This is a genomic window from Citreimonas salinaria, assembly GCF_900107235.1.
In the GTDB taxonomy this organism is placed as follows: Bacteria; Pseudomonadota; Alphaproteobacteria; order Rhodobacterales; family Rhodobacteraceae; genus Citreimonas; species Citreimonas salinaria.
Genome location: NZ_FNPF01000005.1, coordinates 279,916 through 322,567, shown reverse-complemented (window position 1 = coordinate 322,567; position 42,652 = coordinate 279,916). Strand labels below are relative to the sequence as shown.

Here is a 42,652-nt window from a genome sequence, read left to right as displayed (position 1 = left end):
CGGTTTACCCATCTCTGCCCCCCATATCTGCCATATCGGCAGGGAATCACAGAAAGAACGCCTTGAGAATCCCGAATCCAATCAAGGGCGATACGATCTAGGCCGCGTTGTCCGACTTCGGCCGTGTTTCGAGCGCGGTGAATAGTGCCGTCTCGAGCTCTTTCTCCAATTCATTGGCGCGTTCGATATAGGCGGCGTTCTCGGCCGGCGACACGCTGGGGTCCCAGAGGGACGCCAGTTCGCGCACCGTGCGGCGGTCGTGGCTGTAGAACGTGTCCCGCGCCACCGCAGCTTCGTATTCGCTCAGTCCCATGTTCTCCAAGACATAGCGTCCGGCCCGCAAGGAACTGTCGAACATCTCGCGCACTATGTCGTTCGCACCGGCCTGGTAGAGGCGGTAGACGTGCGTCCGGTCGCGCGCCCGCGCGACGATGTGCAGGTCGGGCCGCAGCCGGCGGGCATAGGCCACCAGCTTGATCACCGCCTTCGGGTCGTCCAAGGCGGCCACCAGCACGCGCGCGTTACGGATTCCTGCGGCGTGCAGCAGTTCGGGACGGGTCGGATCACCGAAGAACCCCTTGAAGCCGAAGCGGCGCATCAGCTGGATCGTCTCGATGTCGTGGTCGAGCACCACCGTCTTGAAGCCCGAGCTTTGCACCATCCGGTTGACCACCTGCCCGAAGCGGCCGATGCCGGCGATGATGACCGGCCCCTGTTCGTCGATCTCGTCGGGGATCATGTCGTCCTTGCGGTCCGGCGTGCGACGCGCCAGCTGATCCTGCAGGATGAACAGCAGCGGCGTGATCAGCATGGTCATCGCGATCACCAGCAGCAGCCGGCCGCCCAGAACCTCGGTCATCACGTTCTGCTGCAGCCCGAAGGAAATCAGGACGAAGCCGAATTCCCCCGCTTGCGCCAGCCCCAGCGTGAACAGCCACTGGTCGCGGTGGCGCAGCCCGAAGGCCCACGACAGCCCGAACAGGATCGCGCCCTTCAGCGCGATCAATCCCAGCGCCAGTTCCAGGATGACGAACGGCTCGGCCAGGAAGGCGCCGGTGTCGATGCCGGCGCCGACGGTGATGAAGAACAGCCCCAGCAGCAGGCCCTTGAATGGCTCGATGTCGGATTCCAGTTCGTGCCGGAATTCCGAGTTCGCCAGAACCACGCCCGCCAGGAAGGTGCCGAGCGCCGGCGACAGGCCGACCAGCATCATCAGGAACCCGATGCCCACCACGATCAGCAGGGCGACGGCCGTGAACATCTCGGGCAGGCGGGCCGCGTGGATGAAGCGGAACAAGGGGCGCGCACCGTAGACGCCGGCCACGATGATCAGCGCGACCACGCCCAGCGTCACGAGGGCGGCGCCCCACCCCGGCAGGCCCTCGACCAGGCTCATCGCGTGTTCGGCTGCTTCGGCGTGCTCGGGCTCGATGCGCTCGATCGAGCCGTCGCCGCGGATCAGGGCCGGCGGTGCAAGCGCCAGAAGCGGCAGCACAACCAGCATCGGGATGACGGCGATGTCCTGCGTCAGCAGCACCGAGAAGGTGGACCGCCCGCCGCGGGTCTGCATGAGGCCCTTCTCGTTCAGGGTCTGCAGTACGATCGCCGTCGAGGACAGCGCCAGCACCATTCCAACCGCCAGCGCCGTCTGCCAGGCCAGCCCCGCCAGCATCGACGCCGCCATCACTGCCGCCGCGGTCAGCACGATCTGCAAACCGCCCAGACCGATCAGCCGGTGGCGCATGTTCCACAGCGCGCTCGGCTCGAGCTCGAGCCCGATGATGAACAGCATCATCACCACGCCGAACTCGGCGAAATGCTGCAGGTCAGACGTGTTGGCGATCAGCCCCAGGCCCGGCCCGATCGCGAGGCCTGCCAGCAGGTAGCCCAGGACCGAGCCAAGCCCCAGCCGTGCGGCGATGGGCACCGCGATAACCGCGGCACCCAGGATGATGGTCGCCTGAAAGAGAAAGCTGTCCATGGGCTGCCCGTGTTCTGCCTGCCCGACTCATGATGAGGCCGGGCCGGGTAGGAAAGCAACAGGCGGTCCGTTCAGATCCGCGCCGAGAACCTCGCCGCCAGAGACAGTGCCCGCACGCCGCGGCGAAGACCTGCCCAGCGCGGCTCGGTCGCCGGCGGCAGCATGCCGCGCAGCCGCGACAGCGTCAGATCCTCGGCCAGCACGGCGCGGTAAAGCGGGAACAGTCCGGCGCGCAGGTAGGGCGACCAGTGGCAGACGCGGCGCCTGCTCGTCTCGATGCGGTAGCCGGCGCGGGCCAGTGCCGAGAGGCTGCGCGGGTCGTCGATCTGCAGATGCGCCAGGTTGGGCAGCCAGAGCGCACCGGCGCCCAGCATCCGCGCGCCGGGCACCGGCAGCGGCAGGATTCGCTCGCTCAAAAAGTCGAAGACGTCGTTCTCGCGGCTGGTGACGTTGAGCACCGAACAGCCTGATCCGCCGGGAGAATTGAGCGCGACCATTGCCGTCGTGTCGAACTCGGCCGCGGCCATCAGCACGGCAGAGCGCACCACGCCCGGCGGCGAAAGGGCAATAGCGCGCAGCGCGACACGCGCGCCCATCGAATGCGCGACGATCCGCACCGGGCGGCCGGGCGCCACAGCCTGCAGGCGGGCCAGTAGCGCCGCCAGCGCGTCGCCGGCCAGCGCGGCGCGGGCATGGGCTGCGCGCAGCGTGCCGCGGGCTTCCCAGCCGAAGGCAAGGCCGAGCCCTTCGCCGTGGCGGCCGCGCAGACCCAGCCGCCGGGGCCAGCTGACCACGCGCGGACCGGGGCGCGCGGGCGCGAGGGACAGGATCTGGTCGAACGGGCAGTGGTCGGGGTGTCCGGGCAGGTACTTGTAGCCGTGGATCATCACGGTGATCGGGCCGGGATCGTGGTCCAGCGCGGCAGCAAGCGCCGTCATTGGGGTTTGGTCGCTGCGGAAAAGCCGCGTCTCGCCGTCCTGCGCAGTGATCCGTAGTATGGGCATGTCGCCCTCCACCAGATGTTGCGTGCTTCCTGCCTCAAGCGTGCGACGCGGACGTGAAGGATCGGTTACTTCCGCGTGACGGTGCGTGCGGGCCCCGCGCAACGGGCTTGATTTCCGCCCGATCCCGGAATAAGGGCCGATTGTGGCGATTTGTAACCGGATTGCGGGCCACCGGGGGGCAAACCTCTAAAAACCGCTAAAGAGGTCGGACGAAGGGCTCCTTTCGCTTGACCGCGATCGGGGCTTTTTGTTTGCGCGCAGGGCGCGCTGGGAGGGATCATGAGCAAGCACGACGCGACCGCGCCGCGACTGGACAAGCGAACCGAGGCTGTGCACGGCGGCACGCGGCGCAGCAAATATGGCGAGGTCAGCGAGGCGCTGTTCCTGACGCAGGGCTTCGTCTACGACACCGCCGAGGCGGCCGAAGCGCGCTTTATCGGCGCCGGTCCAGACGAGTTCATCTACGCCCGCTACGGCAACCCGACAGTGGCCATGTTCGAGGACCGCATCGCGCGGCTCGAAGGGGCCGGGGATGCCTTCGCCACCGCATCCGGCATGGCGGCGGTCAACGGCGCGCTGGTCTCGATGCTGCGGGCGGGCGATCACGTGGTCTCGGCGCGCGCGCTGTTCGGCTCGTGCCTCTACATCCTCGAAGAGGTGCTGACCCGCTACGGGGTCGAGGTCACCTTCGTCGACGGCGCGGACCTAGGCCAGTGGCGCGAGGCGATCCGCCCCGACACGAAGGCGGTTTTCTTCGAGTCCATGTCGAACCCGGTGCTGGAACTGGTCGACATCGAGGCGGTCGCGAGGCTGGCCCACGCGCAGGGCGCGCTGGTGGTGGTGGATAACGTCTTCTCGACCCCGGTCTGGTCCCGCGCGATTGAGCAGGGCGCCGATCTGGTGGTCTACTCTGCCACCAAGCACATCGACGGGCAGGGCCGCTGCCTGGGCGGCGTGATCCTGGGCACGCGAGACCATATCCGCGGCGTGGTCGAGCCTTATATGAAGCATACCGGCGGCTCGATCTCGCCTTTCAACGCGTGGGTGATGCTGAAAGGCCTCGAGACGCTGGACCTGCGCGTGCGCGCACAGACCACGTGCGCCAAGGCGATAGCCGAGGCGCTCGAGGGGCATTCCGCGCTGGCCCGCGTGATCCATCCCGGGCTGCCGTCGCACCCGCAGCACGACCTTGCGATGCGCCAGCTTGGCGCCGGCGGCACGATGCTGGCGCTCGACCTTAAGGGCGGGAAGGAAGCGGCCTTTGCCTTCCTTAACTCTCTGCAAATCGCGGTGATCTCGAACAATTTGGGCGATGCCAAGACCATCGTCACGCATCCCGCCACCACCACCCACCAACGGTTGGAGCCCGAGGTGCGCGCTGCGTTGGGTATCGGCGACGGCGTGGTGCGGATATCGGCCGGGCTGGAGGCGCCCGACGATCTGATCGCGGACTTCCTGCAGGCGCTCGAGCCGCTCTGACATCCGTTGCGCGTGCGGAATGATCCGGTCGCGGCGCTGTTGCGTATCATTTGACGAGTGGAAATGAACGCAGCCGTACCCTACGTTACGCGTGGGGACGCGACAGGAACGGTAGAACGATGAACATCCATACGCCCGAGATCGACCGCAAGCCCAGCCGCGAGGAAGCCGCCGCGGCGCTGGCCGTGCTGCGGCAATGGGCTGGCAAGGCGCATGATGCCGAAATCGCGGAGCTTAATCCGGCGCTGGTCGGGCTGGCTGGTGATGCCGGCGTGGCACCCTATCCCGCGCTGCGCCGAGTCTACCCGGACGACTTCGCCGTCGATACGGTCTACAAGTCCACGCTGCCCGACCTTCAGAACGGCCCGTCCAGCCTGATCAAGGGCGCGAACCGGGCGATCCAGCACGTGGGTATCTCGAACTTCCGCCTGCCGATCCGCTACCGCACGCGCGACAACGGCGACCTTGCGTTGGAAACCAGCGTGACCGGCACGGTCAGCCTGGACGCCGACAAGAAGGGCATCAACATGTCGCGGATCATGCGCAGTTTCTACGCGCATGCCGACAAGACATTCAGCTTCGGCGTGGTCGAGGCCGCGCTGGACGACTACAAGGCCGACCTCGGCAGCTTCGACGCGCGCATCTCGATGGCATTCCGCTTCCCGATGAAGCTGGAAAGCCTGCGCTCGGGGCTGCAGGGCTACCAGTATTACGACATCGCGCTGGAACTGGTCGAAACGGCGGGCCAGCGCCGCAAGATCATGCATCTCGACTATGTCTATTCCTCGACCTGCCCGTGCTCCCTGGAACTGTCCGAGCATGCCCGGCGCGAACGCGGTCAGCTGGCGACGCCGCATTCGCAGCGTTCGGTCGCGCGGATATCGGTCGAGTTGACGGGCAAGACCTGCCTCTGGTTCGAGGACCTGGTCGAGATGTGCCGCAAGGCGGTGCCGACCGAGACGCAGGTCATGGTCAAGCGCGAGGACGAACAGGCTTTCGCCGAGCTCAACGCCGCCAACCCGATCTTCGTAGAGGACGCGGCGCGGCTGTTCGCCGAAGGCTGCCAGCGCGACGGTCGCATCGGCGACTACCGCGTGGTCGCCAGCCATCAGGAAAGCCTGCACAGCCACGACGCCGTGTCGGTCCTGTCCGAGGGTGAGACCTTCGCCGCGCAGAGCCTGGATCCAAAGCTGTTCTCGACGCTGTTCCACGTGGGCTGAGGGAACCCATCAGTCGCTCGATGCAAGAGGGTCGGCGCGTTCATCGCGCGGTCGCGCAGGAGCCATCGCAATCTGCAGATCGATCGCGTGGCCCGGTCTGGCCGGGTTGCGGTCTGGGGAAGCTACCAGTTGCATTGCGCGCTACCCACGCTGCGTACGGCGGTGTCAAGGGGCCTGCCTTTGCCCTTCCGATTACGGGGCGGCGCTGCGCAAGGCGCTTGCTGTCAACCGGTAAATGTTCAACCGAATGACGCCGCCATGCTGAACGCAGGCTGAAACCCGGCTTTCTCTTCGAGAAAGAAGTCTGCCGGATTTCCGAAATGACGACGCAGAACCCCGGCGATCAGAAATTAGCACGCCGGTCTCGAGCGCATGGGGGGAAGCGCCCCCATCCGCTCACGTCCGGCGCGCGTCAGCCGATCTCGTCGAGACGCGCCTTGGCTTGGCGCAGTTTGTCTGCCTCGGCCTCGCGCGCGGCGAGGTTGGCGCGGACTTCCTCGACCACCTCCTCGGGCGCGCTTTCGGCGAATTTCGGGTTCGACAGCCGCCCCGACAGGCCCATGATCTCCTTGTCGAGCTTGGCCAGCGCTTTCTCCAGGCGCTCCCTTTCCGCACCCACGTCGATGATGTCGGCCAGCGGCAGGCCGAAAACCGCGCCGCCCACCGGGATCGTCGCGCAGCCCTTGGGGAAGGTCTGCGCAGTCTCCAGCGACTCGATCCGCGCCAGCCGCTTGATCAGCGTCTCGTTGCGGTCCCAGGCAGCACGTTCGTCATCCGAGATCTCTGATACCAGCATCGGCACGTAGAGCCCCGCTGGTACGCGCATCTGTGCCCGCACCGAGCGCACGCCCTCGATCACGTCGATGACCCAACCCATCTCGCGCGCCGCATCATCGCTGGCCAGATCCGCCGCGCGATATTGCGGCCAGTCGGCGTGGACCAGCATCTTGTCCCGCTTTCCCAGCGTGTCCCACAGTTCTTCGGTGATGAAAGGCATGATAGGGTGCAGCAGGATCAGGCACTGGTCGATCACCCAGGCCATCGTCGCGCGGGTTTCCGGCGCGGCCTCGCTGCCCTTGTCCAGCAGGGGCTTCGAGAATTCGACATACCAGTCGCAGACTGTGCCCCATACGAAGGCATATAGCGCGTTCGCCGCGTCGTTGAAGCGGTACTCGGCCAGCGCGGCATCGACGGTTTCGCGCACACGCGCGGTCTCGCCGATGATCCAGCGGTTGACGGTGGCCTGCGCCGCGGGCGGAGTGCTGCGCGTCGCGTGGCCGTCGAACGCGCCGTTCATCTCGGCGAAGCGGGCCGCGTTCCACAGTTTGGTGCCGAAGTTGCGGTAGCCGGCGATCCGGTCCACCGACAGTTTCAGCACGCCGCCGATCGACGCCATCGAGGCGTTGGTGAAGCGCAGCGCGTCGGCGCCGAACTGGTCCACGATCTCCAGCGGGTCGATCACGTTGCCGGTGGTCTTGGACATCTTCTTGCCCTTCTCGTCGCGGACGAGCTGGTGAAGATAGACCGTGCGGAACGGCACCTCACCGGTCACGGCAAGCTGCATCATGATCATCCGGGCGACCCAGAAGAACAGGATGTCGAAGCCGGTGATCAGGACGCTGGTGGGGAAGAAGCGCTTGAGTTCGTCGGTATCCTCGGGCCAGCCCAGCGTGCCGATCGGCCAGAGGCCCGAACTGAACCATGTGTCCAGCACGTCCGCCTCGCGCCAGACGGGATAGACCAGCTTCATCAGGTCCTGAGTCGCTTCGTATTCCGCCCAGCTTTCGGCAAGCGCGTGGATTGCGTCGGCGCGATTGTCGACCTCGACCACGCGGGCGTGGTTCAGCGGGTTCGGCAGCCCCGAAAGCGCGTCGGCGAACTTCTCGCGCACCGCATCGAAGCCGGTGGCGGCGTGGTGGATCTCGTCGCCGAACGTCAACTCTGACAGCACGCGGCTCATCTCGACCATGTCGAGCGCGCCGTCGCCCTCGTCGTCGCGGAAGCCCGGCGCCGAAAGGTTCAGCCCGTACCAGACCGGGATCTGGTGCCCCCACCACAGTTGGCGCGAGATCGTCCACGGCTCGATGTTCTCCAGCCAGTGATAATAGGTCTTCTCACCGCTTTCGGGCATGATCGTGATGTCGCCGCCCCGCACGACGTCGAGCGCGGGTCCCACGACCTTCTGCGCGTCGACGAACCACTGGTCGGTCAGCATCGGCTCGATCACCACCTTCGAGCGGTCGCCGTAAGGCTGCATGATCGGCTTGGATTCCACCAGCGGGACCAACTGGGAGCCGGGAGCTTCCTCGCCCTCCTCGGGGGTCTCGTGCGGTCGTGCCGCCGCGCCAAGGCGCGGGTCGTCCTGCCGCGTCATCACCGCCAGGCCTTCCTCGGTGATCTCGCGCACGACGATCTCGCGCGCCTCGAAGCGGTCCAGCCCGCGCAGGTGGTCGGGAACCAGGTTGATCGCGTCGACCTCGGTCTCGCTCAGGGTCATGTCGCCACGCGCGACCGACATCGCCATGCCGGAGGCGGTGGCGTAGTCGTCGCCGTCGGCGCGCATCGCGCCCTTCGTGTCCATCAGCCGGTAGCACGGGATGTCGTTGCGCTTGGCGACGCCGTAATCGTTGAAGTCATGCGCGCCGGTGATCTTCACCGCGCCCGAACCGAAGGTCGGATCGGGGTAATGGTCGGCGATGATCGGGATCAGGCGGCGGTGTTCCTTCGGACCGACGGGGATCTCGCACAGCGTGCCGATCAGCGGGGCGTAGCGTTCGTCGGACGGGTTCACCGCCACCGCGCCATCGCCCAGCATCGTTTCGGGGCGGGTGGTGGCGATGGAGATGTAGTCGCGCTCTTCCTGCAGCACGACATTCCCGTCCTCGTCCTTCTCGACGTAGGTGTAGGTCTTGCCGTTCTCGAGCGGGTATTTGAAGTGCCACATGTGGCCTGGCGTCTCGATGTTCTCGACCTCGAGGTCGCTGATCGCGGTCTCGAAATGCGGGTCCCAGTTGACCAGCCGCTTGCCGCGGTAGATCAGGCCCTTGTCGTACATGTCGACGAAGACGCGCATCACCGCGTCGTGGAAATCGGGGCTGTTCTCGTGCCCCGTGCGCGGGTCGCCCGGCGCGCCGGCCATGGTGAAGGCGTTGCGCTCCCAGTCGCAGGAGCATCCCAGCCGCTGCAGCTGGTTGATGATCGTGCCGCCGTACTGGCCCTTCCATTCCCAGACGCGTGCCAGGAACTCCTCGCGCGAAAGATCGGTGCGCTTCTTGCCTTCCTCGGCCATCAGCTTCTTCTCGACCTGAAGCTGGGTGGCGATGCCGGCGTGGTCCTGCCCGGGCTGCCACAGCGTGTCGAAGCCGCGCATCCGGTGCCAGCGCACCAGGATGTCCTGCAGCGTGTTGTTGAAGGCGTGGCCCACGTGCAGCGCGCCGGTAACGTTGGGCGGCGGGATCATCACGCAGAACGACTCGGGGCGCGACCGGTTGGCGCCGGCGCGGAAGGCGCCGCTGTCCAGCCACTTCCGGGTCAGGCGCGGTTCGGCCTCGGCGGCGTCGAAAGTCTTTTCCAGTGGCATCTTGCGTCCCTCGTCACGTGTCGGACGGGGTCTAGCGAAAGCGTGCGCAAAGGGGAAGGCCGGTGCCGCGCCACCGGCGTCCGACCAAGAAAAAACCGCGATGCGGCCAGCGCATCGCGGTTCAGGGAAACGGACCGCAGGGAGGAGGAAAGCGGCCCGGTCGACAGGGTCCGCGGCGGCGCCAGGGAGGAGGAGGGGCACCACCGCGGGAAAGCGAAGACCGCAGGGAGGAGGAGAAGCGGCCTTCACGTCTGGAGGATGCAAGCGCATCCGGGTGTTTCGTGCGGCGACGCCCGGGAGGAGGTGGACGCCGCCGCGTGGTGCGCAAAGACCGCAGGGAGGAGGAGGAGCGGCCTTCACGAAGTCTGGGCAGTGTGGCCCGTATCTTGTGCGGTGACGCCCGGGAGGAGGTGGGCGCCACCGCGGATTGCAAAGACCGCAAGGAGGAGGAGAGCGGCCTTCACAAGCTCGGGACGCCGTGGCGTCCGGTGTTTCTCGGAGCAGCTTCATACCCCTGTCTGCAAGCGCGTATAAGCGCCTGGTGTTCCATCGGTCAGTCCAGCGAAGGTCTTGACCGTGAGGCTCGAGCCTCGAACTCCTGTAAGCGGCGGCCCCGGAGGGAGGAGGAGACCGAAGCCGCCGCTTTTTGTCCGGTGCCGGCACAAGCCGAAACCGTCAGGTGACCGGTCGAGGGAGGACAAGACCGGTCATTGGTCCGCCGGGCAGGGAGGAGGAGAAACCCGTCGGAGAACTCGTCTCAGGCCTCGTCGGCGGCCTGCCATGCGATGCTGCGCACCTGCGAGCGGTGGATGCCCAGGTCGGCCAGATCGCGGTCCGACAGGGCGGACATCTCGTTCAGGGTGCGCCGGTAGATGGCGCGGCGGGCAAGTCGTTCGCCCAGTGCGGTCCGGGCCTCGGCAAGGCGGCCGAGCAGTCCACCCTGTGCGCGCAGTGCGCCTTGTGTCATGTAAGCCATGGTGCGTCTTTCGGTTTCGGGCGGCATCGGGCCGCGTGTCGTCTTCCGACAGCGCCGCCGCATCAGCTCGTTGCGATCGTCGCTGCGTTGGCCTCAAGATGGTTCGAATGCTGCAGGCGCACAATAGACACCCCTTCAATGCTGCCATGCAGAAAACGCATGAGCAGGATGCTTGTTTCTTTGGCATCGCGCCGTAGAAGTCGCGCGTTTGGCCGCACGTCTTGCGGCGCGCGGTTTTCCGCGCCACCTAAGCGGGCAGGATGGTCAGGAGTTGAGCGATGTCTGAACTTGCCGAAGCGGTTCGCGATGCGCTGGGCCGGCTGGCGCTGCCGGATGGCGGCGATCTGGTGTCCCGCGACATGATTCGAGCGCTAAGGGTCGATGACGGCGTCGCCCGCTTCGTCATCGAGGCCCCCAGCGCCGCGATCGCCCGCCAGATGGAGCCGCTGCGCCGCGCCGCCGAAGAGGCCGCGGCCGGTGTGCCCGGCATCGTCGGCGCGAATGCGGCGCTGTCCGCCCCGACCGAAGCGAAGGCCCCGCCGTCGCTGAAGATCGGCGGGCACGCCAAGCCGCAGGACGGGCCGATGAAGCCGCCGGGCGTCAAGACGATCCTGGCCATCGGCTCGGGGAAGGGCGGGGTGGGCAAGTCCACCGTGTCGTCGAACCTGGCGGTCGCCCTGGCGCGCGCGGGCAAGGCGGTGGGCCTGCTGGACGCCGACATCCACGGCCCCAGCCAGCCGCGCATGTTCGGATTGACGAAGCGCCCCGCCAGCCCCGACGGCAAGACCATCATTCCGTTGCGGGCGCATGGGGTGACTCTCATGTCCATCGGTTCGATGCTGGAAGAGGGCAAGGCCGCCATCTGGCGCGGTCCGATGCTGATGGGCGCGCTGCAGCAGATGCTGATGCAGGTGGAATGGGGTGATCTCGACACGCTGATCGTCGACCTGCCGCCCGGGACCGGCGACGTGCAGCTGTCGCTGTGCCAGAAATCGCAGGTCACCGGCGCAATCGTCGTGTCGACCCCGCAGGACGTGGCGTTGCTGGACGCGCGCAAGGCGCTGGACGCCTTCGCGACACTGAAGACACCGGTGCTGGGCCTGATCGAGAACATGGCCGTGTTCGTCTGTCCGGATTGCGGGTCCGAACATCACATCTTCGGGCATGGCGGCGTGACGCGCGAGGCCGAGCGGCTGGGCATCCCGCTGCTCGGCCAGTTGCCGATCGACCTCGAGACCCGGCTGGCAGGCGACGCGGGTACACCCGTTGCGCTGGGCGACGGACCGATGGCGCAGGCTTACGCCGCGCTGGCGCGCCGGCTGATCGACGGCGGCATCGTCTGACGCCCTGTCCCTCTTGGCGGGCAAGCGCCACCCGCGCGGCGCGGGCGCCCCGAAGCGCTTCCCTTGCTGTCGTTAACGCGATATCGTCCGGCCAAAGGATGCCACAGACATCCGTCCGAGGCGACGGCGCGGACGCGCGTCGCGCATGAACGAAGGCAAGGCACGAGGCAGTTCAATGATCCGTTCCACGTCGACCAGGCCCGGCCGTGCCGGCCGCCACGTCCTTCTTGCCGCCGGGCTTCTGGCACTGGCGGCCTGCGCCGATGGGGAAGGCCCCTTCGCGCGCGGCGACGGCGCCACTCGCGCCGCGACCGGGGCGGCGACGCAGACGACCGAGCGCGACATAGAGGCCCCCGAGGTCTTTCAGGCCACCGAGGCGGGGCTTTGGGACGGGCGCCCGTCGCTGGGCGGCGTCTGGGCGGCGCACCCGGACGTGGACGAGCCCGAGCGCGTGATCATCCGAAACCAGCAGAACGGCCAAGTCGTCATCGGCGCATTGTTCCGGCGCGAGCGCGAAACGCCCGGGCCGCGGTTGCAGATCTCGTCGGATGCCGCCGCCGCGCTGGGCATGCTGGCCGGTCAGCCGACCAACCTCGACGTGGTCGCGCTGCGGCGCGAAACGGTGAAGACCGACGCGCTGCCCGCCGCGCCCGCGGTCAGCGAGGCCGGGCTGGACGACACCCTGTCCGAAGCCGAACTCGCGGTCGAGACGAGCTCGCTGGAGCCGGCGCAGCCGGCATCGTCCGCGATGCAAGCGCCGGCCGCGCAGCGACCTGCTGCCGCGGAGGTCGCGCCGACCGTAACGCCTGCACCCGCACCGCGCGCGGCGGCCGCCACCCTCGACCGAGCCTACATCCAGATCGGCATCTTCAGCGTCGAGCAGAACGCCGAGAACACCGCCACGGCCATGCGCCAGGCGGGGATGGTGCCCACGGTCAAGAAGGAAAGCTCGAACGGCAAGACCTTCTGGCGCGTCGTCGTCGGCCCCGCGCGAAACGCCGCCGAGCGCGCGGCGCTTCTGGAAAAGATCAAGGCGTCGGGCTTCACCGACGCCTACGTGGTCAGCGGCTAGCGCCTTGCTCGAAACGATCCGGCGCCGGTGGGACGGGTCTTCGGGATGACAGCGAGCCCTCGATCGTCGATAAAGTGGGCGATGCGACTCGCCCATGACCCGCGAAACAGGACCCACGCCATGATCCGTCTCACCCGCACCCTGGTCGCCGCCGCGGCGCTGTCTCTCGGCCTGGTGCTGCCAGCGCAGGCCTTCGACACCTCGGCCGAAGCCGCCTTCGTCCTCGACCAGACCACCAGCACGGTGCTCCTGTCGAAGAACGCGGACACGCCGTTGCCGCCCGCATCGATGTCCAAGCTGATGACGCTCTACCTCGCCTTCGAGGCGGTGCGCGACGGCCGGCTGGCGCTGGACGAGGAATTGCGGGTGTCTGCCCATGCGGCCGGCTTCGGCGGCTCGACCCTGTTCCTGCAGGAGGACGAGCGCGTCAGCGTCAAGGATCTGTTGCGCGGCGTCGTGGTTCTTTCGGGCAACGACGCCAGTGTCGTTCTGGCCGAGCATCTCAGCCCCACCGGCACCGAGGCGGGTTTCGCCGAGCTGATGACGCAGCGCGCCCAGCAGATGGGCATGACCAATTCGACCTTCGAGAACGCCAGCGGCTGGCCGGCCGAGGGCCACCGGATGTCGATGCGCGACCTCGTGCTGCTGGCCCGGCACCTGATCGAGGACTTCCCCGAATTCTACGAGATGTTCGCCGAAGAGGAGTTCCTGTTCGACGAGAACGAGCGCGCGAACCGCTTCAACCGCAACCCGCTGCTGGGGCTGGGCATCGGTGCCGACGGCCTGAAGACCGGCCATACGCAGGAAGCGGGCTACGGCCTGGTAGGCTCGGCCACGCAGGAGGGGCGGCGCGTGATCTTCGCCATCACGGGGCTCGACAGCGCGCAGGCACGGGCCAACGAATCCGAGGCGATCGTCAATTGGGCGTTTCGACAGTTCGCCGAACGGCGCATCGTGACCGAGGGCACCGCGATCGCGCAGGCCGACCTGTGGCTGGGCGCTCAGGACAGCGTCGGGCTGGTGACCGACCGGGACGTGACGTTGCTGTTGCCTACCAGCCCGGTCGGCGGGCTTGACGCCGAAGTGGTCTATACCGGCCCGATCGACGCGCCGGTGCGCGCGGGCCAGCAACTGGCCGAACTCATCATCCGCCCCGAGGGTCTGCCCGAGACCCGCGTGCCGCTCTACGCCGAGAGCGACGTGGCGGGCGGCGGCTTCGTCGACCGGATGATGACGGTCAGCCGCACGCTGGCGGCACGCGTCGCTGGCGGGCGCGGCGAGGGCGAGCCTGTCTCCGGGGAGGCCATGTGAGCGCGCAAGGCGGGCTTTTCGTCAGTTTCGAGGGCATCGACGGGTCGGGCAAGTCGACGCAGGCGCGTCTGCTGGCCGACGCTTTGCGCGCCGAGGGCCACGACGTCGTGCTGACCCGCGAACCCGGCGGAAGCCCCGGCGCCGAGGAAATTCGCGCGCTGGTCCTGCAGGGCGATCCCGAGCGCTGGTCCGCCGAGACCGAGCTTCTGCTGTTCAACGCCGCGCGCCGCGATCATCTGGAGCGGACGATCCGGCCGGCGCTGGAGGCGGGGCGGGTGGTCATCTGCGATCGCTTCGCCGACAGCACGCGCATGTACCAGGGCCTGTCGCGCGGCGACCTGCGCAGCGCCGCGGACCAGCTTCACGCGTTGATGATCGGGGTCGAACCCGACCTGACGCTGCTGATCGACATGGAGCCCGTCGCCGCCTTGGCGCGCGCCAAGGCCCGCGCCGGCTCCGAGGAGCGCTTCGAGGATTTCGGCGTCGGCCTGCAGGAGCGCATGCGCGCGGGTTTCCTGGCGCTGGCGAAGGAGTTTGCGTCCCGCTTCCGCGTGATTGACGGAAACCGCGACGAGGTCCTCGTCGCCGGCGACGTCATGGCCGCGATCCGCGGTCCGCTGCGCACCGCGTCATGAGCGAGCCCGACGCCCTTCCCGAACCCGACCGGATCCCCGGCGCGCCGCACCCGCGCGAGGCCGAGCACGTCTTCGGCCACGATGCCGAAGCGGCCGAGTTCCTGGCCGGGCACGCGTCGGGGCGTCTGCATCACGGGTGGCTGCTGACCGGCCCGCGCGGTGTCGGCAAGGCGACGCTGGCCTGGGCGATGACGCGGTTCCTTCTGGCCACGCCACCTGCCGACGGCGATGGTCTGTTCGGCGCGCCGCCGGCGCCCGACACGCTGCACATCGACTCCGATCACCCGGTTGCGCGCCGAGTGCGCGCGCTGTCCAATCCCGGCGTCTTCCTGCTGCGCTGCGGCGGCGCGGGATCAACCGAGCGCGATCGCGAGAAGGCGCTGCAGGAGGGTCGGTTCTCCGACATGATCCGCGTTGACGAGGTGCGCAAGCTGCGCGGCTACCTAGCGCTGTCGGCCACCGATGGCGGGCGGCGCGTGGTGATCGTCGACGATGCCGATGCGCTCAACACGCAGGCCGCCAACGCCATCCTGAAGATGCTCGAGGAGCCGCCGGCGCGCACGACCATGCTGCTGATCAGCCACCAGCCGGCGGGGCTGCTTCCGACGATCCGGTCGCGTTGCCGGACGCTGCGGCTTTCGCCGCTGGGGGCAGACGACATGGCGCGCGCGCTGGACCAGGCGGGGGCCGACATCGCGCCGGGCGATGCGCCGGCTTTCGCCGAACTGTCCGCGGGCTCGGTCGGCGCGGCGATGCGACTTGCGGCGCTGGACGGTCTGGCGCTGTACCGGGAACTGGTGGCGGTGCTCGCCGGCGCCCCGGCGCCCGACCGCGCGCGCCTGATGACGCTGGCCGACAGCTGCGCCGGCCGGGGGCGCGAGGAACGGCTGGACCTGGTGCTGACGCTGCTGGACCTGCTGGCGGCGCGGATCGCCCGCACCGGTGTCACCGGCGCCGGCCCAGCGCTGGACCTCGCCCCGGACGAAGGCGCGGTGCTGCGCCGCTTGGCGCCCGATGCGGCCGCGGCGCGCCGCTGGGCGCAGGCGGTGGCCGACACAGGCGCGCGCGCACGCCATGCGCGGGCGGTTAACATCGACGCGGGCGCGCTGGTCACCGACCTGCTGCTGGGCCTGTCGCGCGCCGCCTGATGGTCCCGCGGCGCGCCCTCTGGCTGGTCAACCAGTATCCGAAGGTCAGCCACACCTTCATCGCCCGCGAGATTGCCGCGATGGAGCGGCTCGGCTGGCAGATCGACCGCGTCTCGATCCGCGACACTCCGGCCGGAGAGGACCACGCCGCACTGGCGGACGAGGCGGTGCGCACGCACCGGGTTCTGGCGCAGGGCGCGGGCCGGCTGCTGCGCGATGCGGTGGTCGAGGCGTGGCGCGCCCCCGTCGCCATGTGGTCAGCCGCCCGCGCCGCCTGGCGCATGGGCGGGCGGTCCGAGCGCGGGCGCCTCGTACACCTTGTCTACCTGGCCGAAGCTGCGCATGTCGCGCGACGCTGCCGGGCGACCGGTGCAAGCCACATCCACGCGCATTTCGGCACCAATTCGGCGGCCGTCGCTTTGCTGGCTTCGCGCCTGTCGGGGCTTCCCTACAGCTTCACCACCCACGGCCCCGAGGAATTCGACGCGCCGCGCGCGCTGTCGCTGGGCGACAAGCTGGCCGGCGCCGCCTTCGCCGTAGCGATCAGCCAGTTCGGCGCCAGCCAGCTTCGCCGCTGGGCGCCGGACGCGCGGATCGAGGTGGTGCGCTGCGGCCCCGACTTGTCCGCGTTCGACGGCGCGGATGCGCCGCCCCCCGACGCGCCCGTGCTTGTCTGCGTCGGCCGCCTGTCCGAGCAGAAGGGCCACATCGTGCTGCTGGAAGCCGCGGCGCGTGTCGCGGCCCGCGTGCCGGGCTTTCACATGGTGCTGGTGGGCGACGGCCCGCTGCGCCCGGTGCTCGAGGCGCGCATCGCGCAGTTGGGCCTGCAGAAAACCGTCACCATCACCGGCTGGGCGGACGAATCCGCCGTCCGCGACCACATCCGCGCCGCCCGCGCGATGGTGCTGGCGAGCTTCGCCGAGGGACTGCCGGTGGTCATCATGGAAGCGTTTGCGCTGCGCCGCCCGGTCGTCGCCACCTGGGTCGCCGGCATCCCCGAACTGGTGGACGAGACCTGCGGCTGGCGGGTGGCGGCAGGCGACGTCGATGCGTTGGCGGGCGCGATGGAGACGGCGGTCACCGCGCCGGCAGACCGGCTGGCGTCGATGGGGCAGGCGGGCCGCACGCGGGTGGAATCGCTGCATGACGGCGCGGTCGAGGCGGCGAAGCTGTCGACCCTCATGGACGAGGTCGCGCATACCGGCGGGTCGCGGTAACCGCCGGGTCATGCACGAAAAGGCAGGCTTACGCCCCGATTGCCCCTTTCGTTTGCGCGCGTCCCCGCGCATGGTGAACCCGCCCGCGAGCCGACGGCGCGCTGTCAACGACGCGCCGCGAGACGCCGGCCCGGTCGTCAACAGGGAGGACACCATGACCACTCGCAGAACCATTCTGAAACGCGCCGCAAGCGTCGTCGCCGCGGCGATGATTGCCGGCACCGCCTCGGCGCAGGAGGTGACGCTGAACCTGCACCAGTTCCTGCCCGCGCAGGCCAATGTGCCCACGCATCTGCTGGATGTCTGGATTCAGAACGTCGAGGAGGCCAGCGACGGCCGCATCGAGATCAACCATTTCCCCTCGATGCAGCTGGGTGGCACGCCGCCCGAGCTGATCGACCAGGCCGTCGACGGCGTGGCCGACATCGTCTGGACCGTGGTCGGCTACACGCCCGGCCGCTTCCCCCAGACCGAGGTGTTCGAACTGCCCTTCATGGTCGAGGACGCGCGCGCCGGGTCCTACGCCTACTGGAAGATGTTCGAGGAACACATGAAGGAGACCGACTTCGCCGGCATCAAGATCCTCGGGACCTGGGTGCACGGGCCGGGCGTGTTCCACACGAGCGAGCCGGTCCGCGAGCCTGCGGATCTGCAGGGCATGAAGATCCGCGGCGGCTCGCGGCTGGTCAACGACCTGCTGGCCCGCGTCGGCGCCGAATCGATCGGCCTGCCGGTGCCCGCCATCCCCGAGGCGCTTTCCAAGGGCGTAATCGACGGCACCACCATCCCATGGGAGGTCACGCCGTCCATCAAGGTGCCGGAACTGGTCTCGAACCACACCGAATTCGAGGGGCCCGCGCTCTACACGCTGACCTTCGTGCTGGCGATGAACGAGGACAAGTTCCAGTCGATGCCCGAGGATCTGCAGCAGATCCTGATGGAGCAGTCGGGGCTGGAGTTCTCGGTCTTCGCGGGGGGTGTCATGGCCGATTACGACGAACCGGCCCGCCAGGTCGCGGTGGAATTGGGCAACAACATCGTCACGATCTCGGACACGTCGGAGTGGGAGGCACTTGTGCGGCCGATCTACGACGCGTGGGTCGCCGAGATGGAAGCCCGCGGCATCGACGGCCAGGCGCTGATCGACCAGGCGCGCACGCTGATGGACGAATACCAAGCAGCCAACTAAAATGCCGGCCTGCGGGCGGCGTCCCGCGGTGGGTGCCGCAGGGCGCTGCGCGCAATGAATGAAGGAAGTAGGGCGGACCGGATCACGCGGTCCGCCCTTGGCTTGAGAAAGGGAGGCACATGCTGCGGGTTCATCTGGTCGTGGTGCGGCTGGCGCGGGCATTCGCCGCGATAGGCGGTACGGTGCTGAGCGTGCTGGTGCTGATCACCTGCCTGTCGATCGTCGGGCGCGCGCTGAACGGCGCGCTGGCCTCGGATCTGGCCATGTCCATCGCGCCAGGGCTGGCGCAGGGGCTGATCGACACCGGGATCGGCGCGATCCGTGGCGACTTCGAACTGGTCGAGGCGGGCATGGCGTTCTGCATCTTCGCCTTCCTGCCGTTCTGCCAGGTGACCGCGGGCCATGCCTCGGTCGACGTGTTCACCGATGCGCTGCCGATGCGCGCGAAGCGAGGGCTGATCTTCCTGACCGAAACGCTGTTCGCGGTGGTGCTGGTGGCGATCGCGGTCCAGCTGTCGTCGGCGCTGGAGCGGTCCATGCAGTCGGGGCAGACGACCATGCTGCTGCAATTCCCCGTCTGGTGGTCCTACGCGGCCAGCCTTGTCGGTGCGGTCGCTGCTGCGGCGGCGGGCGTCTACATGGCGCTGCTGCGCCTCTACGAAGCGGTGACCGGCCACGCGGTCGTGAGCGCGGCGGGAGCCCCCGCATGAGCTCGCTCGAGATCGGAATCTGGTCGTTCCCGGCGCTGCTGGCGATGATCTTCCTGCGCGTGCCCATCGGCCTTGCGATGTTCGTTGCGGGCTTCGCGGGGCTCTACATGGTCACCGGCAGCCCGAACATGGCGCTCGCGCGGATGAAGACCGAGGCCTACACCACGTTTTCCAGCTACTCGTTGTCGATCGTGCCGATGTTCCTGCTGATGGGCTACTTCGCCACGCTGGGCGGGATGAGCCAGGCGCTGTTCCGCGCCGCCGAGGGCTTCCTGGGTCACCGCCGCGGCGGCGTGGCGATGGCGGCGATCGGCTCTTGCGCCGGCTTCGGCGCGATCTGCGGATCGAGCCTCGCCACCGCTGCCACGATGAGCCGCGTGGCCCTGCCGGAACTGAAGCGCTACGGCTACGAGGGCGGGTTCTCGACCGCGACGCTGGCGGCGGGCGGCACACTGGGAATTCTGATCCCGCCGTCGGTGGTGCTGGTGATCTACGCCATCCTGACCGAGCAGAACATCGCCAAGCTGTTCCTCGCCGCGTTCATCCCCGGCATCCTCGCGGCGATCGGCTACATGATCGCGGTGCAGGTCTACGTGCGCCGCAACCCCGACGCCGCGGGCGTGCGGGAGCCGGTGCCCGCAGGCGAACGCCTGCGCCGCCTGATCGACGTCTGGCCGGTGCTGCTGGTCTTCATCGCCGTGGTCGGCGGCATCTACGGCGGCATCTTCACCCCCACCGAGGGCGCGGCGGTCGGCGCGTTCGGCACCGGGCTGATCGCGCTGCTCAACGGTGGGCTGACGCGGACGACGCTGCTGGCGAGCTTTGCCGACACCGCGCGCTCGACGGCGATGATCTTCTTCATCGTGCTGGGTGCGGCCTTCTACAACGGGTTCCTCGCGCTGACGCAGGTGCCGCAGGAGCTGGCGTCCTGGGTCGTTGGCCTCGGTCTCTCGCCGGTGCTGGTGCTGTGCGTGATCCTGCTGCTGTACCTGGTGTTCGGCTGCGTCATGGACAGCCTGTCGATGATCCTGCTGACCGTGCCGATCTTCTTTCCCGTGATCTCGGTGCTGGATTTCGGCATGTCGGCCGAGCACGTCGCGATCTGGTTCGGCATACTGGTGCTGATCGTGGTCGAGGTCGGGCTGATCACGCCCCCGGTCGGGATGAACCTGTTCGTGATCAACGCGATGGACCCGGAAACCCCCATCGCGTCCACCTATAGGGCGGTGATGTACTACGTGGGGTCCGACATCGTGCGGGTGGCGATTCTGGTCGCGTTCCCGTCGATCACGTTGTTCCTGCTGTAGCGGATGGTGACGGGGGCTCTGCCCCCACACCCGCGGGAAACTTGAACCAGAATGAAGGAGGGCGCGGGATGCGCATCGAGGGACAGGTGGCACTGGTGACGGGTGCCGCAAGCGGACTGGGCGCGGCGACGGCGAAGCGGTTGGCGGAGCAGGGCGCGCGCGTGGCGGTGCTGGATTTCGACGCCGACGGTGCCGCGCGCATGGCCGAAGAGATCGGCGGCATCGCGGTGCAGGCCGACGTGGGCGATGCCAGCTCGGTCGAGGCGGCGATCGCGCAGGCGGTCGACAGATTGGGCGCGCCGCGCATCGCGGTGAACTGTGCCGGCATCGCCGGGGCCGCCCGCATCGTCGGGCGCGAAGGAAAGCTGGCGGTGGACTTGTTCGAGCGCACGATCCGCGTGAACCTGATCGGCACCTACGCCGTGATGTCCTACGCCGCCCGCGCAATGTCCGAGCTCGAGCCGCTGGAGGGCGGTGAGCGCGGCGTCGTGGTCAATACGGCGTCGGTTGCCTTCGAGGACGGTCAGATCGGACAGGCGGCCTATGCCGCGTCGAAGGGCGGGATCGCGTCGATGTGCCTTCCGGCGGCGCGCGACATGGCCAAGCTCGGCATCCGCGTCATGGCCATTGCGCCGGGGCTGTTCGACACGCCGATGATGCAGGGCCTGCCCGAGGAGACCACCGCCGGGATCGTCGGGAACATCCCGTTTCCCCACCGGCTGGGCGACCCGGGCGAATACGCGCAGATGGTCTGCCAGATCGTCGAGAACGCCTATCTGAACGGAACCGTGATCCGGTTGGATGCCGCGGTGCGCCTGCCGCAGCGCTAGGGCGCAATGGGGAACACAGCGGATGCGTGCGTTCCTGCGACCGCTCCGCCGGCGCAAGAAGGCTTGCGTCCCGGCGCGGTTTCCGTAGGGTTCATGGCTCAAGACGGCCGGGACCGTCGCAAAACACTGGGGAGGACGAACCATGACGTCGATGACGGCGAAACTTCTGACGACCGCGATCGCGGTTACCTTCGCGGGCGAAGCGCTTGCCACCGAATGGAACGTGTCGGTCTGGGGCTCGCGTCGCGCCTTCACCGAGCATGTCCACAAGCTGGCCGAGCTGGTCGAAGAGAAGTCGGACGGCGACTTCACCATGAACATCAGCTACGGCGGCCTGTCCAACAACACCGAGAACCTCGACGGAATCTCGATCGGGGCGTTCGAGATGGCGCAGTTCTGCGCGGGCTACCACCCCGACAAGAATCGCGCGATCACCGTGCTGGAACTGCCGTTCCTGGGCGTTTCGAACCTCGAAGAGGAAGTGGCCGTCAGCCACGCGATCTACGACCATCCCGCCGTGGCCGACGAGATGGCCCAGTGGAACGCGAAGATGGTCATGACCTCGCCGATGCCGCAGTACAACATCGTCGGCACGGGCGAGCCGCGCGACGAGCTGTCCGAGTTCGACGGCATGCGCGTGCGCGCCACCGGCGGCCTAGGCGAGGCGTTCAGCGCCGTGGGCGCCGTGCCGACCAGCGTGACCAGCTCCGAGGCCTATCAGGCGATGGAATCCGGCGTCGTGGACACCGTGGCCTTCGCGCAGCACGCGCACCTGTCCTTCGGCACGATCAACCGCGCCGACTGGTGGACCGCGAACCTGAATCCCGGCACCGTCAACTGTCCGATCGTCGTCAACATCGACGCCTACGAGATGCTGTCGGACGAGGAAAAGGCGATCTTCGACGAAAGCGTCGACGAGGCGATCGACCACTACCTCGAGAACTACGGCGAGCTGCTGCAGCGCTGGGACGAGGTTCTGGAAGAGAAGGGCGTTGAGAAGGTCACGATCTCGGACGAGCAACTGGCCGAGTTCAAGAAGGTGGCCGGCGATCCGATCCACCAAGCCTGGATCGAGGAGATGAGCGCGCAGGGCCTGCCCGCGCAGGAGCTTTACGACCTCGTGTTCACGACGCTGGAAGAACACCGCGCCAATAACTGAAGCACCGTCGGTCCCCGGGTCTCGCCCGGGGATCGTGGCGGAACAACGGCCCGGTCCGCATGGCGGTCCGGGCCGGCAAGTCTTGAACGGAAACATGTGACGGGGGGCGCACATGGCGGGGGCGGCATCGGTTCTCGAGGATGACAGCCTGCTCAGCCGGCTGGACCGCGGGCTGGCGAAGGCGGAGTGGAGCATGGCGCTGGTGTCGGGGCTGGGCGCCTTCGCACTGATGGTGCTGGCGGTGGTGTCGGTTTCGGGGCGCAACCTGTTCAACGAACCCCTGCGCGGCTATGTCGACTGGATCGAGGCGGCGATGCCGCTGATCGCGATCTTCGGCATTTCTTACGTGCAGCGGCTGGGAGGGCATATCCGCATGGATATCGTCGTCGGCGCGCTCAAGGGCCGCGCGCTCTGGGCGGCCGAGTTCATCACCACGCTGGGCGTCCTCGTGCTTATGGTGCTGCTGGTCTGGGGCACCTGGGCGCATTTCGACCGCAGCTTCGACTGCACGCGGCCGCTTTGCTCGCGCGACAGCTCGATCGACATCAACCTGCCGCTGTGGCCTGCCAAGCTGGTCGTGCCGGTGGCCTTCTCGGTCATGTGCGTGCGGCTGGTGCTGCAGCTTTGGGGCTACGGGCGGGCCCTGGTGCTGGGGCTCACCGAGCCGGTCGGGGTGCCGCTGGTGCAATCGGCCGCCGAGGTCGCGGCCGCCGAGGCCGAACAGGTGCGGGGGCACGACTGATGGAATCCACCGAAATCGGGCTGTGGGTCACCGGTGGCCTGCTGGTGATGGTCGTCCTGGGCATGCGCGTGGCCTTCGCCGCCGCGCTGGCCGGGCTGATCGGTCTAGTCTGGATCTTCTGGGACCGCTCGGGCTATGATCCCGAACGCTTCGGCTGGGCCGTGGGCGTGGCGGTCAAGACGGCGGGGCAGGTGCCGCACGGCAAGGTCGCCAGTCAGGCGCTGAGCCTGATCCCGACCTTCATCCTGATCGGCTACCTGGCCTATTATGCCGGCCTGACGCGCGCCCTGTTCGAGGCGGCCAAGCGCTGGATTGCCTGGGTGCCGGGCGGGCTGGCCGTTTCGACGGTGTTCGCCACCGCGGGCTTCGCCGCGGTGTCAGGTGCGTCAGTCGCCACGGCGGCGGTCTTCGCGCGCATCGCCATTCCCGAGATGCTGAAGGTCGGCTACGACAAGCGCTTCGCCGCGGGCGTCGTCGCCGCTGGCGGCACGCTGGCCTCGCTGATCCCGCCTTCGGCCATCCTGGTGATCTACGCCATCATCGTCGAACAGGACGTCGGCCGGCTGCTGCTCGCGGGCTTCATTCCGGGCGTGTTCTCGGCGCTGATCTACGCCGCGCTGATCATCATCCTCGCGCTGAGCATCAAGGGGTTCGGCCCCCCGGTGGGCGGCTTCACTTGGAAGCAGCGCTTTGTGTCACTGCCGCCCGCGCTGCCCATCGTGGCGGTCGTGGTGATCATCATCTTCTTCGTCTACAACCCGTTCGGCGGCGACGCCTGGGGCACGCCGACCGAGGGCGGCGCGATCGGCGCCTTCATCGTGTTCCTGATGGCGCTGTGGCACGGCATGCGCCTGCCCGAGCTGCGCGACGCGCTGGTCGAGACGGCCAAGCTGTCGATCATGATCTTCGCCATCATCTGGGGCGTGCTGATCTACGTCCGGTTCCTGGGCTTCGCCGACCTGCCCTCGGCATTCGCGGACTGGATCACCGGGCTCGAATACTCGCCCATGCTGATCCTGATCTGCATCCTGCTGGCCTATGCCGTGCTGGGCATGTTCATGGACGCGATCGGGATGCTGCTGCTGACGCTGCCGGTCGTCTACCCGGCCGTCATGGCGCTGAACGGCGGCATGATGGTCTCGGCCGAGGACAGCGCCTTCGGCATGTCGGGGCCGATGTGTGCGGTCTGGTTCGGCATCCTCGTCGTCAAGATGGCCGAGTTCTGCCTGATCACGCCGCCCATCGGGTTGAACTGCTTCGTCGTCGCCGGCGTTCAGCCCGGCATCTCGGTCCAGGACGTGTTCCGCGGCGTGACGCCGTTCTTCGTGGCCGACGCGATCACGATCGGGCTGCTGGTCGCCTTCCCGGCGATCGTGCTGTGGCTGCCGTCCATGGCGATGTAGCGGCGCTCGCCGCCTCGGCCCGGGGCCGGACCGGCCTTCGCCGGTTCGCCGCCGGGCGGGCGGGAACATTTTCCTGTCGCGCACGTATCACTCACGGTCCCCGTGGGGCGGGGCCGCCTTGCACCAGCGGGACGGGAGCTTCCATGCGCACGACACTGACCGTGAACGGCGAACGCCACGACTTGAGCCATGACGAGCGGCTGAGCCTACTTGACGCGATCCGCGACCAGATCGGCCTGACCGGCACCAAGAAGGGCTGCGACCACGGCCAGTGCGGCGCCTGCACGGTCCATGTGAACGGCCGCCGGGTGAATTCCTGCCTGACGCTGGCCGCGATGCATGACGGCGACGAGATCACCACGATCGAGGGCCTCGGCACGCCGGACGCGCCCGGCGCGATGCAGGCGAGCTTTCAGGCCTGCGACGGGTTCCAGTGCGGCTTCTGCACCGCCGGGCAGATCATGTCGGCGAGCGCCGTTCTGGAAGAGATCGGCCGGGGCGAGCCCTCGCATGTCTCGTCCTCGCTAAGCAGCATCGACGGGATGACCGACGGCGAACTGGCCGAACGGATGAGCGGCAATCTCTGCCGCTGCTCGGCCTACCCGATGATCCGCGCGGCGATCGCCCGTGCTGCGGAGGCGGCGGAATGAGACCTTTCGACTATCGCCGCGCCGAAACGCTGGACAGCGTCGCCGAGGGCGGCCGCATCATCGCCGGCGGCACCAATCTTCTGGACCTGATGAAGCTGCAGGTCGAAATCCCCGACACGCTGGTCGACATCAACCGCATCGCCGGCCTCGACCGGATCGAGCCGCAGGGCGAGGGCCTTCGCATCGGCGCGCTGGTCACCAATACCGAAGTCGCCGCCGATCCGCGCATCCGCGCCGGCTATCCGGTCCTGGCGCGCGCCATCCTGGCGGGTGCCTCGGGGCAGATCCGCAACAAGGCGACCACCGGCGGCAACCTGCTGCAACGCACGCGCTGCCCGTATTTCTACGACCCCGCCATGGCCTGCAACAAGCGCGAGCCCGGCGCGGGCTGCTCCGCGCAGGGCGGCGTCGGCCGCATGCTGGCGGTGTTCGGAACCTCCGATGCCTGCCTTGCCGCGCATCCCTCGGACATGGCCGTTGGACTGCGCGTTCTGGAGGCGCGGGTCGAGGTGCGCGGCACCGACGGTGCAACGCGACAGCTGGCGCTGGAGGATTTCTACTGCCTGCCGGGCGACCGCCCCGACATCGAAAGCGTCGTGCAGCCGGGCGAGATCATCACCGCGGTGATCCTGCCCGCGCCGGTGGCGGGCTCGGTCCAGAGCTACCGCAAAGTCCGCGACCGCGCGTCCTATGCCTTCGCCCTGGTCTCGGTCGCAGCCGTGGCCACGATGCGCGATGGCCGGATCGACCATTTGTCTCTGGCCTACGGCAGCGTGGCGCCGCGTCCCTGGGGCGACGACGCCGTCACCGACGCGCTGGTCGGGCAGGCGCCCGATGCAGGCCTGTTCCGCCGCGCCGCAGACCGGCTGACGGCGGGGCACACGCCGCATCCCGACGCTGCCTACAAGCTGCCGCTGCTGCGACGCTCCCTGCAATCGGTGCTGCACGAGGTCACCGGCCTGTCCGAGGCCGCGATTGGAACCGACAAGGCGGAGGCCTTCGCATGACGTTCGACTTCAAGATGGACCAGCCCCAGCCGCGCCTTCTGGATTCGACCCGGCAGGGCCTGATCGGCACCGACATGGCGCGTCCCGAGGGGCTGCTGAAAGTCACCGGCGCCGCGGCCTATGCCGCAGATCACCTGCCCGAAGGCTGCGTCCACGGCATGTTGGTGCGCGCCACCGTCACCCGCGGGCGCGTGACCGCGATCGACGAGGGCTCGATCGGCGATATCCCGGGCCTGCTGGGCGTTTTCCACGGGCCCAAATTCATCCGCAACCCGGCGCAAGGCATGGCGGGCGAAAGCCCGATCCGGCCCGACACCGAGGTTCATTTCCACGGTCAGCCCATCGCGCTGGTGGTGGCCGAGACCTTCGAGGCCGCGCGCGAGGGCGCGCTGCGCCTGGCCGTCACCTACGAGTCCGCGCCCGCCGAGGTCGACCCCGAGACCGCCTCGGAGGTCGAGAGTGACGAGCCCGACACCAGGGGCGACTGGGACGATGCCTGGGGCAAGGCCGCCGCGCGGGTGGATCTGACCTTCCGCACTGCGGGCCACGTCTCCGCCGCGATGGAGCCGCATGCCGCGGTCGCCGAGTGGCAGGGTGAGAACCTGCTGTTGCGCGGGGCGCTGCAGATGGTGGCGACCAACAGGCTCGAACTGGCGGATGCGCTGGGGGTCGAGCCCGAGCGCGTACGCGTCGTGTCGCCCTTCGTCGGCGGCGGCTTCGGCTCTAAGCTGGGCATCGGTCCCGAGGCGGTGGCCGCGTCGGTCGCTGCGCGCGACCTCGGCCGCCCAGTGCGCGTGGTGATGGCGCGTCAGACGGTATTCGACGCCGTGCTGCGCCGCACCGAGACGCGCCAGCGCCTGCGCCTGGCCGCCGATGCCGATGGCAAGCTGCTGGCGCTGGCCCACGACGACCGGATCTCGAACCTGCCCGGCGAGGGCTTTGCCGAGCCGGTCAGCAGCGCGTCGCGGTTCACCTACGACGCGTTGGCGATGCATTTCGCCCAGGAGGTCGCGCGCAACCACCGGACTCCGTCGGGCTCCGTGCGCGCACCGGGCGAGGCGGTCGGCATGATCACGCTGGAGGTCGCGATGGACATGCTGGCCCAGCTGCTGGACATCGATCCGCTCGACCTGCGGCTGAAGAACGTCGCCACCAGCCATCCGATGACGGGGCAGGCCTTTGGCGAGCAGAGGCTGGCGGACTGCCTGACCGAGGGCGCGCGACGCTTCGGCTGGGCGGATCGCCCCGCGCCCGGCACCCGGTCCGAGGGCGACTGGCTCATCGGCGCCGGCATGGCTGCCGCGGCGCGCCCGAACGCACTCCAGGAATCCTCGGCGCGGGTGCGGCTGACGCCCTGGGGCGCCGTGGTCGAGACCGACATGACCGACATCGGCACCGGCACCTACGCGATCCTGACGCAGATCGCGGGCGAGATGCTGGGCCTACCGGCCGAGCGGGTCGAGGTACGACTGGCGGATTCCGATTTCCCGCGCAGCCCGGGCTCGGGCGGGTCGTTCGGCGCAAGTTCCAGTGGCTCGGCGGTGTTCATGGCCGCGAAGGGTATCCGCGAGAAGCTGGCCCGCACCTTGGGATGCGATCCCGACGATCTCGCGCTGCAGGACGGCATCGCGCGCGGTGGCAACGTCGAGCGGTCGCTGGCCGACCTGATCGACGGCGAACTGGGCGAGACGGCGACCGTGGGACCGGGCAAGACCGCCGAAACGCACGCCTCGGCCGGGTTCGGCGCGCACTTCGCCGAGGTCGCCGTGCATCGCTGGACCGGCGAGATCCGCGTGCGCCGCATGCTCGGCCTGTTCGATATCGGCCGCGTGCTGAACGAGCGCACGGCGCGCGGGCAGGCCCTGGGCGGCATGATCTGGGGCATGGGCGGCGCACTGCACGAGGCACTCGAGCATGATCCGCGCACCGGTCACATCGCCAACCGCGATCTGGCCAATTACCATGTCGCGGCCCACGCCGACGTGCCCGGGGACATCACCGCCGATTTCCTGCCGGTGCGCGACGACCACGCAAACCCGATGCAGTCGAAGGGAGTGGGCGAGCTTGGCATCTCGGGCTCGGGCGCGGCGATCCTGAACGCGGTGCACGACGCCTGCGGTGCGCGCCTGCTGTCGATACCCGCGACGCCCGACAAGGTGATCGCGGCGATGGAAGAGGGCTGAGCCGCGCGACGGCCGGGCGTTCAGCCCGGCTGACGCTCCGCCCAGCCGGCGAAGATCTTCTCCAGCGCGACCACGATGTAGTAAAGCACGATCCCCAGGAAGGCGAGTGCGATGAGCACCGCGAACATCAGGGGATAGTTGCTGTTGGTCTTGCCGGAGTCGAACAGCGCGCCCAGACCGCGGCCGTGGGGGGACACGATCTCCATCAGGTTGGTGCCGATGAAGGCCAGCGTCACCGACACCTTCAACGCCCCGAAGAATTCCGGCAGCGTCTTGGGCAGCGCGATCTTGCGGAAGATCGTCGTCTGCGAGGCGCCCAAGGACCGCAGGATGTCGCGGTATTCCGGTTCAAGCGTACTCAGACCGATGCTGACCGACACGGCGATGGGAAAGAACGAGATCATGAAGGCGATCAGGATCGTGTTGAAGTCGTGCGCGCCGACGAACAGCAGTGCCACGATCGGCACCACGGTCGCCTTGGGGATCGCGTTGAAACCCACCAGGAGCGGGTAGAGCGCATCGCGCATCGTGCGCGAAAAGCCCATGACCATGCCGAAACCGACGCCAACGATCACTGCCAGCACGAGGCCCACGATCGTGCGCCACAGCGTCTGCCAGCCCATGATCAGGAACAGCTCCCAGTATTGCGCATAGGCCGCGGGCAGGTCCGAGGGCGAGGCCATGAGGTAGTCGGGCCAGCCGTTGGCCCAGACAATCAGCTCCCACAGCAGAAGGAAGACGACCACCGCCGCGATCGGGGCGACGACTGCGCGGCTGGTGAGGAATCCGACGATGCCGGCGCCTTTCGGGGGCTTATCGGCGGTCATGTGTTCGGGGACGTAGGCCATGAAGCGGCTCCTATTGCACAGCTCGGGCGGGCGCGGAGGCCTGCGGCTCGGCGCGGCCCTGCGCGATCTCGATCTGGTGGCGCAGGATGGCCAGCATCTCGGACGCCTCGGCAGTATAGAGGTGATCAAGGTCGCGCGGCCCCGACGTGCCGACGTCGAGCACGTACTGCGTGCGCGCGGGCCGTCCCGACAGCACCACCACCTGGTCGGCAAGGAAGATGGATTCGCGCAGGTCGTGGGTGATCAGCACACCGGTGAAGGGCTCGCGCTCCTTCACCTGGTGCATGATCTGCCACAGGTCCTCGCGCGTGAAGGCATCCAGCGCGCCGAAAGGTTCGTCGAGGATCAGCACCTCGGGCTTGTGGACCAGGGCCCGGCACAGCGAGGCGCGCTGCCGCATGCCACCCGACAACTCGGACGGGCGTTTCTCTTCGAAGCCCTCGAGCCCGACCATCGACAGCAGGCTACGCGCGCGCTCCTCGCGCTGCGCGCGTGTCAGCTTGTTCGGCACGATCTCCAGCGGCAGGATCACGTTGTCGAGAATCGTGCGCCATTCCAGCAGCACCGGGTTCTGGAACGCCATGCCCACGGTCGAGCGGGGCGAGGTCACCTCGGTCCGGTGCAGCTTCACGCTGCCCGCATCGGGACGCATCAGCCCGGCGATCAGCTTGGTCAGCGTGGACTTGCCGCAGCCCGACGGGCCGACGACGGCGCAGAAGCCGCCCTCGGGGACGGAAATGTCGAGCCCGTCCAGCACCGGAAGCGGTCCGGATTCGGTCTTGTAGGCGTGGCGCACGCCGGAGATATCGATCAGGTGGTTCAAGGCGCTGCCCGTGAAACGGCCGGCGCGACCGAAGTCGCGCCGGGTGTTGCGAAGGATGGCGCGGGTCGCGCCGGTGGATCACTCGACGTCGAAGCCGCCCTCGGGCAGGTATTCGTCGGTGAAGTAGGCGCTGGCGTCGGGTTCATTCTGGAACTCGTAGGTCTCGGCGATCTGCGACAGCGCCGAGTCCATGCGCGCGGCGTCGATGATGCCCATGCCGTTCTCCTTCACCCAGTCGGTGAAGACGTTCTGGTCCAGCGCCATCTGCAGCCGCTCGGTCTCCAGCTCGGCGTCGGCAGCCGGGTTGCGGCCGATCAGGCTTTCGATTCCGGCGTCGGGATTGTCGCGCACATCCTCCCAGCCCTTGGCCACGGCGCGCAGGAAGCCGCGCACCAGTTCGGGGTTGTCCTCGGCGAAGTCGGTATTGACCAGGATCGCGTTGCCGTAAAGGTCGAGCCCGTGATCGGCCATCAGGATGTTGCTGATGTCGTCGGCGGGCACGCCCAGCCGCTTGAGGTTCAGCACGGACGAGAACGAGAAGCCGGTGATCGCGTCCACTTCGCCCGCGGCCAGCATCGGCTCGCGCGTGGGAAAGCCCACCGGCTCGACCGTGATCGCGCCCATGTCGAGGTCGTTGGCCGAGGCGAAGGCCGGGAACTGCGCCCAGGCCCCGTCGGGCGGCGGCGCGCCCAGCACGCGGCCCTCCAGGTCCTTGGGTTCGGACACGCCCTGCGAATGGCGCCCGACGACGGCGAAGGCCGGCTTGTCGTAGATCATCATCGCGGCCTTGACCGGCGCGCCGGGGTTCTGGTCGAGGAACTTGATCAGGCTGTTGATGTCGCCGAAGCCGACCGGGAACGCGCCGGTGGCGATCTTCGGGATCACGTCGACGGAGCCCGAGCCCGCCTCGATGGTGACGTTCAGGCCCTCGTCCTCAAAGAAGCCGCGGTCGATGGCGGCGAAATAGGGCGCGGCCGGGCCTTCGAACTTCCAGTCGAGCGCGAAGGGCATGTCGGTCGTCTGCGCCCCGGCGATCGTTGCGGCGAAAAGCGCGCCGGTGACGGCGATGGTGCGATGGAACACTGTGGTCTCTCCCTGTTGGGCCTGTTCTTGATGTGGCGCCAATATCTACGCCGCACGGATCCGCGCGTGACAGCGCCCATGGCCGAGCGTGACCAAGCCGTGGGCGCGATGCAAGAAGAATGGGCGGGCACTTGCGTGACCTGCCCGGAAAGCGGGCAGGCGGCGCGGCCTCAGCGGGCGATGTAGCGGTCACGGCGGTGGTTGATGATGATCACGACGTTCAGGATCACCGCGCCCAGCAGCGACCAGGCGACGACCGGCCAGGGAAAGAGGGTCAGCGCCAGCAGGAAGACGCCCAGGTCGAAGGCAAGCTGCACGGTGCCGGCCTTGATGCCGCGCGTGTCCTGCAACCACAGCGCGACGACCCCGACGCCGCCCAGCGTGGCGCCATGGCGGAACAGCGACAGCAGGCCGACGCCGGACAGGATGCCGAACAGCGTCGCTCCCAGCGCGGGATGGACCTCGCTCACCGTCAGCACCAGCGGCAGCGTCTCGGCCAGCGCGGCCATGAGCGTGACGGCGGCGAAGCTTTTCAGCGTGAAGGTCCAGCCCAGCTGGCGCACCGCCAGCACGTAGAAGGGCAGGTTCAGCACGAAGAAGATCGCCCCGAATGCCCAGCCCGTGGGGTAGGCGATGACCAGCGACAGGCCGGCGATCTGGCCGGTGAACAGGCCCGCCGCACGGAGGAACTGGATCGACAGCGCCACCAGCGTGGCGCCGATCAGGATGCCCTGGACGTCCTCCCAGGGGGTGTGGCGGTCGGGCGGGGGAGAGCTGAGAAGAAGCATGGCGCCTTCGACCCCGGCTGGGTGAGCAAGTCAAGCGCCGGGATCGGTCCGCGTCCGTTCATGGGAGAGATTGTGTGGAATCTGGGCACGCCGCGGGGCCATCGGACTGGTGCGCCACGGGGTGTCCCACGGCGGGACATGCTTGCTCCTAAGCAAAATCAATGGCTTGCAGAGACGGATTCACCTTTCGTCAACACATCGACGAATCCTGACCCTGTCTTTGAGGCTAACCGAATCTGAACCTGTGACGGGCACGATGCCCGCATGGCAACCAGAACGGGGCCCCGATGACGCAAACGCTTTGCACCGGCATGATGATCGCCGCGACCCTGGGGGGCGCGGCGGGAGCCACGCCCGTTTCACTTCTGTCCGACGGGCTTTTCCGCACGGACCGCGCGGCCTTCATCGCGCTGGAGGACGACGCGATCGCGCCGGGCGGCGGTTTTCCCGCGGCCCGCGGCATCCTTCAGCCGGTGGAGAGGACGGGGGAGGACGACGACCGCCCCGGCGGCCCGAGCCTGTTCGCCATGCTCGACGGCGCAAGCCTGTGGCAGCCGACCCCGCGCGCGGGGCTGGGGCTGCGCCAGGGCGCCGATTTCACCGGGACGCTGGCGGCGCGCGCGTCGCGGCTGCGCGACATCATCGCCAAGGCCGAGGCCGGGCGCGCCGGGTTCGACGCGGTCCAGCACGGCGCGAAGATCCCGCCGCCGAACGCCCCCACGCGGATGACGATCGCCGAGATCTACGCCTGGATCGACGCCACGCCGCGACAGCCGCATGCGATCGGACGCTACCAGTTCATCCCGTCGACCCTGCGCGCCCTGGTCGAGGCGCTCGAGATCGACCCCGCCACGCGATTCTCGCCAGCCGTGCAGGACCGGCTGGCCGACCGGTTGCTGGCGCAGGCGGGGATGCACGCCTTCAAATCGGGCGCGCTGTCACGGGACCGCTTCATGCTGAACCTCGCCCGTATCTGGGCCGGGCTGCCGACCGCGTCGGGCAAATCCTTCTACGAAGGCTATGCCGGCAATTCCGCCACCATGAGTTGGCAGTCGTTCGAGACCGCGATGGCCGACATCTTCCCCGCCCGGCCCCGCCCGCAGGCGAATCGATAGCACCGGAGCAGGCGCCGTCAGACCAGCGCCATCAGCTTGTGCGCGGCTTCCTTGCTGGATGCCGGGTTCTGCCCGGTGACGATTCCGCCATCCATCACCACGAAGGACGCCCAGTCCTCGCCCTTCTCGTAGTGCCCGCCATTGGCGTTCAGCATGTCCTGGACCAGGAAGGGCACCACGGTGTTCAGGCCGACGGCCTTTTCCTCGGAATTTGCGAAGCCGGTCACCAGCCGCCCCGCGATCAGCGCGCGCCCGTCCGGACCCTTGGGGTTCTTGAATACCGCGGGCGCGTGGCAGACTGCGCCGATGGGCTTTCCGGCCGCGGCGAAGCGTTCGATCAGCGCGGTGCTGTGGGCGTCGTCGGCCAGGTCCCAAAGGGGCCCGTGGCCGCCGGGATAGAAGATCGCGTCGAAGTCATCCGCGCTCACCGTCGACAGAGGCGCGGTCCCCGACAGCGCGCGCTGCGCCTCGGAATCGTCCCTGAAGCGGCGGGTGGCGTCGGTCTGGGCGTTCTCGGCATCACTGGCGGGGTCCACCGGCGGCTGCCCGCCCTGGGGCGAGGCCAGCGTGACCTCGGCGCCCGCATCGCGGAAGGCGTAGTAGGGTGCTGCGAATTCCTCGAGCCAGAAGCCTGTCTTGCGCCCGGTATCGCCCAATCCGTCATGCGAGGTCAGAACCATCAGGATTCTCATCGGTGGTCGTCCTTTCGCTATGTCCCTCGGTCTTCGGCATCGCGGCGATGCCGTCCGTCATCAGGTCTACGTGTCCGGACCGGGCGCGTTCCGCGCCGGCGCCGCATATCTTCGTGACCTGCGCGCATTCCGGCCCTTGCCCCGTCACGCCGCCGGCTGGCACAGTCGCGCCAGGACGGTCGCGAGGGGGAAGAGCATGGAGAACGGGCGCGTGATCATTGCCGGCGGCGGCATCGGCGGGCTGACGCTGGCGTTGACGCTGCACGGGATCGGCGTGCCCTGCACGGTGGTCGAGGCGGCGCGCGAGATGCGGCCGCTGGGCGTGGGAATCAACCTGCAGCCGAACGCGGTGCGCGAACTGATCGACCTCGGGCTGGACGAGGAGGCGCTGCATCGCGTCGGACTGCCGATCCGTGAATGGGCGCTGGTGGGCCTGAACGGCCGCGAAGTCTATGCCGAGCCGCGCGGCCGCGACGCGGGCTATGCCTGGCCGCAGATCGCCTGCCATCGCGGCGAATTCCACATGCTGCTGTATCGCACGCTGGTGGCGCGTGCCGGTCCGGACGCGGTGCGGCTGGGGGCGAAGGTTACCGGCTATCGCGCCGTTGCCGACGGGGCCGAGGCGACGGTCGAGGCCGATGCCGGCACCGAGACGCTGCGCGGCCGCCTGCTGATCGGCGCCGACGGCATCCACTCGGCCGTGCGCGCGCAGATGCACCCGGACCAGCCGCCGATCCACTGGGGCGGCGCGCTGATGTGGCGCGGGACGGTGCGCGCGAAGGCGCCACGTTCGCCCGCGTCCTTCGTGGGGCTGGGGACGCACCGGCAGCGGATGGTGCTGTATCCGATTTCGCAGCCGGACGCGGACGGGCTGTCGCTGCTCAACTGGATCGCCGAGGTCACGGTCGAGGGCGACGGCACCTGGCCGCACAAGGGCTGGTTCCGCCCGGTGCCGGTGTCGGCGTTCATCCACCACTTCGACGATTATCGCTACGACTGGCTGGACGTGCCCGCGCTGCTGTCGGGCGCCGACGGCGCCTACGAGAATCCGATGATCGACCGCGACCCGGTGGATACATGGGTCGACGGGCCGGTCGCGCTGATGGGCGACGCGGCACACGCGATGTATCCGACCGGGTCCAACGGGGCGAGCCAGGCCATCGTTGACGCCCGTGTGCTGGGCGCGCAGATGCTGCGCCATGGGGTCACGCCCGACGCGCTGGCGGCGTATGATGCGCAGTTGTGCGGGCCGATCTCGAAACTCGTGCTGCGGAATCGGGGCGCGGGTCCGTTCGGGCTGCTGAACCTGCTCGACGATCGCTGCGGCGGGGTGTTCGACAATGTCGACGCGGTGATCGCGCCGGAGGAACGCGCGGCCTTCATGGCCGGTTACAAGTCCGCCGCCGGCCTCGCCATCGACGCGCTGAACGCGGCACCGCCAACGATCCCGGCGCAGGCACGCGTGGCCTAGCGCAGGCGGCGCAGCAGGTACGTGTCCATGATCCAGCCGTGCCGCTCGCGCGCGGCGCGGCGCGTCCCGGCGATGTCTTCGGCCACGTCCTCCACGCGTCCGCTGCGCAGGATCTGGTCCTCGCTGCCCAGATAGGCGCCCCACCAGATGTGCAGCCCCTCGGGTTCGAGGTCGCTGAACCGGCACTCGGCGTCCAGCATGACGACGAGGGTGTCCGCCCCGGCGGGCCAGCCCCCGTCGTGGAGCCGCCGGCCGGTGGTGATGGTTACAGGGCCGTTCACGGTGTTGAGCGGAATGGCATGCGCCGCCGTCAGTGCCTGGATCGCGGTGATGCCGGGCACGACGCGGAGGCGCGGGCGCGGGTCCAGCCGCTTGGCGATGCGCATCGTGCTGTCGTAGAGCGACGGATCGCCCCAGACGAGCAGCGCCACCGGCCCGTCCGGCGCGTCGCGCAGCGCTGCCTGCCAACGGTGTGCGATCTCGTCGTGCCAGGCGGCGACGCGGGCCTGGTAGGGCAGCGACTCGTCGCGCACGGGGTAATCGAACGGGATCACGCGTGCGGTCGCGCCAGCGGCTTCGAGGATGCGGTGGCGCAGATGCGCGAGGTCGTCCTTGCCCGACTTCCGGGGCAGCAGGATCGCTGCAGCCTCGCGCAGCGCCTGCACGCCTTCCAGCGTGACATGCCCGGGCGAGCCGGTGCCGATGCCGACAAGCCAGAGATCGCGGATCATGGGCGTCCTCGGTGATACATGCGCATGAAAAGGCCCGGGCCTTCGCGCGAAGACCCGGCCCCGATGTCGAAGGTTCAGGCCGCCGAGTGCAGGCGCGGCGTGAGTAGACCCTGCGGCACGCGGCCGCGCAGCGCCTTGGCACCGGCCAGCGCCGCCAGGTCCACGATCGGCTCGACCAGCAGGACGACGGCGTAGGCGGCGGCGAAGGTCGCCACCGAGGCCGCGCTTTCCGCGCCCACGCCCTGGCCGTAGAACACCCAGAACGCGACCCAGGCGACGACGCCGCCCTGGTAGGTCGCCGACAGCTTCAGCACGTCGGCGTAGCGCAGGTCGACGTAAGGAGTGCCGGCGGGGATCACCCGGCGCGCCAGCGCGGTCATCGCGAACAGCGGCACCAGCAGCGTCGTCGCGTTGACGAAGAACATCGGCAGGTCCGTGGGCGCCAGCGTCAGGCCCTGCAGCAGCAGGCCCAGCATCAGCCCGATCGCGGCGGGCGCGGCACCCAGCAGCAGGAACAGCGTGGTCCCCAGGATGAAGTGCACCTCGGACACGCCGGCCTGGAAGTTCGGCAGAACCTCGAAGAAGGCGAAGGTGCCGATGGTGGCCAGGCCCGCGCGCAGCGCCAGCGTCGCGGCCTTCGCGCTGCACAGTTCCTGCCAGCTCAGTTTCGCGGTGTAGCCGATGGCCCCTGCGGCGGTGGCGGTGGCGAGGCCCATCTTGGCCGCGTCGACGACGCCCGGTTCGATATGCATGTCTGTCCCTTCCATATGGTGCTGCCCCTCCGGCAGCGGGAGTGGTGGCCCTTCGGGCCTTCTTGGCGTGCGGCCGGTCTCCTGGCTTGCGGGTCGATGCGCCTTCGGTCCTTCCCGGCCCGTCGGGCCAGTGGATATTCCTCGACGCTCACCGCTTACAGTTGCGGGGGCAGCCCGGGATTCGCACCCGGTTCCCAGTGTCGCCTGCGCGACACCGCACGATGTCACTGTGTCAGCCCGCCCCGTCCCGCTCAAGGTCAAATGCGACGCTTGGCCGTCGGCTAGCGGCCGCCTCAAGCATCGGCCAGCGGCCCGTAGAGGATCAGCGCGGGCTTGTTGCCGATCTCGCCCGCCAGCCGGTCGGCCAGCGCGGCGACGGTGTGGCGCGAGACGTGTTGTTCGGGCGTGCTCACGGCTTCGGCCAGGATCGCCGGGGTGGAGGCCGGCAGGCCGCGCGCCAGCAGCTTGGCCAGCAGCGCCGGGAAGGTCCGTTTGCCCATGAACACCACGGTGGACGCCGCCGGATCGGCCAGCGCGTCGAGGTTGACGTCCTCGGGCAGGGCGCCGGTGATGTCGTGGCCGGTGACGAACTGCACCCGCCGCGCGGTCAGCCGCCGGGTCAGCGGGATGCCGGCGGCGGCGGCGGCCGCGCAGGCCGAGGGCACCCCGGGCACGATCTCGTACTCGATGCCGGCGGCGCGCACGGCGATCAGCTCTTCCTCGAGCCGGCCGAAAAGCCCGCTGTCGCCGGATTTCAGCCGCACGACGCGGGCATTGTCCTGCGCGTATTCGACCAGCAGGCGGCTGACGTGGTTCTGCTTGGGCGACGCCCGCCCGGCGCGCTTGCCTACACCGACGAGGTCCGCGCCGCGCCGCACGTGGTCCAGGATCGGCCCCGAGGCGAGGTCGTCGAACAGCACCGCGTCCGCGCGCTTGAGGCGGTCGACGGCCTTCAGGGTCAGAAGTTCGGGGTCGCCGGGGCCGGAGCCAACGAAGCTGACGAAGCCGGTCATGGAGCCTCCTCGGCGGCGATGAGGTGGAAGAACGTGCCGGACGCGTGGCCGCGGACCGAGCCGGTTTCCGGCACCGGGTTGCCGTCGGCATCCGCGACATGCGCCAGCGGAGCGTCGGGCTGTTCGAGGATGGTCGAGTAGTGGAACTCGTGGCCCCGCAGCGCGGTCCCAGGCGCGTGGCCGGGCAGGGCCGAATGCAGCACCGCCCGGCGATAGCCCAGGTGGAACTTGCGCTTCTCGTAGCTGGTCACGAGGCCAAGCAGCCCGGCCATTTCGTGCCGCTCGCCCTCCTTGTCGATCAGCGCCTCGCCCAGCACCATGTAGCCGCCGCATTCGCCGTGCACGGGGCGGGTTTCGGCGTGTCGGCGCAGGCCGTCGAGGAAGCTCGTCGCGGCCGCGATCCGGCCGGCGTGAAGCTCGGGGTAGCCGCCCGGCAGCCAGACGAGGTCGGCGCCTGCATCGGGCGCCTCGTCGGCCAGCGGCGAGAAGGGCAGGATCTGCGCGCCCTTGGCCTGCCAGCCCTCCAGCAGGTGCGGGTATGTGAAGCTGAACGCCGCGTCGCGGGCGATGGCGATGCGCTGCGCCGGCGGGTCGGGCAGGGCGCCGCCGGTCGGCAGCGCGTGGCCCGCCGCGGCGGCGCGGATGGCGGCCAGGTCGACGTTGTCGCGCAGGAAGGCGGCGTAACCGGCGATGGCGGCGTCGAGATCGGGATGCTCGACCGCCTGGATCAGGCCCAGGTGGCGCTCGGGCAGGGCCAGGTCGCCGCGCCGGGGCAGCGAGCCGAGCACGGGGATGCCTGCGCGCTCCATCCCCGCGCGCACCAGCCGGTCGTGCCGGGGCGAGGCGACGCGGTTCAGGATCACCCCGGCGAAGGGCAGGTCGGGCGCGTAGTCCCGAAAGCCCATCGCCGTCGCGGCGGCCGACTGGGCCTGCCCGCCCACGTCGACCACCAGCACCACGGGCCAACCCATCGCCTGAGCCGTCTCGGCGCTGTTGCCGAACCCTTGCTGGCCGCGCGTGGCGACCCCGTCGTAGAGGCCCATCGACCCTTCGGCCACGCACAGGTCGGCGCCCTGCGCGCGCGCGGCGATCGCGTTCCACAGGTGCGGCCCCATCGCCCAGCCGTCGAGGTTGAACGACGCCCGCCCGCTGGCCGCGAGGTGGAAGGCCGGGTCGATATAGTCGGGGCCGGACTTGAACGGCTGGACGGTCATGCCGTCCTCGGCCAGTGCGCGCAGCAGGCCCAGCATCACGGTCGTCTTGCCGGTCCCCGAGGCGGGGGCCGAGATCATCAGGCCGGGAATATCAGCCATCGTCGGCCCTCTCGCTCTCGGGGGTCCAGCCGGCCCAGGGGCTTTCGGCCGATTGCGGGCGGTAGCGGCGGTCGTAATCCGCAGCGTAAAGCCGGCTTTCGTCGAAGCCTTCGCCGGCCAGCGCCGGACCCACGAGGATCAGCGCGGTGCGGGTGATGCCGTCGTCGAGGCGGCTTTCGATGTCGGCCAGCGTGCCGCGGAGGATGCGCTCGTCCGGCCAAGAGGCGCGGAAGACGATCGCCACCGGGCAGTCGGCGCCGTAGGCGGGCGTCAGGTCGGCGACGACCGAGCGGAGGTTCTGGATCGACAGGTGGATCGCCAGCGTCGCGCCGGTCGCGGCGAAGTTGGCCAGCGTCTCGCCCCGCGGCATCGACGAGGCGCGCCCCGGCGTGCGGGTCAGCACCACCGATTGCGCGAGGCCGGGCAGGGTCAACTCGGCCCCGAGGGCGGCGGCGGCGGCCGAGAAGGACGGCACGCCGGGCGTGACGGTGAAGGGAATGTCCAGCGCGCGCAGGCGGCGGATCTGTTCGCCCATCGCGGACCAGACCGACAGGTCGCCGGAATGCAGCCGCGCCACGTCGTGGCCCGCGTCGTGCGCGGCGCGGATCTCGTCCATGATCGCGTGGAGGTCCATCGGCGCGGTGTTCACGATCCGCGCGCCGGGCGGGCAATGGTCCAGCACCGCCTCGGGCACCAGCGACCCGGCGTAGAGGCAGACCGGGCAGGCGGCGATCAGGTCGCGGCCGCGCAGGGTCAGCAGGTCGGGCGCGCCGGGGCCGGCGCCGATGAAATGCACTGTCATGGTGTCGCTTCCGTCCGTGTCGTGGCAAGCGCGCAGGTGGCCATCCTGTCGCCCGAGATCGCCCTGGGTGCAAGCAGCCGCGCGCCGGGACCGGCGGCGGCGAGGGCGGCGGCTTCGGCGACCGAGCCGGTGCCATGCGCGGCTAGGGATGCTTCCGAGTGCGTGGCGGTCTCCTGCGCCGCCAGCGCCTCAGGCGGGACGGCGGTGACGGGCAGGGACAGCGCGTCGGCAAGCGCGCGGAAGGCCGGCGCCTCGGCCTTGTCGGCGGCGGTGGCCAGCGCGTCGGCGTCCTTGCCCGCGCGGGCGAGCGCGTCGCGCAGGCTGTCCGCGGTCGCGGCCGCGCGGAACCCAAAGCCGGCGACGATCACAGCGTGACGCTCCATTGCACGATCGGGTAGGCAGCCTTCCAGCCGCGCCTGGGACCGATGGGTGCTGCCTGCGACAGCTCCAGCCGCAGAAGATCGCCGCCGAGGCGGGCGTGCGCGCTGCCGAGCAGGGCCTCCGACTCCAGCGTGACGGCGTTGGCGACGATGCGCGTGCCGGGGCGCAACGCGCACAGCCGGTCGAGCAGCGCCTGCGACAGTCCGCCGCCGACGAATACAGCGTCCGGAGGGTCGAGCCCTTCGAGCGCATCGGGTGCTGCGCCGGTCACCACGCGCAGCCGGTCCTGCCCCAGCCTTGCGGCGTTTTCCGCGATGCGGGTAGCGCGGGCCGGGTCGCGTTCGACGCAGGTGGCGCGCAGCGTCGCATCGCTCAGCAGCCATTCGATCGCGATCGAGCCGGAGCCGCCGCCGATGTCCCAAAGATGCTCGAACGGGCGCGCGGCGAGGGCCGACAGGGTCAGCGCGCGCACGGGGCGCTTCGTGAGCTGGCCGTCGTTGTCGAACCAGTCGTCCGGCCGGCCCGAGGCCAGCGGCAGGGTGGCGCCGTCGCCGTGAACTTCGACCGCCACGCAGACCGGATGCGCGAATGCGCCCGACAACGCGTCAGCGCGCGCCTCAATCATCGCCTCGCGCGGGCCGCCGAGGGCTTGCAGGACCCACAGGGTCGAGGCGCCGAAGCCCTCGGCGCAGAGGTACTCGGCCACCGCGCGCACGGCGGCGCCGTCGCGCAGCAGCACGATCAGGCGTCGCCCCGCCGCCAGCGCCGGGCGCAGGCGCGGCAGCGGTGCCGCGTGCAGGCCGAAGCAGGCGGTCGTCTCGAGCGGCCATCCCAGCCGCGCGGCCGCCAGCGAGAACGCCGACCGGCCGGGATAGGCGCGCCATTCCGCGGGCGCCAGCCGTCTCGCCAGCGTCGTGCCGGCGCCGAACCAGAACGGGTCGCCCGATGCCAGCGCCACCGTGGCCGTGCCGCGAAAGCCCAGCAGCGTCTCGACCCCGTCCGCGAAGGGCACCGGCCAGTCCACGCGCCGCGCGCCGCCTTCCGGCAGCAGCGCCAGGTGCCGCGGCGGCCCCATGACGATTTCGGCCGCCTCCAGCGCCTGACGGCTTGCGGCGCAGAGGCCATCCGGCCCATCCTCGCCCAGACCGACGATGGTGAGCCAGGGAGCGTCAGCCATGAAACCCAACCTGCTTGTCCTCGGCGGCACGGTCGAGGCCACGGCCCTGTGCCGCGCACTGGCCGAGGCGGGCATCTCGGGCACGATCAGTTTCGCCGGACGAGTCGACCGCCCCGTGCGTCAGCCGCTGCCGCAGCGGGTGGGCGGCTTCGGCGGCGTCGACGGGCTGGTCGCCTACCTGCGCGACCACGGGATCACCCACGTGGTCGACGCGACGCATCCCTTCGCCGCGCAGATGAGCGCCAATGCCGTCGCCGCCTGCGCCGAGGCCCGCGTGCCGCTGGTCGCGCTGACCCGGCCGCCCTGGCAGGCGCAGCCGGGCGACGAGTGGATCCGCGTTCCGCACATCGCCGGTGCCGTTGCGGCGCTCGACCGGCCGCGGGCCCGCGTGATGCTGGCCGTGGGGCGGATGCACCTGGCGGACTTCGCGCCCAACCCGCAGCACGCCTACCTGCTGCGCCTCGTCGATCCGCCGAAGGAGCCGCTGCCGTTCCCGGACGCGACGGTGATCGTGGATCGCGGGCCATTCTCCGAGGAGGGCGACCTTGCGCTGATGCGCGAGCACGGAACCCAGATCGTCGTGTCGAAGAACGCCGGCGGCACCGGCGCGGTGGCCAAGATCGCCGCCGCGCGGGCGCTTCGCCTGCCGGTCATCATGATCGACCGCCCGGCGCTGCCCGCGCGGGACGAGGTGCATTCGGTCGCGGACGCGCTGCGCTGGCTGGATCATGCCGGCACCGACCTCGGGGTATAGACGAAGGGCGCGCCGTCGCGGTGGATGATCCGCGTGGTCGAGGAGCCGACGATGACCACGGAGCGCATGTCGGCCATGTCGGGTGTCGCCTCCGGGAGCGGCACGATGCGGATGGATTCCTCCGGGGTCGAGACTGCGCGGGCGAAGATCACCGGGCGCGCGTCTCGGCAGGCGTCGTTCAGCACCGCCAGCGTGCGCGCGAAGCCCTCGGGCCGCGACTTCGAGCGCGGGTTGTAGAAGGCCATGGCGAAATCGGCCTCGGCGGCGAGGCGCAGGCGCTTCTTGATCAGGTCCCACGGCTTGAGGTTGTCGCTGAGGTTGATGGCGCAGAAATCGTGCCCCAGCGGCGCGCCCGCGCGGGCGGCGGCGGCCAGCATCGCGGTGATGCCCGGCATCACGCGGATGTCCAGGTTGCGCCATTCCGGCGGCCCGGCCTCGACCGCCTCGAACACGGCCGAGGCCATGGCGAAGACGCCGGGGTCGCCCGAGGAGACGACCACCACCTGCCGCCCCTCGGCCGCCATCTCGAGCGCGTGGCGCGACCGCTCCAGCTCGACCCGGTTGTCGGACGGGTGCAGCGTGAGGCCGGGACGTTCGGCCACCCGCGCGACGTAGGGGATGTAGCCGACCACGTCCGTGGCCTGCGCCAGCGCCTGCGTCACCTCGGGTGTGATCAGGGTCTCGGCGCCGGGACCGAGGCCCGCGATGACGAGCGATCCGCTCATGGCCGGCGCCCCTGTCCGTGCACCACGATGATCGAGAA

39 protein-coding genes and 1 riboswitch (1 of these 40 cut by a window edge) are annotated in these 42,652 nt (G+C 69.3%); of the genes, 21 read left to right on the top strand and 18 right to left on the bottom strand.

All coding sequences use genetic code 11. From position 1 onward, the window contains the following. Positions 1-97: 97 nt before the first annotated feature. Positions 98-1,981, bottom strand: coding sequence for a monovalent cation:proton antiporter-2 (CPA2) family protein (locus tag BLW27_RS09330; RefSeq protein ID WP_089882469.1), 1,884 nt, complete (start codon positions 1,979-1,981; stop codon positions 98-100). A 71-nt stretch (positions 1,982-2,052) separates the two neighbouring features. Continuing rightward, positions 2,053-2,985, bottom strand: coding sequence for an alpha/beta hydrolase (locus tag BLW27_RS09325; protein WP_218141094.1), 933 nt, complete (start codon positions 2,983-2,985; stop codon positions 2,053-2,055). A 279-nt stretch (positions 2,986-3,264) separates the two neighbouring features. On the opposite strand from BLW27_RS09325, the gene metZ reads away from it, so the two are divergent. Next, on the top strand, positions 3,265-4,464 hold the full coding sequence (metZ, locus tag BLW27_RS09320) for an O-succinylhomoserine sulfhydrylase (protein ID WP_089882465.1): 1,200 nt from the start codon (positions 3,265-3,267) through the stop codon (positions 4,462-4,464). A 119-nt stretch (positions 4,465-4,583) separates the two neighbouring features. Next, a complete protein-coding gene (gene folE2 / locus BLW27_RS09315; RefSeq protein WP_089882463.1) occupies positions 4,584-5,684 on the top strand; it encodes a GTP cyclohydrolase FolE2 in 1,101 nt (366 codons plus the stop codon). A gap of 412 nt (positions 5,685-6,096) precedes the next feature. On the opposite strand, the gene BLW27_RS09310 is transcribed toward folE2, so the two are convergent. Both BLW27_RS09310 and BLW27_RS09305 read right to left on the bottom strand, forming a co-directional pair. Further along, entirely contained in the window at positions 6,097-9,264 is a 3,168-nt protein-coding gene (locus BLW27_RS09310) for a valine--tRNA ligase (protein WP_089882461.1), read from the bottom strand. Between the two features lie 757 nt (positions 9,265-10,021). Further along, the gene (locus BLW27_RS09305) at positions 10,022-10,240 is read right to left on the bottom strand and encodes a DUF1127 domain-containing protein (RefSeq protein WP_089882527.1); all 219 of its coding nucleotides are present in this window, start codon (positions 10,238-10,240) and stop codon (positions 10,022-10,024) included. A 278-nt stretch (positions 10,241-10,518) separates the two neighbouring features. Here BLW27_RS09305 and BLW27_RS09300 point away from each other — a divergent pair, with 278 nt between their 5' ends. The 16 genes from BLW27_RS09300 (at position 10,519) to BLW27_RS09225 (ending at position 28,146) form a co-directional block, all read left to right on the top strand. Continuing rightward, positions 10,519-11,583 (top strand): Mrp/NBP35 family ATP-binding protein, encoded by a 1,065-nt coding sequence (locus BLW27_RS09300; protein ID WP_089882459.1) that lies wholly within the window; start codon positions 10,519-10,521, stop codon positions 11,581-11,583. A gap of 175 nt (positions 11,584-11,758) precedes the next feature. Continuing rightward, a complete protein-coding gene (locus BLW27_RS09295; RefSeq protein WP_245710825.1) occupies positions 11,759-12,655 on the top strand; it encodes an SPOR domain-containing protein in 897 nt (298 codons plus the stop codon). A 120-nt stretch (positions 12,656-12,775) separates the two neighbouring features. Continuing rightward, the gene (locus BLW27_RS09290; RefSeq protein WP_089882454.1) at positions 12,776-13,966 is read left to right on the top strand and encodes a D-alanyl-D-alanine carboxypeptidase family protein; all 1,191 of its coding nucleotides are present in this window, start codon (positions 12,776-12,778) and stop codon (positions 13,964-13,966) included. Beyond that, positions 13,963-14,601 carry a dTMP kinase gene (tmk, locus tag BLW27_RS09285; RefSeq protein ID WP_089882452.1) on the top strand — a complete coding sequence of 213 codons (639 nt, stop codon included), beginning with the start codon at positions 13,963-13,965 and terminating at the stop codon, positions 14,599-14,601. Before BLW27_RS09290 ends, tmk begins: the two co-directional genes overlap by 4 nt. Next, complete coding sequence (locus BLW27_RS09280; protein WP_089882450.1) at positions 14,598-15,749, top strand: DNA polymerase III subunit delta'; 1,152 nt, start codon at positions 14,598-14,600, stop codon at positions 15,747-15,749. Before tmk ends, BLW27_RS09280 begins: the two co-directional genes overlap by 4 nt. Further along, positions 15,749-16,966: a glycosyltransferase gene (locus BLW27_RS09275; RefSeq protein ID WP_089882448.1), complete on the top strand. Its 1,218-nt coding sequence runs from the start codon at positions 15,749-15,751 to the stop codon at positions 16,964-16,966. Before BLW27_RS09280 ends, BLW27_RS09275 begins: the two co-directional genes overlap by 1 nt. Positions 16,967-17,120: 154 nt before the next feature. Further along, on the top strand, positions 17,121-18,155 hold the full coding sequence (locus BLW27_RS09270) for a TRAP transporter substrate-binding protein (protein WP_089882446.1): 1,035 nt from the start codon (positions 17,121-17,123) through the stop codon (positions 18,153-18,155). 119 nt (positions 18,156-18,274) lie between these two features. Then, positions 18,275-18,865 (top strand): TRAP transporter small permease, encoded by a 591-nt coding sequence (locus BLW27_RS09265; RefSeq protein WP_089882444.1) that lies wholly within the window; start codon positions 18,275-18,277, stop codon positions 18,863-18,865. Beyond that, positions 18,862-20,172, top strand: coding sequence for a TRAP transporter large permease (locus BLW27_RS09260; RefSeq protein WP_089882442.1), 1,311 nt, complete (start codon positions 18,862-18,864; stop codon positions 20,170-20,172). Before BLW27_RS09265 ends, BLW27_RS09260 begins: the two co-directional genes overlap by 4 nt. A 68-nt stretch (positions 20,173-20,240) precedes the next feature. After that, positions 20,241-21,002, top strand: a complete 762-nt coding sequence (locus BLW27_RS09255; RefSeq protein WP_089882441.1) for an SDR family NAD(P)-dependent oxidoreductase — start codon at positions 20,241-20,243, stop codon at positions 21,000-21,002. 142 nt (positions 21,003-21,144) lie between these two features. Beyond that, positions 21,145-22,161 carry a TRAP transporter substrate-binding protein DctP gene (gene dctP, locus BLW27_RS09250; RefSeq protein WP_089882439.1) on the top strand — a complete coding sequence of 339 codons (1,017 nt, stop codon included), beginning with the start codon at positions 21,145-21,147 and terminating at the stop codon, positions 22,159-22,161. 112 nt (positions 22,162-22,273) lie between these two features. Beyond that, positions 22,274-22,903, top strand: coding sequence for a TRAP transporter small permease subunit (locus BLW27_RS09245; protein WP_089882436.1), 630 nt, complete (start codon positions 22,274-22,276; stop codon positions 22,901-22,903). Next, positions 22,903-24,306: a TRAP transporter large permease gene (locus BLW27_RS09240; RefSeq protein WP_089882434.1), complete on the top strand. Its 1,404-nt coding sequence runs from the start codon at positions 22,903-22,905 to the stop codon at positions 24,304-24,306. Before BLW27_RS09245 ends, BLW27_RS09240 begins: the two co-directional genes overlap by 1 nt. A gap of 143 nt (positions 24,307-24,449) precedes the next feature. Continuing rightward, the gene (locus BLW27_RS09235; RefSeq protein ID WP_089882432.1) at positions 24,450-24,956 is read left to right on the top strand and encodes a 2Fe-2S iron-sulfur cluster-binding protein; all 507 of its coding nucleotides are present in this window, start codon (positions 24,450-24,452) and stop codon (positions 24,954-24,956) included. Then, positions 24,953-25,963, top strand: a complete 1,011-nt coding sequence (locus tag BLW27_RS09230; RefSeq protein WP_089882430.1) for an FAD binding domain-containing protein — start codon at positions 24,953-24,955, stop codon at positions 25,961-25,963. Before BLW27_RS09235 ends, BLW27_RS09230 begins: the two co-directional genes overlap by 4 nt. Next, positions 25,960-28,146, top strand: a complete 2,187-nt coding sequence (locus tag BLW27_RS09225; RefSeq protein WP_089882428.1) for a xanthine dehydrogenase family protein molybdopterin-binding subunit — start codon at positions 25,960-25,962, stop codon at positions 28,144-28,146. The genes BLW27_RS09230 and BLW27_RS09225 overlap by 4 nt, the downstream gene beginning before the upstream one ends. Before the next feature lie 20 nt (positions 28,147-28,166). On the opposite strand, the gene BLW27_RS09220 is transcribed toward BLW27_RS09225, so the two are convergent. The 4 genes from BLW27_RS09220 to BLW27_RS09205 form a co-directional block, all read right to left on the bottom strand. Further along, positions 28,167-28,994 (bottom strand): ABC transporter permease, encoded by an 828-nt coding sequence (locus BLW27_RS09220; protein WP_177177857.1) that lies wholly within the window; start codon positions 28,992-28,994, stop codon positions 28,167-28,169. Between the two features lie 10 nt (positions 28,995-29,004). Next, positions 29,005-29,817, bottom strand: a complete 813-nt coding sequence (locus tag BLW27_RS09215; RefSeq protein ID WP_089882426.1) for an ABC transporter ATP-binding protein — start codon at positions 29,815-29,817, stop codon at positions 29,005-29,007. A 78-nt stretch (positions 29,818-29,895) separates the two neighbouring features. Continuing rightward, the gene (locus tag BLW27_RS09210) at positions 29,896-30,900 is read right to left on the bottom strand and encodes an ABC transporter substrate-binding protein (protein ID WP_245710824.1); all 1,005 of its coding nucleotides are present in this window, start codon (positions 30,898-30,900) and stop codon (positions 29,896-29,898) included. 170 nt (positions 30,901-31,070) lie between these two features. Beyond that, on the bottom strand, positions 31,071-31,688 hold the full coding sequence (locus BLW27_RS09205; protein ID WP_089882424.1) for a YitT family protein: 618 nt from the start codon (positions 31,686-31,688) through the stop codon (positions 31,071-31,073). Positions 31,689-31,975: 287 nt separating this feature from the next. Here BLW27_RS09205 and BLW27_RS09200 point away from each other — a divergent pair, with 287 nt between their 5' ends. After that, positions 31,976-32,803 (top strand): lysozyme family protein, encoded by an 828-nt coding sequence (locus BLW27_RS09200; protein ID WP_089882422.1) that lies wholly within the window; start codon positions 31,976-31,978, stop codon positions 32,801-32,803. Between the two features lie 17 nt (positions 32,804-32,820). On the opposite strand, the gene BLW27_RS09195 is transcribed toward BLW27_RS09200, so the two are convergent. Continuing rightward, the gene (locus BLW27_RS09195; RefSeq protein WP_089882420.1) at positions 32,821-33,495 is read right to left on the bottom strand and encodes a type 1 glutamine amidotransferase domain-containing protein; all 675 of its coding nucleotides are present in this window, start codon (positions 33,493-33,495) and stop codon (positions 32,821-32,823) included. A gap of 196 nt (positions 33,496-33,691) precedes the next feature. On the opposite strand from BLW27_RS09195, the gene BLW27_RS09190 reads away from it, so the two are divergent. After that, positions 33,692-34,966, top strand: a complete 1,275-nt coding sequence (locus BLW27_RS09190) for a flavin-dependent oxidoreductase (protein WP_089882418.1) — start codon at positions 33,692-33,694, stop codon at positions 34,964-34,966. Here the strand turns inward: BLW27_RS09190 and cobF are convergent. The 7 genes from cobF to cbiE form a co-directional block, all read right to left on the bottom strand. Further along, the gene (cobF, locus tag BLW27_RS09185) at positions 34,963-35,697 is read right to left on the bottom strand and encodes a precorrin-6A synthase (deacetylating) (protein WP_089882416.1); all 735 of its coding nucleotides are present in this window, start codon (positions 35,695-35,697) and stop codon (positions 34,963-34,965) included. The genes BLW27_RS09190 and cobF overlap by 4 nt on opposite strands. A 74-nt stretch (positions 35,698-35,771) precedes the next feature. Continuing rightward, positions 35,772-36,449: an energy-coupling factor ABC transporter permease gene (locus BLW27_RS09180; protein ID WP_089882414.1), complete on the bottom strand. Its 678-nt coding sequence runs from the start codon at positions 36,447-36,449 to the stop codon at positions 35,772-35,774. Positions 36,450-36,503: 54 nt separating this feature from the next. Next, a riboswitch (cobalamin riboswitch) is annotated at positions 36,504-36,683 on the bottom strand. Between the two features lie 59 nt (positions 36,684-36,742). Then, on the bottom strand, positions 36,743-37,462 hold the full coding sequence (gene cobA / locus BLW27_RS09175) for a uroporphyrinogen-III C-methyltransferase (protein ID WP_089882412.1): 720 nt from the start codon (positions 37,460-37,462) through the stop codon (positions 36,743-36,745). Continuing rightward, a complete protein-coding gene (locus BLW27_RS09170; protein ID WP_089882410.1) occupies positions 37,459-38,775 on the bottom strand; it encodes a cobyrinic acid a,c-diamide synthase CobB in 1,317 nt (438 codons plus the stop codon). The genes cobA and BLW27_RS09170 overlap by 4 nt, the downstream gene beginning before the upstream one ends. Next, positions 38,768-39,577 carry a precorrin-4 C(11)-methyltransferase gene (cobM, locus tag BLW27_RS09165; protein ID WP_089882408.1) on the bottom strand — a complete coding sequence of 270 codons (810 nt, stop codon included), beginning with the start codon at positions 39,575-39,577 and terminating at the stop codon, positions 38,768-38,770. The genes BLW27_RS09170 and cobM overlap by 8 nt, the downstream gene beginning before the upstream one ends. After that, complete coding sequence (locus tag BLW27_RS09160; protein ID WP_089882406.1) at positions 39,574-39,945, bottom strand: cobalamin biosynthesis protein; 372 nt, start codon at positions 39,943-39,945, stop codon at positions 39,574-39,576. Before BLW27_RS09160 ends, cobM begins: the two co-directional genes overlap by 4 nt. Then, positions 39,942-41,135: a precorrin-6y C5,15-methyltransferase (decarboxylating) subunit CbiE gene (cbiE, locus tag BLW27_RS09155; protein ID WP_089882405.1), complete on the bottom strand. Its 1,194-nt coding sequence runs from the start codon at positions 41,133-41,135 to the stop codon at positions 39,942-39,944. The genes BLW27_RS09160 and cbiE overlap by 4 nt, the downstream gene beginning before the upstream one ends. On the opposite strand from cbiE, the gene BLW27_RS09150 reads away from it, so the two are divergent. Continuing rightward, positions 41,134-41,889 carry a cobalt-precorrin-6A reductase gene (locus tag BLW27_RS09150; RefSeq protein WP_089882403.1) on the top strand — a complete coding sequence of 252 codons (756 nt, stop codon included), beginning with the start codon at positions 41,134-41,136 and terminating at the stop codon, positions 41,887-41,889. The genes cbiE and BLW27_RS09150 overlap by 2 nt on opposite strands. On the opposite strand, the gene cobJ is transcribed toward BLW27_RS09150, so the two are convergent. Both cobJ and BLW27_RS09140 read right to left on the bottom strand, forming a co-directional pair. Then, positions 41,862-42,614 (bottom strand): precorrin-3B C(17)-methyltransferase, encoded by a 753-nt coding sequence (cobJ, locus tag BLW27_RS09145; protein WP_089882401.1) that lies wholly within the window; start codon positions 42,612-42,614, stop codon positions 41,862-41,864. The genes BLW27_RS09150 and cobJ overlap by 28 nt on opposite strands. Next, a protein-coding gene (locus BLW27_RS09140; protein WP_089882399.1) for a precorrin-2 C(20)-methyltransferase crosses the window boundary here: on the bottom strand, positions 42,611-42,652 show its end. It continues 690 nt past the right edge of the window; only the last 42 of its 732 coding nucleotides appear in the window; its start codon lies off the right edge, out of view; it ends in the stop codon at positions 42,611-42,613. The genes cobJ and BLW27_RS09140 overlap by 4 nt, the downstream gene beginning before the upstream one ends.

Coding starts and splice junctions, on each gene's coding strand:
- BLW27_RS09330 (WP_089882469.1), bottom strand. CDS start 1,981: ATGGACAGCTTTCTCTTTCAGGCGACCATCATCCTGGGTGCCGCGGTT.
- BLW27_RS09325 (WP_218141094.1), bottom strand. CDS start 2,985: ATGCCCATACTACGGATCACTGCGCAGGACGGCGAGACGCGGCTTTTC.
- metZ (WP_089882465.1), top strand. CDS start 3,265: ATGAGCAAGCACGACGCGACCGCGCCGCGACTGGACAAGCGAACCGAG.
- folE2 (WP_089882463.1), top strand. CDS start 4,584: ATGAACATCCATACGCCCGAGATCGACCGCAAGCCCAGCCGCGAGGAA.
- BLW27_RS09310 (WP_089882461.1), bottom strand. CDS start 9,264: ATGCCACTGGAAAAGACTTTCGACGCCGCCGAGGCCGAACCGCGCCTG.
- BLW27_RS09305 (WP_089882527.1), bottom strand. CDS start 10,240: ATGGCTTACATGACACAAGGCGCACTGCGCGCACAGGGTGGACTGCTC.
- BLW27_RS09300 (WP_089882459.1), top strand. CDS start 10,519: ATGTCTGAACTTGCCGAAGCGGTTCGCGATGCGCTGGGCCGGCTGGCG.
- BLW27_RS09295 (WP_245710825.1), top strand. CDS start 11,759: ATGATCCGTTCCACGTCGACCAGGCCCGGCCGTGCCGGCCGCCACGTC.
- BLW27_RS09290 (WP_089882454.1), top strand. CDS start 12,776: ATGATCCGTCTCACCCGCACCCTGGTCGCCGCCGCGGCGCTGTCTCTC.
- BLW27_RS09280 (WP_089882450.1), top strand. CDS start 14,598: ATGAGCGAGCCCGACGCCCTTCCCGAACCCGACCGGATCCCCGGCGCG.
- BLW27_RS09275 (WP_089882448.1), top strand. CDS start 15,749: ATGGTCCCGCGGCGCGCCCTCTGGCTGGTCAACCAGTATCCGAAGGTC.
- BLW27_RS09270 (WP_089882446.1), top strand. CDS start 17,121: ATGACCACTCGCAGAACCATTCTGAAACGCGCCGCAAGCGTCGTCGCC.
- BLW27_RS09265 (WP_089882444.1), top strand. CDS start 18,275: ATGCTGCGGGTTCATCTGGTCGTGGTGCGGCTGGCGCGGGCATTCGCC.
- BLW27_RS09260 (WP_089882442.1), top strand. CDS start 18,862: ATGAGCTCGCTCGAGATCGGAATCTGGTCGTTCCCGGCGCTGCTGGCG.
- BLW27_RS09255 (WP_089882441.1), top strand. CDS start 20,241: ATGCGCATCGAGGGACAGGTGGCACTGGTGACGGGTGCCGCAAGCGGA.
- dctP (WP_089882439.1), top strand. CDS start 21,145: ATGACGTCGATGACGGCGAAACTTCTGACGACCGCGATCGCGGTTACC.
- BLW27_RS09245 (WP_089882436.1), top strand. CDS start 22,274: ATGGCGGGGGCGGCATCGGTTCTCGAGGATGACAGCCTGCTCAGCCGG.
- BLW27_RS09240 (WP_089882434.1), top strand. CDS start 22,903: ATGGAATCCACCGAAATCGGGCTGTGGGTCACCGGTGGCCTGCTGGTG.
- BLW27_RS09235 (WP_089882432.1), top strand. CDS start 24,450: ATGCGCACGACACTGACCGTGAACGGCGAACGCCACGACTTGAGCCAT.
- BLW27_RS09230 (WP_089882430.1), top strand. CDS start 24,953: ATGAGACCTTTCGACTATCGCCGCGCCGAAACGCTGGACAGCGTCGCC.
- BLW27_RS09225 (WP_089882428.1), top strand. CDS start 25,960: ATGACGTTCGACTTCAAGATGGACCAGCCCCAGCCGCGCCTTCTGGAT.
- BLW27_RS09220 (WP_177177857.1), bottom strand. CDS start 28,994: ATGGCCTACGTCCCCGAACACATGACCGCCGATAAGCCCCCGAAAGGC.
- BLW27_RS09205 (WP_089882424.1), bottom strand. CDS start 31,688: ATGCTTCTTCTCAGCTCTCCCCCGCCCGACCGCCACACCCCCTGGGAG.
- BLW27_RS09200 (WP_089882422.1), top strand. CDS start 31,976: ATGACGCAAACGCTTTGCACCGGCATGATGATCGCCGCGACCCTGGGG.
- BLW27_RS09195 (WP_089882420.1), bottom strand. CDS start 33,495: ATGAGAATCCTGATGGTTCTGACCTCGCATGACGGATTGGGCGATACC.
- BLW27_RS09190 (WP_089882418.1), top strand. CDS start 33,692: ATGGAGAACGGGCGCGTGATCATTGCCGGCGGCGGCATCGGCGGGCTG.
- cobF (WP_089882416.1), bottom strand. CDS start 35,697: ATGATCCGCGATCTCTGGCTTGTCGGCATCGGCACCGGCTCGCCCGGG.
- BLW27_RS09180 (WP_089882414.1), bottom strand. CDS start 36,449: ATGCATATCGAACCGGGCGTCGTCGACGCGGCCAAGATGGGCCTCGCC.
- cobA (WP_089882412.1), bottom strand. CDS start 37,462: ATGACCGGCTTCGTCAGCTTCGTTGGCTCCGGCCCCGGCGACCCCGAA.
- BLW27_RS09170 (WP_089882410.1), bottom strand. CDS start 38,775: ATGGCTGATATTCCCGGCCTGATGATCTCGGCCCCCGCCTCGGGGACC.
- cobM (WP_089882408.1), bottom strand. CDS start 39,577: ATGACAGTGCATTTCATCGGCGCCGGCCCCGGCGCGCCCGACCTGCTG.
- BLW27_RS09150 (WP_089882403.1), top strand. CDS start 41,134: ATGAAACCCAACCTGCTTGTCCTCGGCGGCACGGTCGAGGCCACGGCC.
- cbiE (WP_089882405.1), bottom strand. CDS start 41,135: ATGGCTGACGCTCCCTGGCTCACCATCGTCGGTCTGGGCGAGGATGGG.
- cobJ (WP_089882401.1), bottom strand. CDS start 42,614: ATGAGCGGATCGCTCGTCATCGCGGGCCTCGGTCCCGGCGCCGAGACC.